The sequence below is a fragment of the Pseudomonas imperatae genome (genome assembly GCF_057128625.1).
The window spans coordinates 112,400-168,671 of record NZ_JBSKHP010000003.1 but is presented as its reverse complement, the minus strand read 5'-3'; the positions used below and the strand labels follow the sequence as shown (position 1 = coordinate 168,671).

Genomic DNA, 56,272 nt, shown 5'->3' with positions numbered 1-56,272 from the left:
ACCGCCTGCAGATCCCTTGAGCGAGCCAGCCGGTCGCATGCCTTCTGAAGGCAAGCGCCGCCCTGTGCTAATATCGCGCCCTTGTCTATTTTGTATGTGGGTTGCCCATGAAGTTGTCCATGCCGCGATTCGATCAAGCCCCTGTCCTGGTGGTCGGCGATGTCATGCTCGACCGCTATTGGCATGGCGGTACCTCACGCATTTCGCCTGAGGCACCGGTGCCGGTGGTACGGGTCGAGCAGATCGAGGATCGCCCAGGTGGCGCGGCCAACGTTGCCCTGAACATCGCCGCCCTTGGCGCCCCCGCTTCGCTGGTGGGTGTCACCGGCCAGGACGAGGCGGCCGAGAGCCTCGCCAACAGCCTGCACGCTGCAGGCGTGCGTGCCCATTTCCAACGCATCGCCCACCAGCCGACCATCGTCAAGCTGCGGGTGATGAGCCGCCACCAGCAACTGCTGCGCATCGACTTCGAAGAACCCTTCGCCACCGATCCGCTGTCGCTGGGCGCGGAAGTCGACGCCTTGCTCGAAGGCATCAAGGTGCTGGTGCTGTCCGACTACGGCAAGGGCGCGTTGAAGAACCACCAGAGCCTGATCCAGGCTGCCCGCGCCAAGGGTATCCCGGTGCTGGCCGACCCCAAGGGCAAGGACTTCTCCATCTACCGTGGCGCCAGCCTGATCACCCCGAACCTCAGCGAGTTCGAGACCATCGTTGGCGGTTGCGCCGATGAGGCCGAGCTGGTGGCCAAGGGCGCCAAGCTGATGAGCGACCTGGAGCTGGGCGCCTTGCTGGTGACCCGTGGCGAGCACGGCATGACCCTGCTGCGCCCGGGCCACCCGGCGCTTCACCTGCCAGCCCGTGCCCGCGAAGTGTTCGACGTGACCGGTGCCGGCGACACGGTGATTTCCACCCTGGCCGCTGCCATTGCCGCGGGCGAGGAACTGCCCCACGCCGTGGCCCTGGCCAACCTGGCTGCGGGCATCGTGGTTGGCAAGCTGGGTACCGCGGCCATCAGCGCCCCGGAACTGCGCCGCGCCATCCAGCGCGAAGAAGGTTCGGAGCGCGGTGTGCTGGGCCTCGACCAGCTGCTGCTGGCGATCGAGGATGCCCGCGCGCACAACGAGAAGATCGTCTTCACCAACGGCTGCTTCGACATTCTGCACGCCGGCCACGTAACCTACCTGGAGCAGGCCCGCGCCCAAGGCGACCGGCTGATCGTGGCGGTCAACGACGACGCCTCGGTGAGCCGCCTGAAAGGCCCGGGCCGGCCGATCAACAGCGTCGACCGGCGCATGGCCGTGCTGGCTGGGCTGGGCGCAGTGGACTGGGTGATCAGCTTCAGCGAAGGCACCCCGGAAAACCTGCTGACCCACGTGCGTCCCGACGTGCTGGTGAAAGGCGGTGATTACTCGGTGGACCAGGTAGTGGGCGCCGACATCGTCAGCGCCTACGGCGGCACCGTGAAGGTGCTGGGGCTGGTGGAGAACAGCTCGACCACCGCCATCGTCGAGAAAATCCGCAGCAACTGACGCCCTGCGTAGCCGCTGCCGCAGGCTGCGCTGGCCCTGTGCCTCGCCGGAGATCTCCGGTGTGCAATCGGGCCAGCGCAGCCTGCGGCAGCGGCTACGGGGTTGTGTGTCTACTCAGGTTTTATGCAAATTGCCACGCGCCAGGCGCAGCAGCGCCCGCGCCTTGTGCGTCAGTTTGCGCAGCCCGGTGCGCGGTTGATGCACCGGCGCCAGCCCCTGCTGGTGCAGCCAGTCCTTCCAGCGAATCCGCTCGTCGTGCACCACCCAGCCCTGCTGCTGGGCGAAGCTTTCGGCCAGGTGCACGCCGCGCGTGCTGGCCGGGTGCAGCTGGCCTTTCTTTAGCGTGTACAGCTCGGCGGCCGGCTTGCCGTCGTCCACCGGCATCAGATACAGGTCCGGCTTGCTGCGGTCCAGCCGCGCGACCAACTGGTCATTCTCCAGCCGCTCGTCGACGTGGAACAGGCTCAGCGACTTCACTTCCTTCGGCACTTCCAGGCGCAAGTCGTACACCAGCTGCAGCGACGCCGTGGGCAGGTGCACGTAGGCGCGTGGCCGCTCGATCAGGTTCAAGCTTCCGGTGCGCACCGGCAGCGCCGCGCCGGACAGCGGCCGCAGCTTGAACGGCATTTTCTCGCGGTAGTGCAGGGCGCCGGTGTAGGGCGTGGGCAGCCAGGTGTCGTTGAATTTGCCGACCAGCCAGCCTTCGCTGGTTTCCAGCAGGCATTCCTCGGCCACCTCCTGGATGGCGGTAAGCAATGGCAGGTTCAGCTCGTGGGCCGGCACGTAGCCGGAGATCAGCTTGAGCACCACGTCGCCGCGGTCCTGGCGGCGCTGGCGGACCAGAATCCAGTAGTCGCGGTTCTGCCAGGTCAGGGTCAGGCGCACCGACACGCCCAGGTTGGCCAGCTCCAGGGAGAAGCGCTGGGGGTCTTCGACGGCCACCTGGCGGCGGCGCTGCAGGGTCTGCGCGAAGTTCAGCGGCATGCCGATGCTCTGGTAGCTCAGGCCTTCGGGCGTGGCTTCGACGAACAGCGGCAGGGTCTTGAAGTTGCTGGGGTTTTTTCTTATCAGGGTACGCGGCATGTCGGCTCCTCCTTGCGTCGGGGTCGGCCGCGTGGGCGGCTCCGTATGTGTCAGCTCCCGCGTATCACAGCGGCTGCGGTGGCCACGTTGTGGGCCAGGTGCAACGGGTTGATGGTGCCGACAATAGCACTGGCGACACCAGGGTGGGCGAACAGCAGCTCGAAACTGGCGCGCACCGGGTCGGTGCCCGGGCTCAGGCAGGCGTGGCCGCTGGCCAGGGCCTTCTTCACCAGGATGGCCTTGCCGTGCGTGGCAGCGTAGTCCAGCACCGGGCGTTCGCCCTGTTCGTTGAGATTGTAGGTGACCATGGCGCAATCGCCGGCCTCAAGCGCTTTCAGGCCGCCGGCCACGGTCTTGCCGGAGAAGCCGAAGCCGCGGATCTTGCCTTCCTGCTTCAGGCGCGCCAGGGCTTCGTACACCCCGGTCTGCTCGAGAATGGCCAGGTCGTTGCCATCGGAGTGCACCAGCACCAAGTCGATGAAGTCGGTTTCCAGGCGCTTGAGGCTGCGTTCCACGGAGAAGCGCGTGTGTTCGGCGCTGAAGTCGAAGCGGGACTGGCCGGCCTCGAACTCTTCGCCCACTTTGCTGACAATCACCCAGTCCTGGCGCTGGCCGCGCAGCAGCGGGCCCAGGCGGGTTTCGCTGGTGCCGTAGGCAGGCGCGGTGTCGATCAGGTTGATGCCCAACTGGCGCGCCTGGTCCAGCAACTGGCGCGCCTGCGCGTCGTCGGGAATGGTGAAGCCGTTGGGGTATTTCACCCCTTGGTCACGGCCCAGCTTGACGGTGCCCAGGCCCAGCGGCGAGACGCTGAGGCCGGTGCTGCCCAGCGGGCGGTGCAGGTTGTGCAAGGTGGCGACGGTCATGGCAGCAGCTGCTCCCAAGGGGTCTGGCCCATGGGCGGGCGGGGCAGGGCCGGCAGCGGTGCGTGGCTGCCCGGCTTGATGCCGGCGCCTTCCAGGCTGGCGATGACCCGGTCGGCGAAGTCCGGCGCCAGGGCCAGCTTGGTCGGCCAGCCCACCAGCAGCGCGCCCTGTTCGGCCAGGAAGGCGTTGTCGGGACGCACCAGGCCGGACTGTGCCGGCTCGGCGCGGTCCACGCGCAGGGTGGCCCACTGCACTTGGCTGAGGTCGACCCAGGGCAGCAGTTGCCCCAGTTCCTTCTGCGCGGTGGCGATCTGCTCGGCCGGCGAGCGGGCCACGCCATCGGCCTCGGCGATGTCGCCGCCCAGGTACCACACCCACTGGCCATCGGCCGCCGGGTGGGTGGTCACGGTGATGCGGGGCTTGGTGCCACCGCCCAGGCAGTGGGCGTACAGCGGCTTGAGGCTGGCGCCCTTGGCCAGAATCATGTGCAGCGGCCGGCGTTGCATGGCCGGCTGGTCCACGCCCAGGCTGGCCAGCAGCTCGGCAGTGCCGGCACCGGCGCTGAGCACCACGCGCTGGGCGCGGATCTCGCGGCCGTCGACGCGCAGGCCGGCCAGCTGGCCGTTGTCCAACAGCGGTTCCAGGCGTTCGCCGGCCAGCAGGCCGTCACCGCCCAGTTGCGCCAGGCGCTCGATTACGCCGGGGGTGTCGATGACCAGCTCGGCCAGGCGGTAGACCTTGCCCTTGAAGGCCTTGTCCTGCAGCGCCGGCGGCAGCTCGTCGCCCTTGACCTGGTCGACGCGGCCACGCACGGCCTTGCTGGCGAAGAAACTGGTGAGGTTGCCCGCGATAGTGCCCGGCGACCACAGGTAATGGGCCTGGGACAGCACGCGCACGCCGCTCAGGTCCACCTCGCCGGTGCCGGCCAGGGCCTCGCGCCAGCGCCGCGGCATGTCGGCGATGGCCTCGCTGGCGCCCGTCAGGGCACCGTGCAGCGCGTACTTGGCGCCGCCATGGATGATGGCCTGGGACTTGAGGCTCTGCCCGCCGCCCAGGCTGGCGTTTTCCACCAGCACGGTCGAATAGCCCAGGCGCCGCAAGCGGGCGTTGAGCCACAGGCCAGCGATGCCGGCGCCGACAATCAGCACGTCAGTGGAAATAGCGGAAGACATCAAGCAACCTCACAGGCGAAAACAGACCCGCAGTATACAGACTCAGTGCCCGGCGGTTTTCGAGAACAGCTGGATCACCACCACGCCCAGCAGGATCAGGCCCATGCCGGCGATGGCGGGCATGTCCAGTTTCTGCCCGTAGACCACCAGCGCGGCGATGCTCACCAGCACGATGCCCATGCCCGACCAGATGGCGTAGGTCACGCCGACGGGAATCACCCGCACCACCAGGATCAGCATCCAGAACGCGATGGCGTAGCCGCAGATCACCAGGATCAACGGCAGCGGGGTGCTCAGGCCCTTTACAGCTTTCATGCTGGTGGTGGCGATGACTTCGCAGCAGATGGCGATAGCGAGGAAGTAGTAGGCAGTCATGTGTGAACCCTCTTGAGATGGCTCGCATTCTAGAGGCTGGGCAGATGAGGTAAAGTGAATACCTATCGCTATTGGAGATAGGTTGCCATGGGCATCCAATGGAATCTGGAGCAGATCCAGCTGTTCGTGCAGGTGGCCGAGCAGTGTTCGTTTTCCGCCGTGGCGCGGCAGCAGGGCCGTGCCCAGTCGGCAGTCAGCAGCGCGATTGCCCTGCTCGAGGACGACCTGGGCGTGAGCCTGTTCAACCGCAGCAGCGGCCGCCAGCCGCAGCTCACCGAGGCGGGCAGGGCGCTGCTGGAAGAAGCCCGGGAGCTGCTGCGCCAGTGCGAGCGCCTGGACGGCCGCGCGCTGGCCCTGCACCGCGGCCAGGAAGCGCAGCTGCGCCTGGCCCAGGACGAGGCCATGCCCTACCAGCCGGTGCTCGACAGCCTGGAGAAGCTGGCGGGCCGCTACCCCGCGGTGGAAGTGCAACTGGCCAACAGCGCGCCGGGCGACGTGGCGCGCAAGCTGGTGGAGCGCCGTGCCGACCTGGGCTTGCTGTTTCACCATGAGCACATGCCCGCCGCGCTTGAACGCCGCGCCCTGGGCAGCGTCGAGATGGTCACCGTGTGTTCGGTCGACCATCCGCTGGCCAGCCACGCCCACGTCAGCCGCCAGCAGTTGGCCCGGCACCGCCAGCTGTTGGTGGCCCTGGAAAGCAGCCGCTACCCCGGCGGCGACCCCATCAGCCCGCAGATTTGGCGCGCCGACAGCTTCTACGTGATGGCCGAGCTGCTGATGCGCGGCCTGGGCTGGGCCTGGCTGCCACGGCATGTGGTGCAGTACCCGGCGTACCAGCAGCAGATGGTGGAGCTGAACAGCGAATGGGTGCCGCCGGCGCTGGTGGTTGAACTGGTGTGGCGCCGCGACGAGCCACTGGGCCCGGCCGCGCGCTACCTGGCCGAGTGCTTTACCTGGCACCTGCGGGCCATTGGTTAAGCGGCCGCGCTGCTAGTAAACTCCGCCGCCATGAACAGAACTCTCTATACCCTGCTGTTTCACCTGGGGCTGCCACTGGTAGCGTTGCGGCTGTGGCTGCGTGCACGCAAGGCGCCGGCCTATGCCAAGCGGATCGGCGAGCGCTTCGCGCGCAACCTGCCAGCCATGCGCACCGGCGGTATCTGGGTGCACGCGGTGTCGGTGGGCGAGAGCATCGCCGCCGCGCCGATGATTCGCGAACTGCTGCTGCGCCACCCCGAGCTGCCGATCACCATCACCTGCATGACCCCTACCGGGTCCGAGCGCATCCAGGCGCTGTTCGGCAACGAGCCACGGGTACAGCATTGCTACCTGCCGTATGACCTGCCGTGGGCGGCGGGGCGTTTTCTGGATCATGTGCAGCCACGCCTGGCGGTGATCATGGAAACCGAACTGTGGCCCAACCACATTCACCAGTGCGCCCTGCGCGGCATCCCGGTGGCGCTGGCCAACGCGCGGTTGTCGGAGCGTTCGGCGCGCGGCTATGCGAAGTTCGCCAAGCTGACGGCGCCGATGCTGGCGCAGATGAGCCTGATTGCGGTGCAGACCGAGACCGAGGCCGAACGCTTCCGCCAGCTGGGCGCACGGCCTGAGTGCGTGCAGGTGACCGGCTCGATCAAGTTTGACCTGAAGGTCGATAGCCATCTGTTGGAACGTGCTGCTGCGCTGCGCCAGGCATGGCAGGCCGGCAGCCGGCCGATCTGGATCGCCGCCAGCACCCACGAGGGCGAGGACGCCATTGTCCTGGCGGCCCACCGTCAGTTGCTGGCCCTGCATGGCGACGCCTTGCTGATCCTGGTGCCACGGCACCCGGAACGCTTCAACAGCGTGTTCGAGCTCAGCGTGGGCCAAGGGTTTGCCAGTGTGCGCCGCTCCAGTGGCGAGGTGGTGGGCGCGCAGCACCAGGTGCTGGTCGGCGACACCATGGGCGAACTGCTGTTTCTCTATGCCCTGGCCGACAGCGCTTTTGTCGGCGGTAGCCTGGTGCCCAATGGCGGCCACAACCTGCTGGAACCGGCGGCACTGGCCAAGCCAGTGCTAAGTGGGCCACATGTGTTCAACTTTCTGGAGATTGCGGCGATGCTGCGCCAGGCCGATGCGTTGATCGAGGTCGATGATGCGGCGGGGTTGGCAGAGGCGGTACGCAAGTTGATCGAGCTGCCGCAGGATGCCCGGCGCATTGGCCAGGCGGGGTTGGCGGTGATGCAGGCCAACCAGGGCGCGTTGGAGCGGTTGTTGGTTGGCCTGAGCAAATTGTTGCGCCCATGACGCGGCCTGGCGGCCGCTGCTACAGGGCTATTTCTTCACAGGCTTGAGTAACTCCTGCGCAGCCTTGGCCAGGTCCGGCGGCAGGAAGTCCTTGTCCGGGTTGTAGTCGGGCTTCAGCCAGCGCGCCAGGTCCTGCAGATCCTGTGGGCTGAGTGTCCCGGCGGCCTGCTTCAAACGCAGGTTGTCGAGGATGTAGTCGTAGCGGCTGTTGTTGTAGTCACGCACCGACGAGTACAGCTGCCGCTGCGCATCCAGCACGTCGACGATGTTGCGCGTGCCCACCTGGTAGCCGATCTCGGTCGCCTCCACCGCGCTCTGGTTGGAGATGATCGACTGCTTGCGCGCCTGCACCTGTTCCACGTCGGTGTTCACCGCGCGGTGCAGGTTGCGGGTGTTCTCCACCACCTGGCGGCGCAGGCCTTCGCGCTGCTGCTCGCTCTGGCTCAGGCGCTGGTAGGCCTCGCGCACCTGGGAGCTGGTGAGGCCGCCGCTGTACAGCGGGATGTTCACCTGCAGGCCCACCGTGCGCTGTTCCACGTCACCGTGGTAGGTCACGCCGGGGAACGGGCTGGGGTTGCTGAAGCCCAGCAGGTCGTTGTCACCTTTCTCGTATTTGGCCACCGCGTCCACCGTGGGGGCATGGCCGGCCTTGCGCTGGCGCAGGGTTTCCTCGGCGCTGGTGACGGCGAAGGCGCTGGCCTGCAGGTTGAGGTTCTGCTGCGAGGCGGTCTCGACCCAGGTCTTGGCGTCGTTGGGGCTGGGCGGCAGCACCGGCAGGGTATGCACCACGCCCTGCACCGAGTTGTAGTCGCGGTTGGTCAGCGTCACCAGGGCCTCGAAGGCGTCGTCCACCTGGCGCTGGGCGAGGATGCGGTTGGCGCGGGCGGTGTCGTAGCTGGCCTGGGATTGCAGCACGTCGGTCTTGTCCGACAGGCCCACGTTGAAGCGCTCGTTGGACTGGTCGAGCTGGCGCTTGAACGCCGCTTCCTCGGCCTTGGTGGCGGCCAGGGTGTCCTGGGCGCGCAGCACGCTGAAATAGTCCTCGGCGGTCTGCAGGATCAGGTTCTGCTCGGTGGCTGACAACTGCAGGGCCGCCTGTTCATTCACGGCCTTGGCCGCCTTGAACTGGAACCAGCGGTCGGCGCGGAAGATCGGCTGGCTGAGCGTGGCCTGGTAGCTGGTGCCGCTGCGCGTGGTGGTCTGCGCCGGCTCGTCGAGCTGGGTGCGCACGTTGGTGATGTCGCTGCCGGCCGACAGGTTGGGCAGCAGCCCGGCGCGGGCCTGGGGCACCACTTCGCTCTGGGCGGCGTAGTCGGCGCGGGCGGCGGCCAGGTCGGCGTTGTTGTTCACGGCTTCCTGATACACGCTGACCAGGTCGGTACGGCTGGCCAGTGGCGCAATCTCTGCTGCCTGTAACATTGCGTTGAACGCACCTGACACCGCAATCGCCAGTGCAATTTTGCGCAGCATGATTCAATCCTTGTAATTAAACGCTGTGCGAGTGTAGTTGCACGGGCGTGCTGCAACAATCCGGCATATCCGCCATTTATCCAGCACCATCACACAACCCTTGGCGTTTTGCCTGCCGCGCGTCTAGACTGACTGGGTTCTTGTCGGGGTGCCTTGAGTGAAAGGCTGAGATCGGTTAATCCGGATCCCGTTGAACCTGATCAGGTTAGCGCCTGCGTAGGGAACAAGATTTCTCGTCCTCCCGGCGAGTCCTCTTGTGCTTCGTCCGGGAAATTGTTCATTTTGTGAGCAGTTTGCGACGGCCAAAGCACAGCACCGCCCCAGGTGCAGTCCGTGCCTTTTCAGGTTCCACTCCCGACATTCCACTGCTGGATGCTGTCTGGAGAGCCTGTGATGAGTAAACAAGAAAAAAACCTTGCCCACCTGAGCGAATCGGCCCAGGTCGACGCGCAATCGGTAAAGCCGTTCACCCGTTCGCAAAAAGTCTACGTGCAGGGCTCGCGCCCCGACATCCGCGTGCCCATGCGTGAAATCAGCCTGGACGTGACGCCCACTGACTTCGGTGGCGAGATCAACGCCCCGGTCACCGTGTATGACACCTCCGGCCCCTACACCGACCCCAACGTTGTGATCGACGTGCGCAAGGGCCTGGCCGACGTGCGTTCGGCGTGGATCGATGACCGTGGCGACACCGAGCGCCTGGACGGCCTGAGCTCCCACTTCGGCCAGCAGCGCCTCAACGACGAAGAGCTGACCAAGCTGCGCTTCGCCCACGTGCGCAACCCGCGCCGGGCCAAGGCCGGCGCCAACGTCAGCCAGATGCACTACGCGCGCCAGGGCATCATCACCGCCGAGATGGAATACGTGGCCATCCGCGAGAACATGAAGCTGGCCGAGGCTCGCGCCGCCGGCCTGCTGAAAGAACAGCACAAGGGCCACAGCTTCGGCGCCAGCATCCCCAAGGAGATCACCGCCGAGTTCGTGCGCGAAGAGATCGCCCGCGGCCGCGCCATCATCCCTGCCAACATCAACCACACCGAGCTGGAGCCGATGATCATCGGCCGCAACTTCCTGGTGAAGATCAACGGCAACATCGGCAACAGCGCCCTGGGCTCCTCCATCGAGGAAGAAGTGGCCAAGCTGACCTGGGGCATCCGCTGGGGTTCGGACACGGTGATGGACCTGTCCACCGGCAAGCACATCCATGAAACCCGCGAGTGGATCATCCGCAACTCGCCGGTGCCCATCGGCACCGTGCCGATCTACCAGGCGCTGGAGAAGGTCAACGGCGTGGCCGAGGACCTCACCTGGGAGCTGTTCCGCGACACCCTGATCGAACAGGCCGAGCAGGGCGTGGACTACTTCACCATTCACGCCGGCGTGCTGCTGCGCTACGTGCCGCTGACCGCCAAGCGCGTCACCGGCATCGTCAGCCGCGGCGGCTCGATCATGGCCAAGTGGTGCCTGGCGCACCACAAGGAGAACTTCCTCTACACCCACTTCGACGAAATCTGCCAGATCATGAAGGCCTACGACGTCAGCTTCTCGCTGGGCGACGGCCTGCGCCCCGGCTCCATTGCCGACGCCAACGACGAAGCGCAGTTCGGCGAGCTGGAAACCCTCGGCGAGCTGACCAAGATCGCCTGGAAGCATGACGTGCAGTGCATGATCGAAGGCCCGGGCCACGTGCCCATGCAGTTGATCAAGGAGAACATGGACAAGCAGCTGGAGTGCTGCGACGAGGCGCCGTTCTACACCCTGGGCCCGCTGACCACCGACATCGCCCCCGGTTACGACCACATCACCTCGGGCATCGGCGCGGCGATGATCGGCTGGTTCGGCTGCGCCATGCTCTGCTACGTCACGCCCAAGGAGCACCTGGGCCTGCCGAACAAGGATGACGTGAAGACCGGCATCATCACCTACAAGATCGCCGCCCATGCCGCCGATCTGGCCAAGGGGCACCCCGGCGCGCAGATCCGCGACAATGCCCTGAGCAAGGCGCGCTTCGAGTTTCGCTGGGAAGACCAGTTCAACCTGGGCCTGGACCCGGATACCGCGCGCGCCTACCACGATGAAACCCTGCCCAAGGACTCGGCCAAGGTGGCGCACTTCTGCTCCATGTGCGGGCCGAAGTTCTGCTCGATGAAGATCACCCAGGAAGTGCGCGAATACGCGGCGAACCAGAAGATCGAGGCTGTGGATATCTTCATGGAGGAGGGCATGCGCGAGCAGGCCGCGCGCTTCAAGCAGGAAGGCAGCCAGCTGTACCAGAAGGTCTGACACTGCGTTGAATCTTCACGAATAACTGTGGGAGCTGGCTTGCCAGCGAGCTTTTCGGCGGCTTTGAAAAGCTCGCTGGCAAGCCAGCTCCCACAGTCCCAATGTGCATAACAACCCATCTCCTCCGAGATCCAAATTGAACACACCCAGCCATTACTCTCCGGACGTTGCCGTCCCTTCGTCCCAGCGCGTGTTCGGCGCGCGGGACCTGTTTTCCCTGTGGTTCTCCCTGGGCATCGGCCTGATGGTGCTGCAGACCGGTGCGCTGCTGGCGCCGGGCCTGGGCCTGTCGGGTTCGTTGCTGGCGATTCTGCTCGGCACCGCGGTAGGCGTGGTGCTGCTGGCCGCCGTCGGCGTGATTGGCAGCGACACCGGCCTGTCGTCCATGGCCGCCTTGCGCCTGAGCCTGGGCCAACATGGCGCCGCGCTGCCGGCGCTGCTCAACCTGCTGCAGCTGATCGGCTGGGGCGCGTTTGAAATCATCGTGATGCGCGACGCCGCCAGCCTGCTCGGCGCGCGGGCGTTTGGCGAGGGCAGCGCGCTCACCCACCCGATGCTCTGGACCCTGGTGTTCGGTGCCCTGGCCACCTTGCTCGCGGTCAGCGGCCCGCTGACCTTCGTGCGCAAGTTTTTGCGCAAATGGGGCATCTGGCTGCTGCTGGCCGCCTGCCTGTGGCTGACCTGGAACCTGTTCGCCAAGGCCGACCTGGGCGCCCTGTGGGCCAAGGCCGGCGACGGCAGCATGAGTTTCGCGGTGGGCTTCGACATTGCCATCGCCATGCCGCTGTCCTGGCTGCCGCTGATCGCCGACTACTCGCGCTTCGGCCGTGCGGCCAAGGGCGTGTTCGGTGGCACCGTGCTGGGCTTCTTCATCGGCAACTTCTGGCTGATGAGCCTGGGCGTTGCCTACACCCTGGCCTTCGCGCCGAGCGGCGAGACCAACGCGCTGCTACTGGCGCTGGCTGGCGCCGGGCTGGGCATCCCGCTGCTGCTGATTCTGCTGGACGAGTCGGAAAACGCCTTCGCCGACATTCACTCGGCAGCGGTGTCCACCGGCCTGCTGGTGCGCCTGAAGGTCGAGCACCTGGCGCTGGCCATCGGCATCGTCTGCACCTTGATTGCCTGCTTTGCGCCGCTGGCGCAGTACCAGAACTTCCTGCTGCTGATTGGCTCGGTGTTCGCGCCGCTGTTCGGCGTGGTGCTGGTGGACCACTTCATCCTGCGCAAGCGCAGCAGCCAGGCCCCAGCCGTGCCGCTGCGCTGGACCGCGCTGGTGGCCTGGGTGGGCGGCATCGCCACCTACCACGTGCTGGCCAACCTCTACCCCGAGGTCGGCGCTACCCTGCCGTCATTGCTGCTGGCCGGGGTGCTGCACGCGGTGCTGGCGGCCTTCAGCCGCGGCCGGGAAACAGTGCCGGCTTGATCACGCCATTGAGCCGCTGGTAGTCGACCTTGATCTCGGCCTGCCCCAGCGCATAGGGGGCGATGGTGTTGACGTCATACTTGAGGATGATGCCTGCCGAGGTCAGGGCGATGTGCGTGGTGTGCTTGAACGGCCAGTCCTTGACGAACTTGGGGTCGCTGGCCAGGCCGTTGTCCACCAGCCAGCCGCGGTGGGCCTCTTCCGCGGCCTTCCAGAACGCCGGTTCTTCGCCGGGCACCAGCATGTCCGCCAGCGTCAGCACCTTGTGCTGCTGGCGCGACCAGTTGATGAAGTCGCGGCCGGGGACGCCCTCGGGCGCGCCGGTGTCCAGGTAGCTCGACACCTCCACGATCACCAGCCCGTCATGCTGGTCGCGTACCTTGGATTGCAGGTAGCTGCCGTAGCGGTTGGGCGCGTGGGCCAGGAAGCTGTCCTCGTAGGCTTTCAAGGACGTGGGCAGCGGCGCGTCGGCGTCGGTGCGGGTCAACTGCAGCATGCCGCGTTCCATGATCGGGTCGAGGGCCGGCTCGCCAGGGAAATGGATCACGTCCAGGTTGAACAGCGGGCAGTCCGGCGCCGTGCAGCCAGGCTTGGTGTGCTCGAAGGCGTCGCGGCGGGTGTCCAGCGGTTTGTTCATGCTCGGCTGAAACAGGCTTTGGCAGGCGCCCAATGTCAGGGCCACGGCGGCCATGGACGTGAATTTCAGAAGCGACATGGTGTTCCTTGACGGTCAGGAAGGGGGTTGCGGGCAAATGTTGTCGTGCTTCGACTCTCGGCATCGCCTTCAGTTCGCCACTAAGCTCAATAGTAACGGGCTGGGGCCCTGCCGCCTATCTTGCCGGGCGCGAATGGCGGTTCAAAGGGGCTGCAAAGCGCTGGCATCGCAGTTAGGATGGCGCGAAGCTGCACGGACGATGACGAGGTTTTACATGACAGACAGGGCACAGCCGACCAAGGTCGAGATCCTCAAGCGCGAGAACTGCTACAAGGGGTTCTACCAACTGGACCGCCTGCACCTGCGCCATGAGCTGTTCGATGGCGGCACCAGCAAGGACATGACCCGCGAAGTGTTCGTGCGCCACGACGCCGTGTGCGTGCTGCCCTACGACCCCAGGCGCGACGAAGTGGTGCTGCTGGAGCAGTTCCGCGTCGGCGCCATGTTGAAAACTGCCAACCCCTGGCTGGTGGAGATGGTTGCCGGTCTGATCGACAAGGCCGAGCAACCGGAAGAAGTTGCGCACCGCGAGGCCGAGGAGGAAGCTGGGCTTGTGCTGCAGTCGCTCTGGCCGATCACCAAGTACTTCCCTTCGCCAGGCGGCAGCACCGAATTCGTGCATCTGTACCTGGGGCATTGCAGCAGCGAAGGCGTGGGCGGCCTGTTCGGCCTGAAGGACGAGAACGAGGACATCCGCGTCACGGTATGGGCGTTCGAAGACGCCCTGCAGGCCGTGCGCGATGGCAAGATCATCAACGCGGCAACGATCATCGCCCTGCAGTGGCTGGCGTTGAACCGCGAGGAAGTCAGGGGGCTGTGGAAGTGAACCTGTTGCGCGACCGCTACCGTGTCGACCTGGTCGGCCTGCAGGCAGCCTGCGAGGCAAACTACGCGCGCCTGATGCGCCTGTTGCCGAACATGCGCCATGAACAGCATTCGCGCAAAGTGGCCATGACCCAGGGCGAGCAGATGCTGGGCGTGCTCACCCTGGAAGTGCTGCTCGCCTGCCCCTATACCACCACCCTGCGCGTGCGCCAGGAGCACAGCCTGCCCTGGCTGCCGGTGCCGCAGCTGGAAGTGCAGGTCTACCACGACGCGCGCATGGCCGAAGTGGTCAGCGCCGAACACGCCCGCCGCTTCCGCAGCGTGTACCCGTACCCCAACGCCAGCATGCACCAGCCCGACGAGAAGGCGCAGTTGAACCTGTTCCTGGGAGAGTGGCTGAGCCATTGCCTGGCGTGTGGGCATGAGTATGAGTATGTGCGCTAGCAAACCCCTCGATCTCAAGGACGAGACAACACCTGCGCCGTGCAGCTCCAGGCCTGGCCACGTTCAGGCTTTTTATCCGCAGATGTGAGCCACATCCCGCCCCCGCGTTTGCCCCCCGCCCGCATCCCCACCATAATCCTTGCTGGTACCCCCTGAAGGAGACGGCCTTGCCGAGCGCACCCACCCCCACCACCGACGAAGCCGTGCTGCTGGTGCAGATTTCGGACAGCCACCTGTTCGCCGACGTCGACGGCGCCCTGCTGGGCCTGAAGACCGCCGGCAGCCTTGCGCGGGTGGTCGAGAAGGTGCTGGCCGAGCAGCCGCGCATCGACCTGGTGGTGGCCAGCGGCGACCTGTCCCAGGACGGCAGCCTGGAGTCGTACCAGCGCTTCGAGGCCCTGACCGCACCCATCCAGGCGCCCAAGCGCTGGTTCGCCGGCAACCACGACGAGCCGTTGCCGATGGAGCAGGCCGCACAGGGCCGTGACTACCTGCAACCGGTGGTCGACCTGGGCAACTGGCGCATCACCCTGCTTGATTCGTCGGTGACCGGCTCGGTACCGGGTTACCTGGCCGACGACCAGCTGCAATTGCTGGCCCAGGCCCTCAGCGAGGCCCCGGAGCGCCACCACCTGATCTGCTTCCACCACCACCCGGTGTCCATCGACTGTCCATGGATGGAGCCCATCGGCCTGCGCAACCCCCACGCGCTGTTCGAGGTGCTCGACCGCTTCCCACAGGCCCGCGCGCTGCTGTGGGGCCACATCCACCAGGACTTCGAACGCGAACGCAACGGCGTGCGGCTGATCGCCTCGCCGTCCACCTGCATCCAGTTCAAGCCAGGCAGCGAGGATTTCGCCCTGGACGAGCTGGCGCCGGGCTACCGGTGGTTGCGGTTGTTGCCGGACGGGAAGATTGAAACAGGGGTTTCGCGGCTCGAAGGTTTCGAGTTCACCCCGGACATGGCCGCCGAAGGGTATTAATAGCCATGGATGACGAATCGCGAGGCACCAAATTAGGGCAACGCCAGGATGTCAGGGTACTGATCGTCGAAGGCAGCACCGTCGGCGCCCATGCCCAAGAGAGTTTGCAGAAGTGTTTCTGCATTGAGGCTCTGGAGTCTTGGAGGGATTACCAGCAGTCCGGTAATCATTCGAGCGGAGATCAAGTCAGCAGATGGTTGAAAACCTGGGGTAGCGATGAACAGAGTGAACTGCCAGGATGCAACGACTCGCAGCCGGCACCGTAGCCGCTGCCGGAGGCTGCGCTGGCCCTTGGGTACACTGAAAAACTCCAGCGAAAACCCGGGCCAGCGCAGCCTGGCGGCAGCGGCTACGGTGGTCAGCGAGCCATAAAATCGTTACAGAACCTCTTCCCCTGCCTAAACGTCACCAAGGCGCTGTAAACTGGGCGCCTTTTGCAAGGGAGGTGTCGGCGTGACGGGTTCCATTCTCTATATCCACGGTTTGAACAGCGCGCCGGCGTCGAAGAAGGCCAGCATGCTCACCGAGGTCATGCAGCGCATGGGCCTGGAAGGGCAGCTGCGGGTGCCGGCTTTGCACCATCATCCACGTGAGGCCATTGGCCAGCTGGACGCCGCCATCGCCGAGCTGGGCGCGCCCTTGCTGGTGGGAAGCTCGCTGGGCGGCTACTATGCCACTCACCTGGCCGAGCGCCACGGCCTCAAGGCCCTGCTGATCAACCCGGTGGTCAACCCGCACCGCCTGTTCGACGGTTTCCTCGGCACCCAGCAAAACCTGTATACCGGTGAGAGCTGGGAACTGACCCTGGACCACGTGGACGCCCTGGCCGCCCTGGAAGTGGCGGCCCCGCAAGACCCCCTGCGTTATCAAGTGTGGCTGCAGACGGCCGATGAAACCCTTGATTACCGCCAGGCCGAGCGTTTCTACCGGGCCTGCGCGCTGCGCATCCAGGCCGGCGGCGACCATGGCTACCAGGGCTTCGGCGCGCAGCTGCCGAGCCTGCTGAATTTCGCCGGGATCGAGCCCGGGCTGTACCGCGGCATCGATTTTGCCCAGCTTTGAGCTGTTTATTTTTCATGAACGACTGACGACGAGAACCCATGGCCAATCCCAGCGCTAGCTCTTATAACGCAGACGCCATCGAAGTCCTCTCGGGCCTCGACCCGGTGCGCAAACGCCCGGGCATGTACACCGACACCACGCGGCCGAACCACCTCGCCCAGGAAGTCATCGACAACAGTGTCGACGAAGCGCTGGCCGGCCACGCCAAGTCGATCCAGGTGATTCTGCACGCCGACCACTCGCTGGAAGTAAGCGACGACGGCCGCGGCATGCCTGTGGATATCCACCCCGAAGAGGGCGTGAGCGGCGTCGAGCTGATCCTCACCAAGCTGCACGCCGGCGGCAAGTTCTCCAACAAGAACTACCAGTTCTCCGGCGGCCTGCACGGCGTGGGCATCTCCGTGGTCAACGCCCTGTCCAACCAGGTGCGGGTCAAGGTCAAGCGCGACGGCAACGAGTACCAGATGACCTTCGCCGATGGCTTCAAGGCCACCGACCTGGAAGTGATCGGCACCGTGGGCAAGCGCAACACCGGCACCAGCGTCTACTTCGCCCCCGACCCAAAATACTTCGATTCGCCGAAATTCTCGGTCAGCCGCCTCAAACACGTGCTCAAGGCCAAGGCCGTGCTGTGCCCGGGCCTGTCGGTGACCTTTGAAGACAAAGGCACCGGCGAGAAGGTCGAATGGCACTACGAAGACGGCCTGCGCTCCTACCTGGTGGACGCGGTCACCGAATTCAGCCGCCTGCCCGACGAGCCGTTCTGCGGCAGCCTGGCCGGCAACAAGGAGGCGGTGGACTGGGCGCTGCTGTGGCTGCCCGAGGGCGGCGACAGCGTGCAGGAAAGCTACGTCAACCTGATTCCCACGGCCCAGGGCGGCACCCACGTCAACGGCCTGCGCCAGGGCCTGCTGGACGCCATGCGCGAGTTCTGCGAGTTCCGCAACCTGCTGCCGCGCGGCCTGAAGCTGGCGCCGGAAGACATCTGGGAACGCATCGCCTTCGTGCTGTCGATGAAGATGCAGGACGCGCAGTTCTCCGGTCAGACCAAGGAACGCCTGTCCTCCCGCGAGGCTGCGGCCTTCGTGTCCGGCGTGGTCAAGGACGCCTTCAGCCTGTGGCTCAACGCCCACCCCGAGCTGGGTATGCAGCTGGCCGAACTGGCCATCAGCAACGCCGGCCGCCGCCTGAAGGCCAGCAAGAAGGTCGAGCGCAAGCGCATCACCCAGGGCCCGGCGCTGCCGGGCAAGCTGGCGGACTGCGCGGGCCAGGACCCGATGCGCTCCGAACTGTTCCTGGTGGAGGGTGACTCCGCCGGCGGCTCGGCCAAGCAGGCGCGGGACAAGGAATTCCAGGCCATCCTGCCGCTGCGTGGCAAGATCCTCAACACCTGGGAAGTGGACGGCAGCGAAGTGCTGGCCAGCCAGGAAGTGCACAACATCGCCGTGGCCATCGGCGTCGACCCGGGCGCCGCGGACATGAGCCAGCTGCGCTACGGCAAGATCTGCATCCTCGCCGACGCCGACTCCGACGGCCTGCACATCGCCACCTTGCTATGCGCGCTGTTCGTGCAGCACTTCCGCCCGCTGGTGGACGCCGGCCACGTCTACGTGGCCATGCCGCCGCTGTACCGCATCGACCTGGGCAAGGAGATCTACTACGCCCTGGACGAGGCCGAGCGCGACGGCATCCTCGACCGCCTGGTGGCCGAGAAGAAGCGTGGCAAACCCCAGGTCACCCGATTCAAGGGCCTGGGCGAGATGAACCCGCCGCAGTTGCGCGAAACCACCATGGACCCCAACACTCGCCGCCTGGTGCAGTTGACCCTGGGTGACTTCGAGGACACGGCGAAGATCATGGACATGCTGCTCTCGAAGAAACGCGCCGGCGACCGCAAGACGTGGCTGGAATCCAAGGGCAACCTGGCCGAGGTGCTGGCCTGATGCGGCACGCGTTGGCAGCGCTGCTGCTGACCGTGTTGCCGCTGTTGGCGCACGCCGCGCCAGTGGAGCAGCTCAAGTTGCTGGCCGAGCACCCGGTGGACGGGATGGTCGGCGGCAACCTGTCGGGCATCGCCGCCTGCGGCGACCGGCTGTGGACGGAATCGGACCGCGACGACGGCATCATCTACCGGCTCGACACCCGTGACACCGTGTGGAAGGCCGAGAACGTGCTCATCGACGTGCCGCCGCCACCGGCCGACACCGGCCTGCCGATGATGCTGCGCGCCACGGCCCATGCGGCCGCGGTGATCCGCGGTGGCATTCTCGACTTCGAAGGCATCAGCTGCGACGCCCAGGGCAACCGCTACCTGGTCAGCGAAGGCTTTGCCGCCGTGCTGCAGGTGCCCGTGGACGGCAAGCCGAACTGGCTGAAGATCGACCCCGCGATAATCCGCGAAGCCAACGCCAAGGGCATGCTGCGCCACTTCAACGCCATTTTCGAAGGCCTGGCCATCAATGCCACCGGCGACCACCTGTGGTTGGCCGCCGAGCGCCAGCACCGCGGCCTGCTGTCGATGTACAAGCAGGCTGACGGCACCTGGGGCTGCAAGGGCAGCTGCATCCTGCTGAACGAGGGTGGCACCGAAATGCAGCCCGACAAGCTGCCCAAGCCGCACCTGGTGGCTCGCGACTTCGCCGACCTGTCGCTGTACAAGGGCAAGCTGTACACCCTGGAGCGCAACATCTACCAGATCTGCCGTCGCGACCTGCAGACCGCCAAGGTCGAGCACTGCTGGTCGTTCGCCGACGAGGCGCTGCTGCCCAACCGCCAGTATTCCCAGGAATACGGGCTGGCCGAAGCGCTGATCGTCGACGACACCGGCGCCTGGGTGGGCATCGACAACAACGATGGCGCCCGGGCCGACGGTGAGGTGCGCCCCATCGTCTGGCGCTTTGCCGCGCCCGCAGGCGGCTGGAACGCTGCCCCGTGAGCACGCAACCTGCCGGCAAGCGCGCCGGGCGGATCTTCCTGATCCTGGCCTGGGCTGCGCTGCTGTTCCTGGCCACGCGGTTCTTCGGGCATTTCCAGCAGGCCCGCGAGAACCCCAACCCGGTGGTGGCCAGCGAGCACGGCCAGGGTTACATCGAGGTGCGCCTGGCCAGCAACGGCCAGGGGCACTTCGTGGCCAGCGGCATGATCAACGGCACGCCGGTACAGTTTATGCTCGACACCGGCGCCACCGACGTGGCGGTGAGCAAGGCCCTGGCCGAACAGCTGAAGCTGCCCTACGGCTATCCGATCACGGTGAACACCGCCAACGGCCAGGCCCAGGGCTATCGCACGCGGCTGGCCAGCCTGCAATTGGGCGACATCGTCCTCAAGGACGTACGCGCCGTTGCCATCCCCGACATGGATGGCGACCAGGTGCTGCTCGGCATGAGCGCCCTGAAACAACTCGAATTTTCCCAGCGCGGCGGCACCATGCTGCTGCGCCAGACTACACAATGATGAGGCCCGCATGAGCGACTCCCTTGATCTCAGCCTGGACGGCGTAGAACGCCGCTCGCTGGCTGACTTCACCGAACAGGCCTACCTCAACTACTCCATGTACGTGATCATGGACCGGGCCCTGCCGCACATCGGCGACGGCCTCAAGCCGGTCCAGCGTCGTATCGTCTACGCCATGAGTGAGCTGGGGCTGGATGCCGATTCCAAGCACAAGAAGTCGGCCCGTACCGTGGGTGACGTGCTCGGTAAATTCCACCCGCACGGCGACTCGGCCTGCTACGAAGCCATGGTGCTGATGGCGCAGCCGTTCAGCTACCGCTACACCCTGGTGGACGGCCAGGGCAACTGGGGGGCGCCGGACGATCCCAAGTCGTTCGCGGCCATGCGTTACACCGAGGCGCGCCTGTCGCGCTATTCCGAAGTGCTGCTCAGCGAGCTGGGCCAGGGCACCGCGGACTGGGTGCCGAACTTCGACGGTACCCTCGATGAACCGGCCGTATTGCCGGCGCGTTTGCCGAACATCCTGCTGAACGGCACCACTGGCATCGCCGTGGGCATGGCCACCGACGTGCCGCCGCACAACCTGCGCGAAGTGGCCAGCGCCTGCGTGCGCCTGCTCGACGAGCCAAAAGCCACGATCGAACAGCTGTGCGAGCACATCAAGGGGCCTGACTACCCCACAGAAGCGGAAATCATCACCCCGCAAAGCGAGCTGCTGAAAATCTACGAGACCGGCCGTGGCTCGGTGCGCATGCGTGCGGTGTACCGCATCGAGGACGGCGACATCGTCGTCACCGCGCTGCCGCACCAGGTGTCCGGCGCCAAGGTGCTGGAGCAGATCGCTGCGCAGATGCAGGCCAAGAAGCTGCCGATGGTCGCCGACCTGCGTGACGAGTCGGACCACGAGAACCCGTGCCGCATCGTCATCATCGCCCGTTCCAACCGGGTGGACCTCGACGAGCTGATGCAGCACCTGTTCGCCACCACTGACCTGGAGTCCACCTACCGGGTCAACGTCAACATCATTGGCCTGGACGGCCGCCCGCAGCTGAAGAACCTGCGCGCGCTGCTGCTGGAGTGGCTGGAATTCCGCATCAACACCGTGCGCCGCCGCCTCAAGTTCCGCCTGGACAAGGTGGAGCGCCGCCTGCACCTGTTGGAAGGCTTGCTGGTGGCGTTCCTCAACCTGGATGAAGTTATCCACATCATCCGCACCGAGGAACACCCCAAGGCCGCGCTGATCGCCCGCTTCGACCTGACCGAGACCCAGGCCGAATACATCCTCGAGACCCGCCTGCGTCAGCTGGCGCGCCTGGAAGAGATGAAGATCCGCAACGAGCAGGACGAGCTGGCCAAGGAGCAAGCCAAGCTGCAGGCCCTGCTGGGCAGCGAGAGCAAACTGCGCAAGTTGGTGCGCAGCGAACTGATCAAGGACGCCGAGACCTACGGCGACGACCGTCGCTCGCCGATCGTGGCTCGCGCCGAGGCCAAGGCCCTGTCGGAAAACGAGCTGATGCCGACCGAGCCGGTCACCGTGGTGCTGTCGGAGAAGGGCTGGGTGCGTTGCGCCAAGGGCCACGACATCGACGCGACTGGCCTGTCCTACAAGGCCGGCGACGGCTTCAAGACCGCCGCCATGGGGCGCTCCAACCAGTTCTCGGTGTTCATCGACTCCACTGGCCGCAGCTATTCGGTGGCGTCGCACACGCTGCCGTCGGCCCGTGGCCAGGGGGAGCCGCTGACCGGGCGCCTGACACCGCCGCCAGGCGCCGCCTTCGAGTGCGTGCTGCTGCCCGACGACGATGCCCTGTACGTGATTGCCTCGGACGCCGGCTACGGCTTCGTGGTCAAGGGCGAAGACCTGCAGGCCAAGAACAAGGCCGGCAAGGCCCTGCTCAGCCTGCCCAACGGCGCCAAGGTGCTGGCCCCACGGCCGGTGCCGGACCGCGAGAACAACTGGCTGGCAGCGGTCACCACCGAAGGCCGCCTGCTGGTTTTCAAAGTGGCCGACCTGCCGCAGCTGGGCAAAGGAAAGGGCAACAAAATCATCGGCATTCCCGGTGAACGCGTGGCCAGCCGTGAGGAATACGTCACTGATTTGGCGGTGATTTCCGATGGCGCAACGCTTGTATTGCAAGCCGGCAAGCGTACATTGTCGCTCAAGGGCGAGGACCTCGAGCATTACAAGGGCGAGCGCGGGCGGCGCGGCAACAAGCTGCCGCGTGGTTTCCAGCGAGTAGATGCCCTGTTGGTGGAAAACGCCGGCTGACGCGATGGTGCTGTCTGGGAATCACTTCCAGACAGCACGCTAGAGCGGTTGAATGCGCTTTTTAAGCGCAGTTCGACGCTTAAGCGCTGGAGTCGTAGCGCATATTCGCGGATGATATGCCTTCTTGAGGTACCGGCGTGGCTGAGTACCCGGACGAATTCGTTGAGTATCACTGCGGTGAGCCTTGTGGCTGCCGCCTGGATGGAATGATGACTTTTTTGCGCCTTCCTGTTTTATTGCTGACCGGTGTCCTGGCCCTGGCGGGCTGCGCCGCTCACCAGCCGGTCGCGCTTTACCAGCTCGACAGCGGCAACCCCGGCCAACCCAAGCAGAGCACCGGCATGTCGGTACTGTTGGGCCCGGTTTCCGTGGCCGACTACCTGCAACGCGAAACCCTGTTGCAGCGCCAGCCTGATGGCAGCCTCAGCGCGGCGACCGATGGTCGTTGGGCCGGCAGCCTGTCTTCCGACATCGATCAACTGCTGCTGCGCCAACTGGCGTGGCGCCTGGACAGCCAGCGCGTGACCCTGGCGCCTGCCACCAACACCGGTACGCCGGACGTGCAGGTGCTGCTGTCGATTACCCGCCTGGATTCCGGTGATTCGCAGCCGGCCATTCTCGATGCCCAGTGGCGTCTGCTCGACCGCCGTGGCCAGGTGCGTGACAACCGCATCGTCCACCTGGAAGAGAAGCACGCCGGCGGCACCGCGGCCCAGGTGAAAGCCCAGGGCGTGCTGCTGCAGCGCCTGGCCGAACAGCTGAGCGTGGCGCTGAAGCCGCTGGCTAACCAGCCGGCGCTGGTGGAAGAGAAGAAGGCTGCGGCCAAGCCAGTGGCCAAGGATGAGCCGGACAAGCCGAAGATGCCGATCGCCTCGCCGATCCGCACCGACATGGAAGTGTTCCGCTTCTAACGAAAAAGCCCGCAGCGATGCGGGCTTTTTTGTTGTGGGAGCTGGCTTGCCAGCGAGCTGTTGAGGCCTGAAAAGCTCGCTGGCAAGCCAGCTCCCACAAAGACGCGTGTTTAAACGCGGGTCTCGTGCATGCGCGCCAATTGGCGCTCCAGCAACGACGGGTAAGGCTCCAGCAGCCGCTCCACGCAGCACGCACCCTCGGGGCTGGCGATGGGGCGGATGCGGGCGCGCTGGCGCACCAGGCTGTCGTCGCTGATACGGCGTTCCACCAGCAGCAGGTTGCGGCTGTGCTGCGACAGGGCCAGGGCGTCCTGGGCCGGTTCGGTCAGCAGCAGGTCGATCTGGCTCATGCCGGCCAGGTCATCGCCCAGCACCAGGCCCAGCTGCAGTTGCAGGGTGATGCCGCTGTCGGCCACCTCGATCTGCAGCTGGTGGCCCAGGGCGCGCAGCAGTTCACCGCAGCAGATGGCGTTGGTCAGGTAGTCCTCGCCGCTGCTGTCGCTGTTGAACAGCATCAGCGTGCTGCCGTCGTTCAGGGTGTGCAGCTCGCTTTCGTACAGCGAGGCGGCCTGGTCCAGGCAGGCGCGGTAGCGCTCCAGCAGCTCCAGCAGGCGGGCGCGGGGCAGGCGGCGCAGTTGTTCCTGGCCACCCAGTTGCACGGCCAATACCGCGCTGTGCTGGGGTTCCTTTGGCGCCACCGGGGCAGGGGCGGCCTGCTTGGCGGCGACCGGCGCGGTGTCGCGCAGGTCGGCGAAGGGGTCTTCGTCGTCCTCGTCCTCGTCTTCTTCGGCATGCACCACGCGCTTGGGCGCAGGCTTCACCGGCACCGGGGTGCTTTCATCGAAGCGGGCGTCGCGCAGGTTGCGCACCTCGAAGGCCGGGCCTTCGTCTTCCTCTTCGTCGAACTCGGGCTCTTCCACCTCGGGCACCGGCGCAGGCTCGGGGGCGTAGCGCTGGTGCAGGTCGCGGGCCAGGTCGCCGATCTCGTCCTGGCGCTGGGTGGCCGGGGTGTGTTCGTCGATTTCGCGCAGCCACACCCGCAGTTGCAGCAGCGGGGTGGACAGGTTGCGGCCCAGGCGCAGGCTGAGGATCAGGGTCACCAGCAGCAGGATGGCGCCCAGGATGCCCATGCTTTCCAGGCTGATGGTCATCGGCTGCTGGAACTGGGTCATGTCCAGGCTGATGCGCAGGTGGCCGGCGGTCACGTCCTGGAAGGTGATCTTGGTCTCGTACAGGCCGCCCGCTTCGCCCAGCAGGCCGCTTTTCGGGCGGCTGCCGGCTTCGGCGAGGATGCGGTTGTCGACGCTGTAGATGGCCGCGTGGGCCACCAGCGGGTTCTTCACCAGGTTATTCAGCAGCACGTTGAGGCTGAGGATGTCGTTGGACACCAACAGCTCGGTGGCTGAGGTCGCGGTCTGGGTGGTCAGGCTCTGACCCAGGGCGTCGGCCTGCTGGTGCATGGCCTGCTTGAACTGCAAACCCATCACGCAGGCGTACACCACCAGCGCCAGGGCGACCAGCAGTACGTTGAGGCTGGCGATACGCAGAGCTATCGGTGCGCGGCGGTGACGCAGGGCACGGAAGATCAGCAGGAAGAAATTGTCGGTTTTTACTGGCGTGGGCCGGTTCACTGAGCGCGGCTCTTTATGTCCGTGAAGTTGCTGCGCAGTATAGCGACAGGCCCCAGAGCGGCAAAGCGCTGCCTGTGCCCGATGGTCACTGAAAGTAGGTAGAATGCGATTTTTTTCCACGAACGGGGTGCCCTTTGCGCGAAATCGTCCTGATTAACATCACCGGTTCCGACCGTCCTGGCCTGTTGGCGGCCATCACCGGTGCCTTGGCCGAGGATGGCGTGCGCATTCTGGACATCGCCCAGGCGTTGCAGCATGGCGCCCTGGCGCTGGCTGTGGTCGCCAGTGCCGACGATGCGCCCCGCCTGGCGGCGGTGCGCGAGCGCATTGCCAGCGTTGCCGGCGCGCACGTGCAGTTCACTTCGCTGTCGGAACAGGACTACCTGAGCTGGGCCGAAGCGGGCACCGGCGACCGCCACGTGCTGACCCTGATGAGCCGCGAAATCACCGCCGCCCAGGTGCAAACCGTCACTGAAATCGCCGGCCGCCATGGCCTGGCCATCGAAGCCATCGACCGTCTGTCGGCTCGCGTCGGCCTTGCTGCCCCGGCCGCCGAAGGCAAGGCATGCCTGGAGTTCCTGGCGCGCGGCGTGCCGGCCGACCTGGGCGCGCTGCGTCGCGACTTCCTGGCTGCTGCCATGCTGCTGGACGCCGACATCGCCATCCAACAGGACGACGTCTACCGCCGCAACCGCCGCCTGGCGGTGTTCGACATGGACTCCACGCTGATCCAGGCCGAGGTCATCGATGAGCTGGCCAAGGCTCACGGCGTCGGTCACCTGGTGTCGGAAATCACCGAGCGGGCCATGCGCGGCGAGCTGGACTTCCGCGCCAGCTTCAAGGAGCGCATGGCGCTGCTGCAGGGCCTGGACGTGAGCGTGCTGGACGCCATCGGCGCCTCGCTGCGCCTGACCGAGGGCGCCGAGGTGCTGTTCGCCGAGCTCAAGCGCCTGGGCTACAAGACCGCCATCCTCTCGGGCGGCTTCACCTACTTCGCCAAGCAGGTGCAGGCCAAGCTGGGCATCGACTACGTGTTCGCCAACGAGCTGCAGGTGGTGGACGGCAAGTGCACGGGCGTGGCCGTGGAACCGATCGTGGATGCGCAACGCAAGGCTGACCTGCTGGTGCAACTGGCCGAGCAGGAAGGCCTGGCGCTGGAGCAGACCATCGCCGTGGGCGATGGCGCCAACGACCTGCCGATGCTGGCCAAGGCCGGCCTGGGCGTGGCGTTCCGCGCCAAGCCGCTGGTGAAGCAGTCGGCCCGCCACAACATCACCACCCTGGGGCTGGACGGCGTGCTCTACCTGCTGGGCGTGCGCGACAGCCAGGCGTGACGGTGACGCGGCCTTGCGGCCGCTGCTACAGGATGCCCTCCGTAGCAGCGGCCGCTACAACTCCTTCCACAGCGACTCGAACTCGCTGCCTGCCTGCGCTGCTGCTGGTGCTGTTTCCAGCAACCTGAACTCGAACTGATTGAAGCTGCCCGTGGAGCTGAGCTTGCGGCCCAGGTGCGCGCGGTTTTCCTCGCCGTGGTTGTTGATCATCACCTTCTGGCCTTCCTGGAACGGCAGGCGCGGGGCGATCAGCGAAGCCTTGATGTCGATGGCGCGGATTTCCGGCAACTGCAGACCGCGCACGTACTGGCTGTGCTGCTGGTCGCTGCGCAGCAGTTGCAGGCCGCACGGGTCGGCGTGGGGCGCAATCAGCTCGATGCCCATCTGCGTGCCGCCGCCGCGCACCTGGCGAATCCAGCGCACCACCGCCACGCTCCAGCCTTGGGCCGGTGCGTCCTGGATGCCTACCAGCTCGCCAGCCTGTAATTGCGCCGGGACGTCCTTGGGCCAGGCCAGGCAGTAGCCGCCGGGGCTGTGGTTGATGATCTGCAGTTCGTGCACCGGGTAGTCGCGGTCGGCCTGGCCGCTGCCGCCCTCCAGGTCCATGGCCGGGTAGTCGATCTCTTCATAGGGCAGCATCGAATCGCTGGTGCCACTGCCGGCGGCGTCGAACGCCAGCGTCCAGCTGTCGCTCGGGCCGCTGGGCTTGCCGCTGGCGAAGCTGGCGTTCATTCCGGCCTCGGGGCGCTTGAGCAGGTCGGCGAAACTGCGTTGGCCGCCCAGGTAGTAGTGCAGGGTGCTCATGCCAACGCACAGGCTCATGCTGCCCTGGCCCGGGGTGCGCTGGAAGGTGCGCTCGGCCACGTCGCCCCAGGCCGCCGCCAGGTGCTGGAGCATGTCCACGGTCAGGCCGGGTGGCACCAGCAGGTTGGACTGGCCGCGCTTGTCCACCGGCAGGTGCAGCCAGGCGGTGATGGCCTTGACCAGGGGTTGCGGGTCCAGGCCGACCATTTGCGGCAGCTGGCTGGCGGGGAACAGGCTCTTGTAGCGTGGCGGCGCATCGGCCTCGGGGGCCACGGCGAACTGCGCCTCGGCAGCGCTGGCGGGCACCACGCGGGTCAGCGCGCTCCATGGCTCGAGCACGTTGGCCAGTTGCACGATGGCCTGCTGGCGCATCTGGTTGCAGCGTGAGCTGCCCATCAGCAGGGCGGTGGCGTAGGTCTGCTCGATGCTTTGATGATGGGCCTGGCTGACCAGGTCATCGGTGACGAAGGTGCGGTGCAGCTGGAAGCGGCTGGCCACCTGATATAGCTGGTGCAGCTCCAGCCACAGGCCCTCGGGCACCGGGCAGTAGAGCAGGCTGGCGCGCACCAGCGGCCCTTTCAGCGCATGCATGGCGCGCTGGATGGCGGTGGCCAGCAACAGGTTGCGGTCCTTGAGGCGCGCCGAGACGCGTAGCACGATCTGCTTGTAACCCACGGCCAGCAGGTTCTGCAGGGCCTGGCACAGGTTGGCGATCTTGCGCGCGCGTTCGTCCAGCACCACCGACTGGTTGAGGAAGTGGCGTTCCAGGTGGTTGCAGACGAAATAGACTTCCGGGCGCAGCAGCTCCAGCAACTGCAGGCGGTTGTCGCTGGGGGTGATCAGCTGGTTGAGTTCGATCAGGCCCTGGTACAGCTGGCGGGCGGTCTCGCCGAGGTTGGCCTTGGGCAGCGCGGCAATCCAGCGCTTGAGGTCGCGGGGCGTGGCTTCGCAGAACGTCAGGCTGGCCTGCGAGGGCGTGGGGGCGCGCAAAAGAGGTGGCGGGGTAGCGGACATCGAGCGGTTCCCGTTGAGTCAGTCGAGCTTGGGCGGCCTATTGTCACCCTTTGCGTCAAAGACTGCACGCCCTTGGCGCTGCTTGTAGCCGCTGCCGTGAGGCAGCGGCTGCATGAACATCAGGCGGCGCTGTCGACGCCTTGGCCGATGCGCTGGCCCATGTTCACCACGGAGCCGGCGCCCAGTTCGTGGGCCCATTTGACCTGGTCCGGGCCAAACAGCACCACGGCGGTGGAGCCCAGCTTGAAGCGGCCCATCTCGGCGCCTTTCTCCAGGTGGATAGGTGCGCGGGCAGCTTCGTCGTAGCGCACGGTCTTGAGTTCGCGCTTGGGCGGTGTCACCAGCCCGGCCCACACGGTTTCCACCGAGGCGACGATCATCGCGCCCACCAGCACCACGGCCATCGGCCCACGCTCGGTGTCGAACAGGCACACCACGCGTTCGTTGCGGGCGAACAGCTCCGGCACGTTTTCAGCCGTGGTCTGGTTCACCGAGAACAGGCGGCCAGGCACGTAGACCATCTCGCGCAGGGTACCGGCCAGAGGCATGTGCACCCGGTGGTAGTCCTTCGGCGACAGGTAGATGGTGGCGAACTCGCCGCCCATGAACGGCGCGGCCAGGGCTGGGTCGCCGCCCAGCAGTTCCAGGGCGCTGAAGCTGTGGCCCTTGGCCTGGAAGATACGGCCGTGCTCGATGGCACCCCACTGGCTGATGGCACCGTCGGCCGGGCTCAGGATAGCGCCTGGGGTTGGGTCCAGCGGGCGGGCGTCAGGCTTCAGCGCGCGGGTGAAGAAGTCGTTGAAGTGCTCGTAGGCGGTCAGGTCTTCGACCAGGGCCTGGGACATGTCCACCTGGTAGCGCTTGGCGAACCAGGCGGTGAAGGCGTTCTTGAACCAGCGCACGCGGCATTCGGCCACGCAGCCGGCCAGGCGGGACAGCAGGTGGTGCGGCAGCAGGTACTGGCTGAGGATAAACAAGCGGGATTTCATCGAATGTCCTTAAACTTCTACGGGCGTGTCGGGGTGGTTGCCCCATTCGCCCCATGAACCGGCGTAGCCCTTGACGCGCGGGTAACCGAGCGCCTTGGCCACCAGGTAAGTAAAACCGGAACGGTGGTGGGTCTGGCAGTGGGTAATGATTTCCTTGTCCGGGGTGATGCCCAGGGCCTCAAGGATTTCAGGCATGTCAGTGCGGATGCGCAGCTCGCGGGTCTTGTCCATGCCGGCGGTCCACTCGAAGTTGACCGCGCCGGGGATGTGCCCGCCCTTGGCCGCCAACACCTTCTCGCCGCTGTATTCCAGCGGGCCGCGGGCGTCCCAGATGGCCAGGTCGGCGGCGCCGAGGCGGCTCTGCAGGTATTCGCGGGTGGCGGTGGGCTCGTCGTGCAGGGTCAGGGCGACGCTGCCGGCGTGGGCCGCGGGTACGTCCTGGGTCAGTGGCAGTTGCGCCGCTTCCCAGGCCAGCACGCCGCCGTCCAGGTAGTGGTATTTCCGGTGGCCGATCACGTCCAGCAACCAGATGAAACGGCCGGCCCAGCCGCCGCCTTCGTCGTCGTACACCACGTAGACCGCGTCAGCGTTGTGGCCCAGTTCGCCGAACAGCGCCTGCAGCGCGGGCAGCGTGGGCATGAGCCCCGGCGCGGGCGGCTGGCCCAGTTGGGTGCGCTTGGGGTCGACGAAGCGGGCGCCCTGGATGTGGCCGGCGCCATAGCGCGCGGCGCTGGTGAGGTCGACCAGGATCAGCTCTGGAGCATCGAGGCGCTGTTGCAGCTGAGCGGCTTCGATCACCAGCGGCAGGCCCGAGAAATCAGCCATGTGAGGTCTCCAGATGGAAAAGAGGGGAGCGATTGTAGCGCATGCGTCAGGCGCCGCGCTTGCTGAACAGGGTCAGCGCGCGTTCGATGCACTGGGCCGTCCTGGCGACGGCTTGCACCGAGATTTCCGCGAAGGGCAGGCCGCCCTGGTCGGCCACCAGCAGCATCACCACCCGTTCGTTGCTGGCCAGCGAGCGCAGCAGCAGGTGCTCGCCCTTGAACAGGCCGCGCAGGCTGGAAGGAAGCAGCGCCGAGAACTGCGCGTTGTTCTGCGGGGTCAGGCGGATCTGCGCCGGCTTGCTCAGCAGCCGTTGCAGCACGGTGCTCTGGCTGACCAGCAGGTTCAGGCTGGCGGCTTCTTCGGGCAGGCCGGCCACCTGGTGCACGCGCAGGTTGGTCTGGTTCTTGTCGAGCATCAGCAGCATCACCCGGCGCATGCCGCAGGCCAGCAACGCATCGCGGGCGAAGGTGGTCAGGTGCATGGCGTTGGTGAAGCGGCTGGGCTCCACCAGCAGCTCGGTGCAGTGCTTGCGCCAGGTGGCCAGGTCTTCGGCGGTGGGCGGCGGCGCGGGTTGCAGGCCGCGGTGCACGCGGCGGGTGCCCCAGGGCCAGATCAACGCCTCGGCCGGGTGCCACAGGGCCGGCGCGGCGTAATGACGGGCGTTCTGCACCGCCTGCTGGTGCACCTGCTGTTGCAGTTCATCCAGCGGCATCTGCAGGTACATGCACGTCAGGTACTGCCAGCGCAGGATGTGTGGGGTGTCCCAGGCTTCCTGTGCGGCCAGGGCCAGGCCGTTGGCCAGCACCACGGTGTTGGCCGGCTGGTTGAGCCAGCGGCGCAGGCCGGGGTCGTCGTCCAGGCGTTGCTGCTGGCGCAGGCGGTGCTCTTCGTCGCGGGCAATGTGCAGCACTTTGACGAACTCGCGCTGCTCGTCCAGCAGCAGGTTGTAGCCGTGGTGAATCCAGGCGGGCAGGCGCCACAACTGGGCCAGGCTCTGGCACAGGTTCAGCAGGCGCACGCCGAACAGCTCCAGCTCGACCTTGGCCACGGCTTCGCCCTTGTGCACCACGCGCAGCTCCCATTCTTCCAGCAGGCTGGGGTGGGTGATGGCCAGTGGCCAAAGGGGCGACAGGAACAGCAGGCTGCCCCAGTGGATCTCCTGCCACAGGCGCGCAAGCCGTGCGGCGAACAGGCCGTTGGCCTGCTGCGCGGCGTGCTGGCTGATCAGCAGCAACTGCCGCAGGCCGCGCGGGATGTCTTCGGGCTGCGCGGTGGGCAGGCGTTCCAGCAGCTCCTCGGTACGCTTGAGCCCCAGGCGGTTGAGGGCGATTTCCAGGCTCTCCACCGGCTCGGCCAGGCTCTGGTGCACCGGGTGGTTGGCCTCGCGAATCACGCTCAGCACCAGGGCTGGGCTATCCTGCATCAGCTCGGCAATGTCGCGCAGCGAACTGCGGCTATCGCCCAGGGCTGCCTGCACCCGCTCATGGCTTGCCATGGGGATGGGCAAACGCACGCTGTCGAGCAGCTTGAGCCAGTCTGGAAGGGTACGGGGAGTCTTGGTAGGCACGTTGGGCTCAATTGGCATGCTGTTGGGACCGAACTGGCTTTTCACCTTTTCAGGCTATAGTCTGGCGCAGAACTGCCGATAAGTAGAACAAGAGATTTAGAATCTTGCGCCCTCACCCTGACCACGACATGTAAGTGCTTCCAATCTATGGCTAAAATTATCGGCATCATCGTCGTATTCGCGAGTGTGCTCGGCGGATACGTTCTATCCCACGGTAAGATCGCAGCGTTGATTCAGCCTTTCGAAGTGCTGATCATCGGTGGTGCCGCCTTTGGTGCCTTCCTGCAGGCCAACCCGGGCTACATGACCATGAAGGTCATCAAGAAGTCCCTGGGCATGTTCAAGTCGCGGTTCTCGCACAGCTTCTATATGGAAGTGCTGGGCCTGGTCTACGAGATCCTCAACAAGAGCCGTCGCGAAGGCATGATGGCGATCGAGAGCGATATCGAGGACGCCGCTGCCAGCCCCATTTTCGCCAAGTACCCCACCGTGCTCAAAGACGAGCGCATGACCGCCTACATCTGCGATTACCTGCGCATCATGTCCTCCGGCAACATGGCGCCCCACGAGCTGGAAGGCCTGTTCGACATGGAACTGCAGAGCATGAAGGAAGAGCTCGAGCACACCTCCCACGCCGTGACCGGCATCGCCGACGGCATGCCCGGCTTCGGTATCGTGGCCGCGGTACTGGGTATCGTGGTGACCATGGCCTCGCTGGGTGATGGCGACAAGGCCGTGATCGGCGCCCACGTGGGCGGCGCGCTGGTCGGTACCTTCTTCGGTATTCTGGCGGCGTACGGCTTCATGGGCCCGCTGGCCACCTCCCTGGGCCATGACGCCAAGGAAGAGGTCAACCTGTACGAAGCCATCAAGGCTTCCCTGGTGGCCTCGGCCTCGGGCATGCCGCCGTCGCTGGCCGTGGAGTTCGGCCGCAAGGTGCTGTTCCCCGCCCATCGCCCAAGCTTCGCCGAGCTGGAACAAGCAGTTCGCGGTCGCTGAGTCATGGAAAATAACCAGCCGATAATCATCAAGCGCGTCAAGCGCTTCGCCGGTGGCCACCACGGCGGTGCCTGGAAAATCGCCTTCGCCGACTTTGCCACGGCGATGATGGCGTTCTTCCTGGTGCTGTGGTTGCTGTCCACCGCCACCCCGGAGCAGAAGCTGGCCATCGCCGGCTACTTCCAGGACCCGGTGGGCTTCTCCGAGAGTGGGTCGCCCTACATCATCGACATGGGCGGCACGCCTAAGCTGGCGCCGGACAAGACCTTGAACCCGGACATCGAGACCTCGCCGCCGACGCCGCAGACGCCGGACAAGATCAACGAGAACGACGCCGAGGCCGCTGCCGAGAAGATCGACCAGGAACGCCTGAACCTGCTGTTGCAGGAGCTGCAGAACAAGGTCGACCAGAACCCGCAGCTGCAGAAGTTCAAGGACCAGATCCTCTTCGAGATCACCCAGGAAGGCCTGCGCATCCAGATCATGGACGCCGAGAACCGGCCCATGTTCGACACGGGCAGCGCGCGCCTGAAGCCGTATTTCGAAGACATCCTGCTGGCCATGGCCGACACCATCAAGGCGGTGCCGAACAAGATCAGCGTCAGCGGCCACACCGACGCCCAGCCGTACGCAGGCCAGGGCGACTTCGGCAACTGGGAGCTGTCGGCCAACCGCGCCAACGCCGCGCGTCGCGCGCTGGAAGGTGGCGGTTACCCGGATGACCAGGTGGCGCGCGTAGTGGGTTATGCCTCTTCGTCGCTGTTTGACCGCAAGAACCCGCTGAACCCGGTCAACCGCCGCATCGACATCGTGGTGTTGACCAAGAAGGCCCAGCGCGAGATCGAGGGCGAGACCAAGCCGGATGCGCCACCCGCAGCGCCTGGCGCTGATGGCAAGCCTGCCGCGCCGGCTGCCCCTGGTGCCGCCGGCAAGCCGGGCGCCGCCATCGATCCGAACGCGCCGGTGCAGCCCCACGAGCTACGCCAGAAGCTGAACCTGTTCGAAGACGGCACGCTGAAAATGGACGAGCCGGCCAAGTAAGCCGCCGGCACTTCCGCCAACGCCCGCCCCGACCCTGTCGCGGCGGGCGTTGTGCGTTTCAGGCATGCAGGGTGATGGCGCCGACGATGGTGCGGGTGCTCCAGCCGCATTCGGCGTTGGCGGCGTTGCGCACCGTGGGCGAAATACGTTCCGGGCCGAACGGCTTGACGGCGATGATGGGCTTGCCTAACCGTCGGGCTACCTCGATTTCCTTGTCGATCCACTTGCCGAAGGTGGGGTACACCCCGGCCATGATCACCAGTGCCGAACAGGGCCGCAGGTGCTCGACGATGGCCTGTTCGAAGGCCTGCGCGTCCAGCTCGATCACCGGGTGCGGCGCCGGCACGCTGTGGCCCTGGAAGGTGAACGCAGGCTCCATCCGCAGTAGGTCCTGCAGGCGTTCATAGGCGTCCGAGTAGCGCCAGGATTGGCTGATGAACAGGTGATAGGTCGACATGGCAGTCCCTTTCCGTCGTGGTGAATGGCGGGGCTGACAATCGTTCAGATGTGTTTCATGGGGCAATAGATGGCAGGAAAAAGAGACCGTTCCTACATCACACGGTAAAAATTCCTACAGAAATTTCCCACAGGCACAGCCTGCCCGTAGCAGCTGCCGCAGGCTGCGTCGCTTCTGCGAGCGACGCGGCCTGCGGCCGCTGCTACGGGATTGCAGGTTAGTAGGTGTCTTCGGGCAGGCTCGCAATGATCGAGCGGTAGCTGTTCATCCGCTGCTGCTGCACGCGGCCTTCTTCCAGCGCCTTGAGCAGCGCGCAGCCCGGCTCGCGGTCGTGCTTGCAGTCGCGGAAGCGGCAGCGGCCCAGCAGGTCGTCGAACTCGATGAAGCCCGCCTCCACGTCCGCGCGGCTCACGTGGCCCAGGCCGAATTCACGAATACCGGGGGAGTCGATCAGCTCGCCGCCGCCGGGGAAGTGGAACAGCCGCGCGGTGGTGGTGGTGTGGGTGCCCTGGCCGGACAGCTCCGACAGCGGGCCCACGCGGGTCTGCACTTCCGGCAGCAGGCTGTTGACCAGCGACGACTTGCCCACGCCCGACTGGCCGACGAACACGCTGATGTGCCCGTCCAGCTGCGCCTGCAACTGCTGCATGCCGTCGCCATGGTGGGCCGACACTTCCAGCAGCGGGTAGCCCAGCTGGCGGTACACGGCCAGCAGCGCGTTCAGCGCCGGGGCGTTCTGCTCGTCGATCAGGTCGGCCTTGTTCAGCAGCAGCAGCGGGCGGATGCCGGCGTGCTCGGCGGCCACCAGGTAGCGGTCGATGAGGTTGGCGTGCGGCTCGGGCATGGGCGCGAAGACGATCACGATCAGGTCGACGTTGGCCGCCACCGGCTTCAGCTGGCCACGGCTGTCGGGCCGGCATAGCTCGGTGGTGCGCGGCAACTGCGCGACGATCACGCCGATGCCCTGGTTGCCGGCGCGCCACACTACGGTGTCACCGGTCACCAGTGCCGGCAGGTTGGCCCGCAGGTGGCAGCGGAATACCTGGCCCGCCAGCTCGCCTTCCTGGGCTTCCACCTCGACCTGCACGCCGAAGTGGGCGATGACCAGGCCGGTCTGCTCAGGGCCCAGGTCGCCGCCTTCCAGCACCTCGAGGGTGTGGGACTCGCGTTTGGCGGCGCGCGCGGCGCGCTCGCCCTGGATTTTTTCGATGCGCCAGTTCTGGCGACGGTTGAGCTGGCGTTTGGCCATGAGTGTTCCGTGCAGGGGGTAATTAAAACGGCGACGAGTTTAGCATGCCCGGCTGAGCTAAACTGCGCAGTCAAGCCGAGGAGCCCCCACATGCAAAACGCGAACAACCTGATCTGGATCGACCTGGAAATGACCGGCCTGGACCCGGACAGCGACGTCATCATCGAAATGGCGACCATCGTCACCGACAGTGACCTCAACACCCTGGCCGAAGGCCCGGTCATCGCCATTCACCACAGCGACGAAGTGCTGGCGCGCATGGACGAGTGGAACACCCGCACCCACGGCAACTCGGGCCTGACCCAGCGCGTGCGCGAAAGCAAGATCAGCATGGCCGAGGCCGAGGCCCAGACCATCGCCTTCCTGGAACAGTGGGTACCCAAGGGCAAGTCGCCGATCTGCGGCAACAGCATCTGTCAGGACCGCCGCTTCCTGTACCGCCACATGCGCGGCCTGGAAACCTACTTCCACTACCGCAACCTGGACGTCTCCACCCTCAAGGAACTGGCCGCGCGCTGGGCGCCGGAGGTGAAGGACAGCTTCAAGAAAGGCAGCACCCACCTGGCCCTGGACGACATCCGCGAGTCCATCGCCGAGCTGCAGCACTACCGCCAGCATTTCATCAAGTTCTGATCAGGCTGACGCTCGCAACGTCCTGATTTTCCTTGTTGCGTCGACGGTTACGGATGCCTCGCAGGTGTTCGCTTTACCTGCGATGAGGCCGGCGCCGGCTTTGCCAGCAGGAAACAATTGGCAATCCCTCTTCCATTGAATTGTTGCTTGCGGGGCGCCAACATTGCCGTCGTCGTCACTTGGCGATACGGGCTTGGCGGCCTGCCGAACAGATGCAACACTCGCAGTCGTAATCGCTAGCGGTTCATCCGGTAGCGAGTTGCGTTATGGTGAGTTGCGCACGGACTTCCTCGGAAGTGCCGGTTTCCTGTTCCGGTCCGCCAACCCTGCGTAACCCGCCACCCATTTCTGCTTGGCGGCAGAGCAAGTGGTCCAGCTAACAGGAGATGTAACGATGAACGATGCCGTTCCGCACACCACGCAAGGCCAGGTTTCCTTCGCTGCGTGTGGTTCTACTGCAACCCCAATCTTCTCAGTAAACCCTGGTATCCACGTTTTAGACGCCTTGGCCCATAGCTCCAACCTGCAGCACATCGCTAATCAGCTGATGACGGACGCTGCCTTGGGTGACGCCGGGGCTCATATGGCGTGGGCAGCAGTGTATCTAGGGGAGATGGCGCAGGCGATTGTCGAAGATTTGACGATCACGGCGGTGACACATCAAGAGGTTTGAGGTGGTCTAGCGCTTGGGCTGGATTAGCAGCTGGCTCGGCGTTCCTGGTCTGCAAAACCGTGCTATACCGACATCAAGGATCGAGTTACGGCACCGACATACGATTGCTACGTGTGCGGTTCGAGCCGCCTGTCTGGATTAAGCGGACACCAAGCTGATGCTATTGACTAACGCTTGTACGCGCCCATAATTTTCGCCCGCAAAACCAAATGCCCATGGATGGTGCAAGAGAGGTGACTCTTGATTTTTTCCGAACAAAAAGTGGCCCAAATGGCGGCTTTCTTTTTGGCTCGCCGTGAGGCCCCTATGGCCCACATCAAGTTGATGAAGCTGCTGTATCTGGCTGACCGCTTGAGCATGGAACGGTATGACGTTCCAATGACTGACGATTTCCAATGCAATATGAAAAACGGACCAGTGTTGTCTTCCACGCTGGACCTGATGAACGGCGCCCGGCCAAGTCTGGCGTGGAGTGCTTTGATCTCACCCATCCAGAATCATCAGGTCCAACTCCAGCGTCAGTTCGCCTGGGACGAGCTGGATGAGCTATCCAGAGCTGATCGGGCCATACTCGACGAGATTTTTTCCAAGTATGGCCACATGAATCGCTGGAAGCTTGTCGATCTCGTTCATGAGCTGCCGGAGTGGGAAAATCCAGGTGCCTCCAGCAAGGCTATCAACACGGAAGTGACGTTTGAGTCCTTTGGATGCACCAAAGCGCAAGCGCACGAGAAGGTTGAGCTGCTTCGCATCCGCAACCAGCTAGGGCAGAAACTATCTGAGATGTCGTGATGCCAGGGAATGTTTTTCAGCAGGGAACGTTGTTGATGCACACAGGGCCGTCTCATCATTTGCATATTGTGATGAACGATCCTGTTTTTTGTCAGGTTTTGGGCGAACTCAGCGTGTTGGTGGTCAACCTATCCTCGGTCAGGGAAACGGGCAGGCATGATACGAGCTGTATCCTCGCTCCGGGGTGTCATCCGTTTGTGCGAAGAGATAGCTGGGTTGTGTACGGTGAGGCAGCTGTACTTCGGCTTCCTCGATTGGAAGCGGACATCGTCGCAGGCGGAACAATCCCGCATCTTCCGGTGAGTCTTGATGTCTTCCGCGCGGTGCGTGCGGGCTTCGATCGTTCACCTCATGTAAAGCTCAAAATCGAGCGTTACATTCGACATCATTCTCTTTAGGTCCGTGTTGCCTGGCATTCGCCTAGACCTGGTGCCTGTTGCTGGACGCAATCGTGGTGGCAGCTGCTACGCAACCCCCTGTAGCAGCGGCCGCCAGGCCGCGTCCCAGGCGCCGCGGTCATGGCGTTGCAGGCTCAGGCACGCGCAGCGTGCTGCTTCAACGCCCACTCCACATGCTCGCGCACCAGCTCCGACGGGTAATCGCGCCGCGCTTCCAGCGCTTCCAGCACCGGAATGGTCGACGGCGCGTTGCCCAGCCCCACTGCCAGGTTGCGCAGCCAGCGCTCGTAGCCGGCGCGGCGCAGGGGCGAGCCCTCGGTGCTGCTGAGGAATTTCTCTTCATCCCACAGGAACAGCTCCGCCAGCCCGGCGTTGTCGAGGTTGTGCCGCGGCTTGAAGTCGCTTTCCCCGGTGGGCCGCGCGAAGCGGTTCCATGGGCAGACGATCTGGCAGTCGTCGCAGCCGAACACGCGGTTGCCGATCAGCGGCCGCAAATCCTCGGGAATCGCGGTCTTCAGCTCGATGGTCAGGTACGAGATGCACCGGCGCGCGTCCAGTACGTACGGCCCGACGAAGGCGTTGGTGGGGCAGATGTCCAGGCAGGCGCTGCAACGGCCGCAGTGCTCGGTGGCATGCGGTTCGTCCACCGGCAGCGGCAGGTCGACGAACAGTTCGCTGAGGAAGAAGTAGCTGCCGGCCTTGCGGTTGAGGATCAGGGTGTTCTTGCCCAACCAGCCCAGGCCGGCCTGTTCGGCGATGGCTTTTTCCAGCACCGGGGCGCTGTCGACGAAGGCGCGGAAGCCGAACGGGCCGATGGCCTGCTGGATGCGGTCGGCCAGCTGTTGCACGCGCTTGCGGATCAGCTTGTGGTAGTCGCGGCCCAGGGCGTAGCGCGAGATGTAGGCCTTCTCGGGCTGGGCCAGCAACTGCGCCATGGCCGTGTCGCCGGGCAGGTAGTCCATGCGCAGCGACACCACGCGCAAGGTGCCCGGCACCAGTTCGTCGGGGTGCGAGCGCTTGCTGCCGTGGGCGCCCATGTACTCCATGTCGCCGTGGTAGCCGGCGTCCAGCCAGCGTTGCAGGTGGTGTTCGTGCTCACCCAGGTCCAGGCCGGCGATGCCGACTTGCTGGAAGCCCAGTTCGCGGCCCCATTCCTTGATGGAGAGGGCCAGGGCGGGGAGATCGGCGGTAAGGGCGGACATGCGAAGAGGGAAACCGGTGCTGAGGTAGGTATAATTCTGCCAGACATCGCCAGCGAACGTTCAAACATGCCACTGCCAGACGACGATATGCCCGACTTGCTGTACAGCGCGGCCCAGGTGCGCGCGCTGGATGCCGCCCTGATCGCGGCCGGTACCGATGGTTTTGAATTGATGCAGCGCGCCGCCCACGGCGCCTGGCGCGCCTTGCGCCGGCGCTGGCCAGAGGCTGGCGAGATCACCGTGTTGACCGGCCACGGCAACAATGCCGGCGACGGTTTCCTCATGGCCGCCCTGGCGCGGCGCGCCGGCTGGGTGGTGACAGTGTTCGCGGTGGGCGACACTTCGGCGCTGAATGGCGACGCCGCCAGCGCGCTGGCCGAGGCCAGGGCGGCCCAGGTGGACATCCTCCCGTGGCTGCCAGGCGTGGCCTTGCGGGGCGTGCTGGTGGACGCGCTGCTGGGCACCGGGCTCAAGGGCGCCGTGCGCGCGCCGTACGCCGAAGCCATCGAGGCGATCAACGGTAGCGGCCAGCCAGTGCTGGCGGTGGATATCCCCTCGGGGCTGTGCGCCGACACCGGCCAGGCGTTGGGCCAGGCGGTACATGCCGACCTGACCGTAACCTTTATAGGCCTCAAGTTCGGCCTGTTCAGCGGCCAGGCCGCGGATCACGTCGGCCAATTGCTGTTCGATAGCCTGCAGGCCGACGCCGCCATCGTCGCCGCCAGCCCGGCCGTGGCCCGGCGCCTGAGCCCGGCGTCGCTGCCGCGGCCGGCGCCGCGGCCCATGACCGCGCACAAGGGCCAGTACGGCCAGGTGCTGGTCATCGGCGGCGACCACGGCACTGGCGGCGCCACCCTGATGAGCGCCGAGGCCGCGTTGCGTAGCGGCGCCGGTATGGTCAGCCTGGTCACCCGCGCCGAACACGTGGCCGCGGCGCTGACCCGCCTGCCCGAGGTGATGACCCTGGGCGTGCATTCGTCCAACCAGCTGCTGGACCCGCTGGACAAGGCTGACGTACTGGTAGTCGGCCCCGGGCTGGGCCAGGCCAGCTGGGGCCGCAGCCTGTTGTCCATTGCCGCCACTGGCTCTCAAGCCCAGGTCTGGGATGCCGACGCATTGAATCAGCTGGCGCAGGGGCTGGTGCGTCTGCCGGCTGGCTCGATCATCACCCCGCATCCCGGCGAGGCGGCGCGTCTGTTGGGCGTGACCACGGCCCAGGTGCAGGCCGACCGTGCCCACGCGGCGCTGGCCTTGGCCAAGAAGTTTTCAGCAATTTGTGTATTGAAGGGCGCCGGCAGCCTGGTCGCCGCCCCCGACGGCCGCCTGGCCCTGTGCGCCCACGGCCACCCGGCCATGGCTACGGCCGGCTTGGGCGACGTGCTGGCCGGTGTGCTGGGGGCGCTTCTGGCCCAGCACCTGGCCCCGTATGATGCCGCCTGCCTGGGCGTGTGGCTGCATGCCCGCGCCGGCGAGCAGCAAGGTGTGAATGGCCGCGGGCTGGCGGCCACCGATCTGATTCCAGCCATTCGTCAGTTGTTTGAGGAGTTGTCCCCGTGTCTGAAGTAGAGCTGTTTCTGGGCGATGAAAACGCCATGGTCGAGTTTGGCGGGCGCCTGGCGAAGATTACCCAGGCGGTGGGGGTCATTTTCCTCGAAGGCGACCTGGGCGCAGGCAAAACCACGCTCTCCAGGGGCCTGATCCGCGGCCTGGGGCACGAGGGCGCAGTGAAAAGCCCGACCTTCACGCTGGTGGAACCTTACGAGTTCCCGAGCTTTCGGGCCTATCATTTTGATCTGTATCGCCTTGTCGATCCCGAAGAACTGGAATTTCTTGGCATTCGGGATTACTTTGAAGGTGACGCTCTCTGTCTGATCGAGTGGCCTCAGCGTGGCGCGGGCTTTTTGCCAAAGCCTGACCTGACCATTACCATACGCCCCCACGCGGGCGGCCGTTCACTGACTCTGACGCCACAGGGCGCGCGTGGCGAGTCGTGGTGTGCCGTCCTGGCACAGGAAATCAAATAATTTTGGGTGGGTGTCTGTATGCGCATTCGCGCGCTGGTCGCGTTCGTGGGGTTGCTGTTGGCGACAGTTGTCGTCGACGCGTTTGCGGCTTCTCAGGTCAAGAGCGTTCGCCTGTGGCGAGCGCCGGATAACACGCGCCTGGTGTTCGACCTGTCGGGGCCGGTGGAACACAGCCTGTTCACCCTGCAGTCCCCGGACCGCCTGGTCATCGACATCAACGGCGCCACCCTGGCCGGCCCCTTGAACCTGCCCATCGCCAACACGCCGATCACTTCGGTGCGTTCGGCCCAGCGCACGCCCACCGATCTGCGCGTGGTCATCGACCTGAAGAAGGCGGTGACGCCGAAAAGCTTCTCCCTGGCGCCCAACCAGCAGTACGGCAACCGCCTGGTGGTCGACCTGTTCGACAACGCCGCCGACGCCGCGCCGCAGCCGCCGGAACCCACCGTGGCCACCACCCCGGCAGTACCGGTGACGCCTGCGCAGCCGGCCATCAAGCTGGCGCCGGTGCCCAACGGCAAGCGTGACATCATCGTCGCCATCGACGCCGGCCACGGCGGCGAAGACCCGGGTGCCTCGGGCTCGCGGGGCCAGCACGAAAAAGACATCACCCTGCAGATCGCCCGCGAGCTGCAGCGCCAGATCAACGGCGAGAAAGGCTTCCGCGCCGAACTGACCCGCACCGGCGACTACTTCATCCCGCTGCGCCAGCGCACCGAAATCGCCCGCAAGAAGGGCGCCGACCTGTTCGTGTCCATTCACGCCGACGCCGCGCCATCCTCGGCGGCCGTGGGCGCCTCGGTGTTTGCCCTGTCCGAACGTGGCGCTACTTCCGAGACCGCGCGCTGGCTGGCCGACAGCGAAAACCGTTCCGACCTGATCGGTGGCGCCGGGGCCGTGAGCCTCGACGACAAGGACAAGATGCTCGCCGGCGTGCTGCTGGACCTGTCCATGACCGCCTCGCTCAGCTCCAGCCTCAACGTCGGCCAGAAGGTGCTGAGCAACATCGGCCGCGTGACGCCACTGCACAAGGCGCGGGTCGAGCAGGCCGGCTTCATGGTGCTGAAGTCGCCGGATATTCCGTCGATCCTGGTGGAAACCGGGTTCATCTCCAACGCCGGCGAGGCGGCCAAGCTGCAAAGCTCCAGCCACCAGCAGGCCCTGGCCCGTTCCATCACCAGCGGTGTGCGCCAGTTCTTCCAGCAGAACCCGCCACCGGGTACCTACATCGCCTGGCTGCGTGACAGCGGCAAGCTGGCCCAGGGCCCCACCGAGCACGTGGTGCGCCCCGGCGAAACCCTGCCGATGCTGGCCGTGCGCTACAACCAGTCGGTGGCTACCTTGCGCAGCGCCAACAACCTCACCACTGACGAGCTGAAGATAGGCCAGACCTTGAATATCCCGGCCACTGTACTGGCGGCCCAGCAATGACTTCGTCCGCACGCATCGAGCTGCTCAGCCCGCGGCTCGCGAACCAGATTGCCGCCGGTGAAGTGGTTGAACGCCCGGCTTCGGTGATCAAGGAGCTGCTGGAAAACAGCCTGGACTCCGGTGCCCGGCGCATCGACGTGGAAGTCGAGCAGGGCGGCGTCAAGCTGCTGCGCGTGCGCGACGACGGCGGCGGCATCGCCTCTGACGACCTGCCGCTGGCGCTGGCGCGTCACGCCACCAGCAAGATCCGCGACCTGGAAGACCTGGAACGGGTGATGAGCCTGGGCTTCCGTGGCGAGGCCCTGGCCTCGATCAGCTCGGTGGCGCGCCTGACCCTGACCTCGCGCACCCGCGACGCCGACCAGGCCTGGCAGGTGGAGACCGAAGGCCGCGACATGGCCCCGCGCGTGCAGCCGGCGGCGCACCCGGTGGGCACCTCGGTGGAGGTGCGCGACCTGTTCTTCAACACCCCGGCGCGGCGCAAGTTCCTCAAGACCGAAAAGACCGAATTCGACCACCTCCAGGAAGTGATCAAGCGCCTGGCGCTGGCGCGTTTCGACGTGGCCTTCCACCTGCGCCACAACGGCAAGACCATCCTCAGCCTGCACGAGGCCAACGACGAGATCGCCCGCGCGCGCCGCGTGGCGTCCATCTGCGGCCCGGGCTTCCTGGAGCAGGCGCTGCCCATCGAGATCGAGCGCAACGGCCTGCACCTGTGGGGCTGGGTGGGCCTGCCGACCTTCTCGCGCAGCCAGGCTGACCTGCAGTACTTCTTCGTCAATGGCCGTGCGGTGCGCGACAAACTGGTGGCCCACGCGGTGCGCCAGGCCTACCGCGACGTGCTGTTCAACGGTCGCCACCCGACCTTCGTGCTGTTCTTCGAGGTCGACCCGACGGTGGTCGACGTCAACGTGCACCCTACCAAGCACGAAGTGCGCTTCCGTGACGGGCGCATGGTGCACGACTTCCTCTATGGCACCCTGCACCGTGCCCTGGCTGACGTGCGTCCCGAAGACCAGCTGCCCACGGCCGCTGCCGTCGAGCCCGTGGCCCGGCCCAGCGGCCTGGCCGCCGGTGAGTTCGGCCCCCAGGGCGAGATGCGCCTGGCGGCCAACCTGCTCGAACAACAGCAGCAGGAGCCCGCCAGCCGCGGCTACAGCAGCAGCTCGGGCGCCGGCTACCAGTATGTGCCGCGCCCGGCGCAGCCCATGCCCACGGCCGAGACCCAGGCCGCCTACCGCGAATTCTACGCGCCGCTGCCCCAGCAAGCCGGGGTTGCCGCGCCAAGCCTGCCCGAGGGGCAGGGCGATATCCCGCCGCTGGGCTACGCGCTGGCGCAGCTCAAGGGCATCTATATTCTTGCCGAGAACGCCCAGGGCCTGGTGCTGGTGGACATGCACGCCGCCCACGAGCGCATCATGTACGAGCGCCTGAAGGTGGCCATGGCCAGCGAAGGCCTCAGCGGCCAGCCGCTGCTGGTGCCCGAGTCCATCGCCGTCAGCCAGCGCGAGGCCGACTGCGCCGAGGAACACGCGGGCTGGTTCCAGCGCCTGGGCTTCGAGCTGCAGCGCCTGGGCCCGGAAAGCCTGGCTATCCGCCAGATCCCGGCGCTGCTCAAGCAGGCCGAGGCCAACCGCCTGGTGCACGATGTGCTGGCCGACCTGATGGAATACGGCACCAGTGACCGTATCCAGGCGCACCTGAACGAACTGCTGGGCACCATGGCCTGCCACGGCGCCATCCGCGCCAACCGGCGCCTGGCCATCCCGGAAATGAACGGCCTGCTGCGCGACATGGAAAACACTGAGCGCAGCGGCCAATGCAACCATGGCCGACCGACCTGGACCCAGATGGGCCTGGATGATCTGGACAAACTATTCCTGCGTGGCCGTTGATTGCGATGAGTGCGTTACCCCCTGCGATATTCCTGATGGGCCCCACGGCCGCCGGCAAGACTGACCTGGCCATTGAACTGAGCAAGGTGCTGCCCTGCGAGCTGATCAGCGTCGACTCGGCGCTGGTCTACCGCGGCATGGATATCGGCACCGCCAAGCCTTCCAAGGCGCTGCTGGCCGCCCACCCGCACCGTCTGATCGACATTCTCGACCCGGCCCAGGCCTATTCCGCCGCCGAATTCCGCGCCGACGCCCTGCAGGCGATGGCCGAGATCAGCGCGCGCGGAAACATCCCGTTGCTGGTTGGTGGCACGATGTTGTATTTCAAGGCGTTACTGGATGGCCTGGCCGACATGCCGGCCGCCGACGCCGCCGTGCGCGAGGAGCTCGAAGCCATGGCCCAGGCCGGCGGGTTGCAGGCCTTGCACGATGAACTGGCCCGCGTGGACCCGGTATCGGCGGCGCGCATCCACCCCAACGACCCCCAGCGCCTGATCCGTGCACTGGAGGTTTACCGGGTAAGCGGTTCCAGCATGACCGAGCACCGCGCGCGTCAATCTGCGCAAAGTACCGACGCAGGCGCTCCGGGCGGCGGTCAATTGCCCTATACTGTTGCCAGCCTGGCGATCGCGCCAACCGATCGCAAGGTGCTGCACGACCGTATTGCCCTGCGTTTTCGGCAAATGCTGGAACAGGGCTTCGTCGACGAGGTCAGAGCCCTGCGTGCCAGAAGTGACTTGCACGCGGGCCTGCCGTCTATACGTGCGGTGGGGTATCGCCAGGTCTGGGATCATCTGGATGGCAAGCTGAGCTCGGTGGAAATGCAGGAGCGGGGCATCATCGCTACACGCCAACTGGCCAAGCGACAGTTCACCTGGCTTAGAAGCTTCGGTGATCTTCACTGGCTGGACAGTCTGGCTTGTGACAATCTGCCACGCACCTTGAAATACCTTGGAACGGTCTCCATATTGAGCTGAGTCCTTGTAATTGCCGTCTATCCTTGGGGTGAGACGGCCTAAGCCATCATTTTTTCTGATTTTTCTTACTATTGATCCTTAAAGGAGTGCGGCACATGTCAAAAGGGCATTCGCTACAAGACCCTTACTTGAATACATTGCGTAAAGAGAAGGTCGGTGTTTCGATCTATCTCGTTAACGGTATCAAGTTGCAAGGTACGATCGAATCGTTCGACCAGTTCGTGATTCTGCTGAAGAACACCGTCAGCCAGATGGTCTACAAGCACGCTGTCTCCACCGTCGTTCCCGTACGCCCGATCCGTCTGCCTAGCGCAACCGAATCCGAGCATGGCGACGTCGAACCAGGTAACGCCTGATAGGAGTCTGCTTTGTTCTTTGAGCGCCACGGTGGTGGTGAGCGGGCAATTCTCGTTCACTTGGATGGTCAGGACCCTGAGGCGCGCGAAGATCCGCAGGAGTTTCAGGAGCTGGCCACGTCGGCCGGCGCCGAAACTGTCGCGTTCGTCAACGTGGCGCGGCATCAGCCCACGGCCAAATACCTGATTGGCAGCGGCAAGGTCGAGGAATTGCGCGACCGGGTCAAAGCCGAACAGGTAGATCTGGTGATTTTCAATCACACCCTCACACCTTCCCAGGAACGTAACCTCGAGCGTGCTTTCGAGTGTCGCGTGCTGGACCGTACCGGTCTGATCCTGGATATCTTCGCCCAGCGGGCGCGCACCCATGAAGGCAAGCTGCAGGTGGAACTCGCCCAGCTCGAGCACATGAGTACGCGACTGGTTCGCGGCTGGACCCACCTTGAGCGCCAGAAAGGCGGTATCGGCCTGCGTGGCCCGGGTGAAACCCAGCTGGAAACCGACCGCCGCCTGCTGCGGGTACGCCTGCGCCAGATCAAGGGCCGGCTGGAGAAGGTGCGCAGCCAGCGCGAGCAGGCCCGTCGTGGCCGGCGCCGTGCCGACATCCCTTCGATTTCACTGGTGGGCTACACCAACGCCGGCAAATCGACCCTGTTCAACGCCGTGACCTCGTCCGAGGTGTACGCCGCCGACCAACTGTTCGCCACCCTCGACCCGACCCTGCGTCGCCTCGAGCTGGACGACCTGGGGCCGGTGATCCTCGCCGACACCGTGGGTTTCATTCGCCACCTGCCGCACAAGCTTGTCGAGGCTTTCCGGGCTACGCTCGAAGAGTCGAGCAACTCCGACCTGCTGCTGCACGTGATCGACGCCCATGAGCCGGAGCGCATGGCGCAGATCGAACAGGTGATGGCGGTGCTCACCGAGATCGGTGCCCAAGGGTTGCCGATCCTGGAGGTGTATAACAAACTCGACCTGCTTGAGGGGGTAGAGCCGCAGATCCAGCGCGATGCCGACGGCAAGCCGCAGCGGGTCTGGGTTTCGGCGCGTGACGGGCGTGGCCTGGACCTGGTGAAACAGGCCGTGGCGGAGCTGCTGGGTGACGACCTGTTCGTCGGCACCCTGCGCCTGCCGCAACGCATGGGGCGCCTGCGAGCGCAGTTCTTCGAGATGGGTGTGGTGCAGAGCGAGACGCATGACGAGGAGGGCGCCAGCCTGCTGGCGGTGCGCGTGCCTCGTGTCGAACTCAACCGTCTGGTCAGCCGGGCAGGGATGGAACCGCTGGAATTCATCGAGCAACACACTTTGCAATAAAAGCCCTGCAATGCGGCGATGCCGCGAGCTCGGGCATTCTGTAGCATTGGTTGGCGCGCCGTGGGTGCGTCTTTGCTTTATCAGATGGAGAGCGCTATGGCTTGGAATGAGCCGGGTGGCAACTCGAACAATCAGGATCCTTGGGGTGGCAAGCGCCGTGGGGGCGACCGCAAGGGGCCACCGGATCTCGACGAAGCCTTCCGAAAGCTGCAGGAAAGCCTGAACGGTTTGTTCGGTGGTGGAAAAAAACGCACGGGTGATGGCGGCGGTTCGTCCAGGGGCGGTGGCTTCGGCCTGCTCGGGATCGGGCTGGTCGTGCTGGCGGCTATCTGGCTGTACAGCGCCATCTACGTGGTGGACGAGCAGGAGCAGGCCGTGGTGCTGCGCTTCGGCAAGTACTACGAGACCGTCGGTTCGGGCCTGAATATCTACTTCCCGCCCATCGACAAGAAGTACCTGGAAAACGTGACGCGCGAGCGTACGTACACCAAGCAGGGGCAGATGCTCACCGAGGACGAGAACATCGTCGAGGTGCCGCTGACCGTGCAATACCGCATCAGCAACCTGCAGGACTTCGTGCTTAACGTCGACCAGCCGGAAGTCAGCCTGCAGCACGCCACCGACAGCGCCCTGCGCCACGTGGTGGGGTCCACCACCATGGACCAGGTGCTGACCGAGGGCCGCGAGCTGATGGCCAGCGAGATCAAGAAGCGCCTGCAGGGCTTCATGGACACGTACAAGACCGGTATCACCATTACCCAGGTCAACGTGCAGAGCGCGGCCGCCCCGCGTGAAGTCCAGGAAGCCTTCGACGATGTGATCCGTGCCCGTGAAGACGAGCAGCGTTCGCGCAACCAGGCCGAGACCTACGCCAACGGCGTGGTGCCCGAGGCCCGTGGCCAGGCGCAGCGCATCATCGAGGACGCCAACGGCTACCGCGATGAAGTGGTGTCGCGCGCCAAGGGTGAGGCCGACCGCTTCACCAAGCTGGTGACCGAGTACCGCAAGGCACCGGAAGTCACCCGCCAGCGCCTGTACCTGGAAACCATGCAGGACGTCTACAGCAACACCAGCAAGGTGCTGGTGAGCAGCGAGAAAGGGGGTAACAACCTGATCTACCTGCCGCTGGACAAGATGGTCAATGCCAGCCATGGCCCAGCGCCAGTGGCGTCGGGCAGCGTGACGCCGTCGGTGACCGACGCGGCGGGCGCCCGTGCAGCGGCCGATCTGCAACAGCAACAACGTGAACTGCGTTCCAGGGAGAGTCGCTGATGGGCAATAAATCACTGATCGCCCTGATCGTTGGCGTGGTACTGGCCATCGTGGCGTGGAACAGCTTCTACATCGTGTCCCAGACCGAGCGCGCCGTGCTGCTGCGCTTCGGCCGCGTGGTACAGGCCGATGTAGCCCCCGGCCTGCACGTGAAAGTGCCGTACGTGAACCAGGTGCGCAAGTTCGACGCACGCCTGATGACCCTCGACGCCCCGACCCAGCGGTTCCTGACCCTGGAGAAGAAAGCGGTGATGGTCGACGCGTACGCCAAGTGGCGCGTGAAGGACGCCGAGCGTTTCTACACCGCTACCTCGGGTATCAAGCAGATCGCCGACGACCGCCTGTCCCGCCGCCTGGAATCGGGCCTGCGTGACCAGTTCGGCAAGCGCACCCTGCACGAAGTGGTGTCGGGCCAGCGTGACGAGTTGATGGCGGGCATCACCGAGTCGCTGAACAAGATGGCCAATGACGAGTTGGGCATCGAAGTCATCGACGTGCGGGTGAAGGCCATCGACCTGCCGAAGGAAGTCAACAAGAGTGTCTTCGACCGCATGAGCACCGAGCGCGAGCGTGAAGCCCGCGAGCACCGCGCCAAGGGTAACGAGCTGGCCGAAGGCATCCGTGCCGACGCCGATCGTCAACGCCGCGTGTTGCTGGCCGAGGCCTATCGCGAGTCCGAGGAAGCCCGCGGTGACGGCGACGCCCAGGCGGCCGCCATCTACGCCAAGGCCTACGGCCAGGACCAGGAGTTCTACTCCTTCTACCGTAGCCTGCAGGCGTACCGTCAAAGCTTCTCCAACAAGAGCGACGTGCTGGTGCTGGACCCAAGCAGCGATTTCTTCCGCTACATGGAAAAGTACAAGCCGTGATGAAGGTACCCGCCGGGCGGTCAAATCGCCCGGCGGGGTGACCAAATCTGAAAACGTGTTATGATGCGGCAGCCGGGAAATTCCCGGCTTTTTTGCGTCTGCAAGATCGATTGGCCCTTCGTGCCAGTCTTTTGCATAGTGTTTCAGACTGTTTCCAAAGTAATCGAGGGCAATGGCTCAAGCAGGCAGGGCGGCATGAAAACCGCCGCACGTTGCCTCGCCGTTGCCTGCTTCACTCAAGGCTCGCAAGAATGCGTGCCGCCCGGATCATAGGGGAAAGGCGTAATGGCAACGGTAGACCGCTGGCTGCTGCCAGATGGCATCGAAGAAGTACTGCCGCCGGAAGCGGCGCGCATCGAAGTAGCGCGTCGCCAGGTGTTGGATCTGTTCCAGAGCTGGGGCTACGAGTTCGTCGTCACCCCGCATATCGAGTACCTGGAGTCGCTGCTTACCGGCGCCGGCCAGGACCTGGATCTGCGCACCTTCAAGGTCGTCGACCCGCAATCCGGGCGCCAGATGGGCTTCCGTGCCGACATCACCCCGCAGGTGGCGCGCATCGACGCCCACACCCTGCGCCGTGAAGGCCCGAGCCGCCTGTGCTACGCCGGCAGCGTGCTGCACGCCCAGCCGCGTGCCCTGTCGTCCTCGCGCAGCCCCATCCAGCTGGGTGCCGAGCTGTACGGCGACGCCAGCCCGAGCAGCGATGTCGAAGTCATCAGCCTGATGCTGGCTATGCTTCAACTGGCAGACGTGCCGGATGTGCACATGGACCTGGGCCACGTGGGCATCTACCGTGGCCTGGCCCGCGCCGCCGGCCTGTCGGGCAGCGTCGAGCAACAGCTGTTCGATGCCCTGCAGCGCAAGGCCATCGACGAAGTCATCGCCCTGACCGAAGGGCTGCCGGCGGACCTGGCGGCCATGCTGCGCGCCCTGGTCGAGCTGTGCGGCGGTTCGGAAGTGTTCGCCGAGGCGCGCGTGCGCCTGGCCAACGCCCCGGCCCCGGTGATCGCGGCCCTGGATGACCTGCAAGCCATCGCCGAGCGCCTGGCTGCGCGTTTCCCCGAGCTGCCCCTGTATTTCGACCTGGGCGAGCTGCGCGGCTACCACTACCACACCGGTGTGGTATTCGCGGTGTTCGTCCCGGGTGTCGGCCAGTCGATCGCCCAGGGCGGTCGGTATGACGATATCGGCGCCGACTTCGGTCGTGCGCGCCCGGCAACGGGCTTCTCCACCGACCTCAAGACCCTGGTTACCCTGGGTCGCGCCGAAGTGGAACTGCCTAGCGGTGGCATCTGGATGCCAGACAGCACCGATGCGGCACTCTGGCAGCAGGTCTGCCAGCTGCGTCGTGAAGGCCAGCGTGTGGTCCAGGCGTTGCCTGGGCAGGCGTTGAGCGCGGCCGTCGAGGCCGATTGCGACCGCCAATTGATTCAGCAGAACGGGCTGTGGCAGGTACTGCCGCTGGCTTCTTGAGTTTTCCTGCCGGCCAACGCCGGCACCAAGTTTGCGCGAATGAGGACAAGTGTCATGGGTAAGAATGTCGTAGTCCTGGGCACCCAGTGGGGTGATGAGGGCAAAGGCAAGATCGTTGATCTGCTGACCGAACATGCAGCCGCCGTAGTGCGCTACCAAGGTGGCCACAACGCTGGCCACACCCTGGTGATCGACGGTGAGAAAACCGTCCTGCACCTGATTCCGTCGGGCGTGCTGCGCGAAGGCGTGCAGTGCCTGATCGGCAACGGCGTGGTGGTAGCACCCGACGCCCTGCTGCGTGAGATCGTCAAGCTGGAAGAGAAGGGCGTACCGGTGCGCGAGCGCCTGCGCATCAGCCCATCCTGCCCGCTGATCCTGTCCTACCACGTGGCCCTGGACCAGGCCCGCGAGAAAGCCCGTGGCGAGCTGAAGATCGGCACCACCGGCCGCGGCATCGGCCCAGCGTATGAAGACAAGGTGGCACGCCGTGGCCTGCGCATCGGTGACCTGTTCCACCGCGAGCGTTTCGCCGCCAAGCTGGGCGAGCTGCTGGACTACCACAACTTCGTCCTGGTGAATTACTACAAAGAGCCGGCCATCGACTTCCAGAAGACCCTGGACGAGTGCATGGAATACGCCGAGCTGCTGAAGCCGATGATGCTCGACGTCACCGCCGAACTGCACGAGCTGCGTCGCGCTGGCAAGGACATCATGTTCGAAGGCGCCCAGGGCTCGCTGCTGGACATCGACCACGGTACCTACCCGTACGTCACCAGCTCCAACACCACGGCTGGCGGCATCGCCACCGGTTCGGGCGTGGGTCCGATGTACCTGGACTACATCCTGGGCATCACCAAGGCCTACACCACTCGCGTCGGTTCGGGCCCGTTCCCTACCGAGCTGTTCGATGACGTCGGTGCCTTCCTGGCCAAGCGCGGCCATGAGTTCGGTGCCACCACCGGCCGTGCCCGTCGTTGCGGCTGGTTCGACGCCGTCATCCTGCGTCGCGCCATCGACGTCAACAGCATCTCGGGCATCTGCCTGACCAAGCTGGACGTGCTGGACGGCCTGGAAACCATCAACATCTGCGTGGGCTACAAGAACGCCGACGGCGCCGTCATCGACGCACCGACCGACGCTGACAGCTACATCGGCCTGGAGCCGGTGTACGAGCAGATGCCAGGCTGGAGCGAGTCGACCCTGGGCGCCAAGTCCCTGGACGAACTGCCAGCCGCTGCCCGTGCGTACATCAAGCGCATCGAAGAGCTGGTCGGCGCGCCGATCGACATCGTTTCCACCGGCCCGGACCGCAACGAGACCATCGTGCTGCGTCACCCGTTCGCCTAAGAAACGCTGAGTTGCACCACAAAGGGCCCCTATGGGGCCCTTTGTCGTTTCTGCCTGCTGTGCGGCATGGCGATTGCTGGGAGGATTCCTTGTCAGTGCCATCATTTTGATGGCCTCCCCGGAACAAGAGGAATCACCCGTGTCGGCCGTACTTTCTCTTCTGCGCAGTCGTTTGCTGCGGCCCGTGTTCATCACCCTGGGCGTTGCCCTTTTGGTGCAGGTGCTGGTAGCCGTTGCGCTCACCCGGAGCACCGTCGGCGCGCTGGAGGCCGACCTGGGCCTGCGCCTGCAGGCGGACACCCATCAGCTCACCGATCAGCTCGACCAGGCAGGCAAGGAAGTCAGCGCAGGCCTGGACGGCCTCTCGGCCAGCACCCGTCAGCGCCTGAGCGCCGGCTTGTCCTCGCGTCTTGAAGAAGAGCAAGGGCAGATACGCACTACCCTGGAGCAGGACCTCAAGGACTCGGCCAACGCCATGGCCCAGCTGCTGGCCTCGGTGGCGCCGCGGGCCATCTGGGACAACGACGTGCCCACCTTGTCCGAATTCGCCCGCCAGGCCCAGCGCAACCCCAGCGTGCTGTTCGTGATTTACGACGACGCCCAGGGCGAGCACCTGACCCGCTACCTGAACCGCGAAAACCCCATCAACCAGGTCCTTTTGGCCAAGGGCGCCGGCGAGCGGCCGCTGGACAAGGTGCTGGACGCGGCGAAGAACGATCCGTCGGTGTACTACGTAGAGGCCTCCATCAATCCTAATGGCGCAGAGATCGGCAAGGTGCGCATGGGCGTCTCCACGGCCAGCGTCGAGGCCCAGCTGGGCGCGCTGGACAAGCGCTTCGCCGCCCTGATCGCCAGCGGCGACCAGTTGGTGGGCGACAGCCTGCTGGGCGCCTCCGCAGACAGCTCCAAGGCCTTGAGGGCGCGCCTGGAAGCGGCGCAGGGCAGCGCTGCGGCCATGCAAGGCAACGCCACCCGCAGCGTGCAAGAGGCGGCGGCTACCCTGCGCTGGCGCATCGGCATGGCCTTGGCGCTGGTCGGCCTGGGCGTGTTGCTGCTGGTGACGGTAGTGCTTGGCCGGCGGGTGGTGAGCAAGCTGCGCCTGCTGATCGCCGCGCTCAACGATCTGGCCGCGGGGGAGGGCGACCTGACCCGCCGTGTGCGCCTCGACAGCCATGACGAAATCGGCGACATGGCGGCGGCGGTCAACCGCTTCGTCGACAAGCTGCAACCCATCGTGCGCGAGGCGGGTGACGTGGCCCAGCGCACCGGCCAGGAGATCGACCTGATGGCCCGGCGCAACGCCGGCGCCGACGCAGCCGCCCAGCTGCAGAGCAATGAAGTGGCCGCCAGCCTCCGGGCGTTGTCGACCATGGCCGACGAGGCCCAGGCCGAAAGCCGCGCCATGCAGTCGGCGTTGCAGCAGGTGGCAGAAATACGCACCGCCACTGACGCCAACACCCAGGCCTCGGCGCAGGTAGGCGGCCTGATCGAAGCGCTGGCCGGGCAGGTGCAGAACGGCTCCCAGGTCATCGAGCGGCTGGCCGAGCAAAGCCAACAGATTGAAGTGGTGCTCAGCGTGATCCAGAGCATCGCCGAGCAGACCAACCTGCTGGCCCTGAACGCTGCCATCGAGGCGGCCCGGGCGGGCGAGACCGGGCGTGGCTTCGCGGTAGTCGCCGATGAGGTGCGGGCGCTGGCCAGCAAGACGCAAAGCTCCACCGGTGATATCCAGGCGCACATTGCTGCGCTGCAATCGGGCGCCCGTGAAGCGGTGACCGCCATCAGCCAGGCCGGGCGCCAGGCCAGCGAAGGTTTGCTGGTGCTGCGCGACAGCGCGCGGTTGCAGCAAAGCGTGCAGGCGTCGGTGGAGCAGGTGCATGCGGCGATAGGCCTGGCCACCCGTGCAGCGGAGCAGCAGGCCGATGGCGCGCAGGCGGTGAAGGGCAGGGTGGAGAATATCCACGCCCAGGCCCAACGCGCGGCGAAGGTGGTGGCCGACACCACGGCCAGCAGCAAGGTGCTGGATGACCTGGCTGCGCAGCTTCGCGCCAGCATCGGCCAATTCAAAGCCTGACACCAATCCCCCGTAGCAGCGGCCGCAGGCCGCGTCCGGGGGATTGGTTTTCTGGAGGGCAGAAACGCAAAAACCCGCTTTCGCGGGTTTTTGAGATGATTCAGAGATCGTTGATCTGTGAATCTGAATTGGTGCCCAGAAGAAGACTCGAACTTCCACGACCGTAAGGTCACCAGCACCTGAAGCTGGCGTGTCTACCAATTTCACCATCTGGGCAGCTACTTCGACGTTGTCCGTCGTTGTGGTGCGCACTATACGGAGGGTTCGAACACCTGTAAACCCCCGAAAACACTTTTTTTCAAAAATTTCTCAAAGAATCTTTTCAGACCCCTGAAACGCAAAAACCCGCTTTCGCGGGTTCTTGTGAGTGGCTCAAGATGTTGTAATCTCAAGCCAGAAATTGGTGCCCAGAAGAAGACTCGAACTTCCACGACCGTAAGGTCACCAGCACCTGAAGCTGGCGTGTCTACCAATTTCACCATCTGGGCATCATCTTCAGCGCGTTTGCGTTGTCGATGGCGCGCACTATACGGGCAGTCTTTTGACCTGTAAACCCCTGTTGTTAAAAAAGTTTAGGTTTTTTCCAGGTTTCTTCCACGCGGTGCCTTTTTTACTGGAAGATGCGGCAATGCGGGGCTGTCAAACCGTGAAATTTCCCGTTTCAATACGCGTATGCCAAACTAACCCTTATATAGACAAGGTGAAATTTCTCTAATGGCCGATTGGCAGTCCCTCGATCCCGAGGCCGCTCGTGAAGCGGAAAAATACGAAAACCCTATTCCCAGCCGCGAGCTGATCCTCCAGCACCTCGACGAGCGCGGCTCACCCGCCAGCCGCGAGCAGCTGGTAGACGAGTTCGGGCTGACCACCGAGGACCAGGTCGAGGCCTTGCGTCGTCGCCTGCGCGCCATGGAGCGCGATGCGCAACTGATCTATACCCGCCGCGGCACCTACGCCCCTGTGGATAAGCTGGACCTGATCGCCGGTCGCATTGCCGGCCACCGCGACGGCTTCGGCTTCCTGATCCCCGACGACGGCTCCGACGACCTGTTCATGAGCCCGGCGCAAATGCGCCTGGTGTTCGACGGCGACCGTGCCCTGGCCCGTGTTTCCGGCCTGGACCGTCGTGGTCGTCGTGAAGGCGTGATCGTCGAAGTGGTGTCCCGTGGTCACGAGACCATCGTCGGCCGCTACTTTGAAGAGGGCGGCATCGGCTTCGTGACGCCGGACAACCCCAAGGTCAATCAGGAAGTGCTGATTACCCCGGGCCGCAACGCCGGTGCCAAGATCGGCCAGTTCGTGGAGGTGAAAATCACCCACTGGCCGACCCCGCGCTTCCAGCCCCAGGGCGATGTGATTGAAGTGGTCGGCAACTACATGGCGCCGGGCATGGAAATCGACGTGGCGCTGCGCACCTACGACATCCCGCACGTATGGCCACAGGCCGTGCTGAAGGAAGCCGCGAAGCTGAAGCCGGAAGTCGAGGAAAAGGACAAGCAGAACCGCGTTGACCTGCGCCACCTGCCGTTCGTCACCATCGACGGCGAAGACGCCCGCGACTTCGACGACGCCGTTTATTGCGAAGCCAAGAGCAAGCTGCGCCTGTTCAATGGCGGCTGGAAGCTGTACGTGGCCATCGCCGACGTGTCCAGCTACGTCAAGCTGGGCTCGGCCCTGGACGAAGAGGCCCAAGTGCGCGGCAACTCCGTGTACTTCCCCGAGCGCGTGATCCCGATGCTGCCGGAGGAGCTGTCCAACGGCCTGTGCTCGCTGAACCCGCACGTCGACCGCCTGGCCATGGTCTGCGAGATGACCATCTCCAAGACCGGCGAGATGACCGACTACCAGTTCTACGAGGCGGTGATCCACTCCCATGCGCGCCTGACCTATAACAAGGTCAGCACCATGCTCGAGCACTCGCGCACCAGCGAGGCCAAGGCCTTGCGCGGCGAGTACGGCGATGTGCTGCCGCACCTCAAGCAACTGTACGCCATGTACAAGGTGCTGCTGGGTGCCCGCCATGCCCGTGGCGCCATCGACTTCGAGACCCAGGAAACCCGCATCGTCTTCGGTTCCGAGCGCAAGATCGCCGAAATCAAGCCGACCGTGCGCAACGACGCCCACAAGCTGATCGAAGAGTGCATGCTGGCCGCCAACGTGGCCACCGCCGAGTTCCTGCAGAAGCATGAAATCCCGGCCCTGTACCGCGTGCACGACGGTCCGCCGCCAGAGCGCCTGGAAAAACTGCGCGCCTTCCTCGGCGAGCTGGGCCTGTCGATCAACAAGGGCAAGGATGGTCCGTCGCCCAAGGACTACCGCGCGCTGCTGGAAAACATCCAGGACCGCCCGGACTTCCACGTGATCCAGACCGTGATGCTGCGCTCCCTGAGCCAGGCGGTGTACAGCGCCGAGAACAACGGCCACTTCGGCCTGAACTACGAGGCGTACACCCACTTCACCTCGCCGATCCGTCGCTACCCGGACCT

47 protein-coding genes, 2 tRNA genes, 3 pseudogenes and 1 riboswitch (2 of these 53 cut by a window edge) are annotated in these 56,272 nt (G+C 65.3%); of the genes and pseudogenes, 36 read left to right on the top strand and 16 right to left on the bottom strand.

Annotated elements, in window-relative coordinates; all coding sequences use genetic code 11:
- Both cysC and hldE read left to right on the top strand, forming a co-directional pair.
- Positions 1–20, top strand: the 3' end of a protein-coding gene (cysC, locus tag ACWKWX_RS05465) for an adenylyl-sulfate kinase (protein WP_483827170.1). The gene continues 592 nt to the left of window position 1, outside the view; only the last 20 of its 612 coding nucleotides appear in the window; its start codon lies beyond the left edge, outside the window; the stop codon is at positions 18–20.
- 87 nt (positions 21–107) lie between these two features.
- Positions 108–1,529, top strand: a complete 1,422-nt coding sequence (gene hldE / locus ACWKWX_RS05460; RefSeq protein WP_416422117.1) for a bifunctional D-glycero-beta-D-manno-heptose-7-phosphate kinase/D-glycero-beta-D-manno-heptose 1-phosphate adenylyltransferase HldE — start codon at positions 108–110, stop codon at positions 1,527–1,529.
- A gap of 114 nt (positions 1,530–1,643) precedes the next feature.
- Here the strand turns inward: hldE and ACWKWX_RS05455 are convergent, their stop codons facing one another.
- The 4 genes from ACWKWX_RS05455 to ACWKWX_RS05440 are packed head-to-tail and all read right to left on the bottom strand — an operon-like array spanning position 1,644 to position 5,022.
- Entirely contained in the window at positions 1,644–2,612 is a 969-nt protein-coding gene (locus ACWKWX_RS05455; protein WP_416422118.1) for a metal ABC transporter ATPase, read from the bottom strand.
- Between the two features lie 50 nt (positions 2,613–2,662).
- Positions 2,663–3,475, bottom strand: a complete 813-nt coding sequence (locus ACWKWX_RS05450; protein WP_416422119.1) for an aldo/keto reductase — start codon at positions 3,473–3,475, stop codon at positions 2,663–2,665.
- A complete protein-coding gene (locus ACWKWX_RS05445; protein ID WP_483827169.1) occupies positions 3,472–4,647 on the bottom strand; it encodes an NAD(P)/FAD-dependent oxidoreductase in 1,176 nt (391 codons plus the stop codon). The genes ACWKWX_RS05450 and ACWKWX_RS05445 overlap by 4 nt, the downstream gene beginning before the upstream one ends.
- A 42-nt stretch (positions 4,648–4,689) precedes the next feature.
- Positions 4,690–5,022, bottom strand: coding sequence for a DMT family transporter (locus ACWKWX_RS05440; RefSeq protein WP_416422121.1), 333 nt, complete (start codon positions 5,020–5,022; stop codon positions 4,690–4,692).
- 87 nt (positions 5,023–5,109) lie between these two features.
- On the opposite strand from ACWKWX_RS05440, the gene ACWKWX_RS05435 reads away from it, so the two are divergent.
- A complete protein-coding gene (locus tag ACWKWX_RS05435; RefSeq protein ID WP_416422122.1) occupies positions 5,110–6,000 on the top strand; it encodes a LysR family transcriptional regulator in 891 nt (296 codons plus the stop codon).
- 30 nt (positions 6,001–6,030) lie between these two features.
- Positions 6,031–7,308, top strand: coding sequence for a lipid IV(A) 3-deoxy-D-manno-octulosonic acid transferase (waaA, locus tag ACWKWX_RS05430; RefSeq protein WP_473005185.1), 1,278 nt, complete (start codon positions 6,031–6,033; stop codon positions 7,306–7,308).
- Between the two features lie 27 nt (positions 7,309–7,335).
- On the opposite strand, the gene ACWKWX_RS05425 is transcribed toward waaA, so the two are convergent.
- A complete protein-coding gene (locus tag ACWKWX_RS05425; protein ID WP_416422124.1) occupies positions 7,336–8,778 on the bottom strand; it encodes a TolC family outer membrane protein in 1,443 nt (480 codons plus the stop codon).
- A gap of 134 nt (positions 8,779–8,912) precedes the next feature.
- Positions 8,913–9,018: riboswitch (TPP riboswitch) on the top strand.
- A gap of 153 nt (positions 9,019–9,171) precedes the next feature.
- Between ACWKWX_RS05425 and thiC the strand changes: the two genes are divergently transcribed.
- Together thiC and cytX are read left to right on the top strand one after the other, a co-directional pair.
- A complete protein-coding gene (thiC, locus tag ACWKWX_RS05420) occupies positions 9,172–11,061 on the top strand; it encodes a phosphomethylpyrimidine synthase ThiC (RefSeq protein ID WP_483827168.1) in 1,890 nt (629 codons plus the stop codon).
- Positions 11,062–11,197: 136 nt separating this feature from the next.
- A complete protein-coding gene (cytX, locus tag ACWKWX_RS05415) occupies positions 11,198–12,484 on the top strand; it encodes a putative hydroxymethylpyrimidine transporter CytX (protein ID WP_483827167.1) in 1,287 nt (428 codons plus the stop codon).
- Here the strand turns inward: cytX and ACWKWX_RS05410 are convergent.
- The gene (locus ACWKWX_RS05410) at positions 12,453–13,199 is read right to left on the bottom strand and encodes an RsiV family protein (protein ID WP_416422127.1); all 747 of its coding nucleotides are present in this window, start codon (positions 13,197–13,199) and stop codon (positions 12,453–12,455) included. The genes cytX and ACWKWX_RS05410 overlap by 32 nt on opposite strands.
- Positions 13,200–13,413: 214 nt before the next feature.
- On the opposite strand from ACWKWX_RS05410, the gene ACWKWX_RS05405 reads away from it, so the two are divergent.
- The 9 genes from ACWKWX_RS05405 (at position 13,414) to ACWKWX_RS05365 (ending at position 23,146) form a co-directional block, all read left to right on the top strand.
- A complete protein-coding gene (locus tag ACWKWX_RS05405; RefSeq protein WP_416422128.1) occupies positions 13,414–14,025 on the top strand; it encodes an NUDIX domain-containing protein in 612 nt (203 codons plus the stop codon).
- The gene (locus tag ACWKWX_RS05400; RefSeq protein WP_416422129.1) at positions 14,016–14,468 is read left to right on the top strand and encodes a DUF1249 domain-containing protein; all 453 of its coding nucleotides are present in this window, start codon (positions 14,016–14,018) and stop codon (positions 14,466–14,468) included. Before ACWKWX_RS05405 ends, ACWKWX_RS05400 begins: the two co-directional genes overlap by 10 nt.
- 167 nt (positions 14,469–14,635) lie before the next feature.
- Positions 14,636–15,451, top strand: a complete 816-nt coding sequence (gene cpdA, locus ACWKWX_RS05395) for a 3',5'-cyclic-AMP phosphodiesterase (protein ID WP_473005188.1) — start codon at positions 14,636–14,638, stop codon at positions 15,449–15,451.
- A gap of 453 nt (positions 15,452–15,904) precedes the next feature.
- Complete coding sequence (locus tag ACWKWX_RS05390) at positions 15,905–16,513, top strand: YqiA/YcfP family alpha/beta fold hydrolase (protein WP_473005189.1); 609 nt, start codon at positions 15,905–15,907, stop codon at positions 16,511–16,513.
- Between the two features lie 38 nt (positions 16,514–16,551).
- Complete coding sequence (gene parE / locus ACWKWX_RS05385; protein ID WP_416422134.1) at positions 16,552–18,456, top strand: DNA topoisomerase IV subunit B; 1,905 nt, start codon at positions 16,552–16,554, stop codon at positions 18,454–18,456.
- The gene (locus ACWKWX_RS05380; protein ID WP_483827166.1) at positions 18,456–19,448 is read left to right on the top strand and encodes an esterase-like activity of phytase family protein; all 993 of its coding nucleotides are present in this window, start codon (positions 18,456–18,458) and stop codon (positions 19,446–19,448) included. The genes parE and ACWKWX_RS05380 overlap by 1 nt, the downstream gene beginning before the upstream one ends.
- Entirely contained in the window at positions 19,445–19,966 is a 522-nt protein-coding gene (locus tag ACWKWX_RS05375) for a retropepsin-like aspartic protease family protein (protein WP_416422136.1), read from the top strand. The genes ACWKWX_RS05380 and ACWKWX_RS05375 overlap by 4 nt, the downstream gene beginning before the upstream one ends.
- Positions 19,967–19,976: 10 nt before the next feature.
- Positions 19,977–22,235, top strand: a complete 2,259-nt coding sequence (gene parC, locus ACWKWX_RS05370; RefSeq protein WP_416422137.1) for a DNA topoisomerase IV subunit A — start codon at positions 19,977–19,979, stop codon at positions 22,233–22,235.
- A 209-nt stretch (positions 22,236–22,444) separates the two neighbouring features.
- The gene (locus ACWKWX_RS05365; protein WP_487247657.1) at positions 22,445–23,146 is read left to right on the top strand and encodes a PqiC family protein; all 702 of its coding nucleotides are present in this window, start codon (positions 22,445–22,447) and stop codon (positions 23,144–23,146) included.
- A 110-nt stretch (positions 23,147–23,256) separates the two neighbouring features.
- On the opposite strand, the gene ACWKWX_RS05360 is transcribed toward ACWKWX_RS05365, so the two are convergent.
- The gene (locus ACWKWX_RS05360; RefSeq protein WP_416422139.1) at positions 23,257–24,777 is read right to left on the bottom strand and encodes a histidine kinase; all 1,521 of its coding nucleotides are present in this window, start codon (positions 24,775–24,777) and stop codon (positions 23,257–23,259) included.
- Positions 24,778–24,911: 134 nt separating this feature from the next.
- Between ACWKWX_RS05360 and ACWKWX_RS05355 the strand changes: the two are divergent.
- Positions 24,912–25,058: pseudogene (locus tag ACWKWX_RS05355) on the top strand (ACT domain-containing protein); the annotation flags it as partial.
- Positions 25,059–25,127: 69 nt separating this feature from the next.
- A pseudogene (gene serB / locus ACWKWX_RS05350) lies at positions 25,128–26,111 on the top strand (phosphoserine phosphatase SerB); the annotation flags it as partial.
- Positions 26,112–26,165: 54 nt separating this feature from the next.
- Here serB and ACWKWX_RS05345 read toward each other — a convergent pair.
- From ACWKWX_RS05345 to ACWKWX_RS05330, 4 genes are all read right to left on the bottom strand, one after another.
- On the bottom strand, positions 26,166–27,929 hold the full coding sequence (locus tag ACWKWX_RS05345; protein ID WP_483827165.1) for a molecular chaperone: 1,764 nt from the start codon (positions 27,927–27,929) through the stop codon (positions 26,166–26,168).
- Positions 27,930–28,048: 119 nt separating this feature from the next.
- Entirely contained in the window at positions 28,049–28,918 is an 870-nt protein-coding gene (gene asd, locus ACWKWX_RS05340) for an archaetidylserine decarboxylase (RefSeq protein WP_416422141.1), read from the bottom strand.
- A 9-nt stretch (positions 28,919–28,927) separates the two neighbouring features.
- Entirely contained in the window at positions 28,928–29,743 is an 816-nt protein-coding gene (locus tag ACWKWX_RS05335; protein ID WP_416422142.1) for a rhodanese-like domain-containing protein, read from the bottom strand.
- 46 nt (positions 29,744–29,789) lie between these two features.
- Positions 29,790–31,328, bottom strand: coding sequence for an HDOD domain-containing protein (locus ACWKWX_RS05330; protein WP_483827164.1), 1,539 nt, complete (start codon positions 31,326–31,328; stop codon positions 29,790–29,792).
- A 129-nt stretch (positions 31,329–31,457) separates the two neighbouring features.
- Here ACWKWX_RS05330 and motA point away from each other — a divergent pair, with 129 nt between their 5' ends.
- The gene (gene motA, locus ACWKWX_RS05325; protein WP_416422144.1) at positions 31,458–32,309 is read left to right on the top strand and encodes a flagellar motor stator protein MotA; all 852 of its coding nucleotides are present in this window, start codon (positions 31,458–31,460) and stop codon (positions 32,307–32,309) included.
- Positions 32,310–32,312: 3 nt separating this feature from the next.
- Entirely contained in the window at positions 32,313–33,350 is a 1,038-nt protein-coding gene (motB, locus tag ACWKWX_RS05320) for a flagellar motor protein MotB (protein ID WP_483827163.1), read from the top strand.
- A 58-nt stretch (positions 33,351–33,408) separates the two neighbouring features.
- Here motB and ACWKWX_RS05315 read toward each other — a convergent pair whose 3' ends face one another.
- Both ACWKWX_RS05315 and rsgA read right to left on the bottom strand, forming a co-directional pair.
- Positions 33,409–33,807, bottom strand: coding sequence for a TIR domain-containing protein (locus ACWKWX_RS05315; RefSeq protein ID WP_416422146.1), 399 nt, complete (start codon positions 33,805–33,807; stop codon positions 33,409–33,411).
- A 217-nt stretch (positions 33,808–34,024) separates the two neighbouring features.
- The gene (rsgA, locus tag ACWKWX_RS05310; protein WP_416422147.1) at positions 34,025–35,056 is read right to left on the bottom strand and encodes a small ribosomal subunit biogenesis GTPase RsgA; all 1,032 of its coding nucleotides are present in this window, start codon (positions 35,054–35,056) and stop codon (positions 34,025–34,027) included.
- A 90-nt stretch (positions 35,057–35,146) separates the two neighbouring features.
- On the opposite strand from rsgA, the gene orn reads away from it, so the two are divergent.
- The 3 genes from orn (at position 35,147) to ACWKWX_RS05295 (ending at position 37,154) form a co-directional block, all read left to right on the top strand.
- Positions 35,147–35,689 (top strand): oligoribonuclease, encoded by a 543-nt coding sequence (gene orn, locus ACWKWX_RS05305; RefSeq protein ID WP_416422148.1) that lies wholly within the window; start codon positions 35,147–35,149, stop codon positions 35,687–35,689.
- Positions 35,690–36,083: 394 nt separating this feature from the next.
- Positions 36,084–36,362, top strand: a complete 279-nt coding sequence (locus ACWKWX_RS05300; protein ID WP_416422149.1) for a DUF3077 domain-containing protein — start codon at positions 36,084–36,086, stop codon at positions 36,360–36,362.
- 240 nt (positions 36,363–36,602) lie between these two features.
- A complete protein-coding gene (locus tag ACWKWX_RS05295; protein WP_483827162.1) occupies positions 36,603–37,154 on the top strand; it encodes a Panacea domain-containing protein in 552 nt (183 codons plus the stop codon).
- Positions 37,155–37,686: 532 nt separating this feature from the next.
- Here the strand turns inward: ACWKWX_RS05295 and queG are convergent.
- Entirely contained in the window at positions 37,687–38,754 is a 1,068-nt protein-coding gene (queG, locus tag ACWKWX_RS05290) for a tRNA epoxyqueuosine(34) reductase QueG (protein WP_476294768.1), read from the bottom strand.
- 66 nt (positions 38,755–38,820) lie between these two features.
- Here queG and ACWKWX_RS05285 point away from each other — a divergent pair, with 66 nt between their 5' ends.
- The 13 genes and pseudogenes from ACWKWX_RS05285 to ACWKWX_RS05225 all read left to right on the top strand — a co-directional run bounded on the left by ACWKWX_RS05285 (position 38,821) and on the right by ACWKWX_RS05225 (position 53,786).
- Positions 38,821–40,320: an NAD(P)H-hydrate dehydratase gene (locus ACWKWX_RS05285; protein WP_483827161.1), complete on the top strand. Its 1,500-nt coding sequence runs from the start codon at positions 38,821–38,823 to the stop codon at positions 40,318–40,320.
- Positions 40,308–40,778: a tRNA (adenosine(37)-N6)-threonylcarbamoyltransferase complex ATPase subunit type 1 TsaE gene (gene tsaE / locus ACWKWX_RS05280; protein ID WP_416422153.1), complete on the top strand. Its 471-nt coding sequence runs from the start codon at positions 40,308–40,310 to the stop codon at positions 40,776–40,778. Before ACWKWX_RS05285 ends, tsaE begins: the two co-directional genes overlap by 13 nt.
- 6 nt (positions 40,779–40,784) lie before the next feature.
- A complete protein-coding gene (locus ACWKWX_RS05275; RefSeq protein ID WP_416422154.1) occupies positions 40,785–42,209 on the top strand; it encodes an N-acetylmuramoyl-L-alanine amidase in 1,425 nt (474 codons plus the stop codon).
- Positions 42,206–44,104: a DNA mismatch repair endonuclease MutL gene (mutL, locus tag ACWKWX_RS05270; RefSeq protein WP_473005200.1), complete on the top strand. Its 1,899-nt coding sequence runs from the start codon at positions 42,206–42,208 to the stop codon at positions 44,102–44,104. Before ACWKWX_RS05275 ends, mutL begins: the two co-directional genes overlap by 4 nt.
- A gap of 5 nt (positions 44,105–44,109) precedes the next feature.
- The gene (miaA, locus tag ACWKWX_RS05265; protein ID WP_416422156.1) at positions 44,110–45,081 is read left to right on the top strand and encodes a tRNA (adenosine(37)-N6)-dimethylallyltransferase MiaA; all 972 of its coding nucleotides are present in this window, start codon (positions 44,110–44,112) and stop codon (positions 45,079–45,081) included.
- A gap of 95 nt (positions 45,082–45,176) precedes the next feature.
- The gene (hfq, locus tag ACWKWX_RS05260; RefSeq protein WP_008368554.1) at positions 45,177–45,437 is read left to right on the top strand and encodes an RNA chaperone Hfq; all 261 of its coding nucleotides are present in this window, start codon (positions 45,177–45,179) and stop codon (positions 45,435–45,437) included.
- 12 nt (positions 45,438–45,449) lie between these two features.
- Positions 45,450–46,751 carry a ribosome rescue GTPase HflX gene (gene hflX, locus ACWKWX_RS05255; RefSeq protein ID WP_416422157.1) on the top strand — a complete coding sequence of 434 codons (1,302 nt, stop codon included), beginning with the start codon at positions 45,450–45,452 and terminating at the stop codon, positions 46,749–46,751.
- A 96-nt stretch (positions 46,752–46,847) separates the two neighbouring features.
- Positions 46,848–48,023: an FtsH protease activity modulator HflK gene (gene hflK, locus ACWKWX_RS05250; protein ID WP_416422158.1), complete on the top strand. Its 1,176-nt coding sequence runs from the start codon at positions 46,848–46,850 to the stop codon at positions 48,021–48,023.
- A complete protein-coding gene (gene hflC / locus ACWKWX_RS05245) occupies positions 48,023–48,892 on the top strand; it encodes a protease modulator HflC (protein ID WP_416422159.1) in 870 nt (289 codons plus the stop codon). The genes hflK and hflC overlap by 1 nt, the downstream gene beginning before the upstream one ends.
- Before the next feature lie 285 nt (positions 48,893–49,177).
- Positions 49,178–50,365, top strand: a complete 1,188-nt coding sequence (locus tag ACWKWX_RS05240) for an ATP phosphoribosyltransferase regulatory subunit (protein ID WP_416422160.1) — start codon at positions 49,178–49,180, stop codon at positions 50,363–50,365.
- A gap of 54 nt (positions 50,366–50,419) precedes the next feature.
- Entirely contained in the window at positions 50,420–51,712 is a 1,293-nt protein-coding gene (locus ACWKWX_RS05235) for an adenylosuccinate synthase (protein WP_027979707.1), read from the top strand.
- A 31-nt stretch (positions 51,713–51,743) separates the two neighbouring features.
- Positions 51,744–52,880 (top strand): annotated as a pseudogene (locus tag ACWKWX_RS05230) (methyl-accepting chemotaxis protein); the annotation flags it as partial.
- Positions 52,881–52,901: 21 nt separating this feature from the next.
- Complete coding sequence (locus ACWKWX_RS05225) at positions 52,902–53,786, top strand: methyl-accepting chemotaxis protein (protein ID WP_483827238.1); 885 nt, start codon at positions 52,902–52,904, stop codon at positions 53,784–53,786.
- A gap of 129 nt (positions 53,787–53,915) precedes the next feature.
- On the opposite strand, the gene ACWKWX_RS05220 is transcribed toward ACWKWX_RS05225, so the two are convergent.
- Together ACWKWX_RS05220 and ACWKWX_RS05215 are read right to left on the bottom strand one after the other, a co-directional pair.
- A tRNA-Leu gene (locus ACWKWX_RS05220) sits at positions 53,916–54,002 on the bottom strand.
- 185 nt (positions 54,003–54,187) lie between these two features.
- Positions 54,188–54,274: transfer RNA gene (locus tag ACWKWX_RS05215), tRNA-Leu, on the bottom strand.
- A gap of 226 nt (positions 54,275–54,500) precedes the next feature.
- Here ACWKWX_RS05215 and rnr point away from each other — a divergent pair.
- Positions 54,501–56,272 carry the 5' portion of a ribonuclease R gene (gene rnr, locus ACWKWX_RS05210; protein ID WP_416422161.1) on the top strand. Its footprint extends 871 nt past the window's final position, so the window shows 1,772 of its 2,643 coding nt (coding positions 1–1,772); the start codon lies at positions 54,501–54,503; the stop codon falls past the right edge of the window.

What these genes read in the sequence shown, in the direction of transcription:
- waaA (WP_473005185.1), top strand. Translation starts at nt 6,031, where the DNA reads ATGAACAGAACTCTCTATACCCTGCTGTTTCACCTGGGGCTGCCACTG.
- ACWKWX_RS05405 (WP_416422128.1), top strand. Translation starts at nt 13,414, where the DNA reads ATGACAGACAGGGCACAGCCGACCAAGGTCGAGATCCTCAAGCGCGAG.
- parC (WP_416422137.1), top strand. Translation starts at nt 19,977, where the DNA reads ATGAGCGACTCCCTTGATCTCAGCCTGGACGGCGTAGAACGCCGCTCG.
- ACWKWX_RS05300 (WP_416422149.1), top strand. Translation starts at nt 36,084, where the DNA reads ATGAACGATGCCGTTCCGCACACCACGCAAGGCCAGGTTTCCTTCGCT.
- queG (WP_476294768.1), bottom strand. Translation starts at nt 38,754, where the DNA reads ATGTCCGCCCTTACCGCCGATCTCCCCGCCCTGGCCCTCTCCATCAAG.
- ACWKWX_RS05315 (WP_416422146.1), bottom strand. Translation starts at nt 33,807, where the DNA reads ATGTCGACCTATCACCTGTTCATCAGCCAATCCTGGCGCTACTCGGAC.
- thiC (WP_483827168.1), top strand. Translation starts at nt 9,172, where the DNA reads ATGAGTAAACAAGAAAAAAACCTTGCCCACCTGAGCGAATCGGCCCAG.
- ACWKWX_RS05345 (WP_483827165.1), bottom strand. Translation starts at nt 27,929, where the DNA reads ATGTCCGCTACCCCGCCACCTCTTTTGCGCGCCCCCACGCCCTCGCAG.
- rsgA (WP_416422147.1), bottom strand. Translation starts at nt 35,056, where the DNA reads ATGGCCAAACGCCAGCTCAACCGTCGCCAGAACTGGCGCATCGAAAAA.
- ACWKWX_RS05445 (WP_483827169.1), bottom strand. Translation starts at nt 4,647, where the DNA reads ATGTCTTCCGCTATTTCCACTGACGTGCTGATTGTCGGCGCCGGCATC.
- ACWKWX_RS05285 (WP_483827161.1), top strand. Translation starts at nt 38,821, where the DNA reads ATGCCACTGCCAGACGACGATATGCCCGACTTGCTGTACAGCGCGGCC.
- asd (WP_416422141.1), bottom strand. Translation starts at nt 28,918, where the DNA reads ATGAAATCCCGCTTGTTTATCCTCAGCCAGTACCTGCTGCCGCACCAC.
- hldE (WP_416422117.1), top strand. Translation starts at nt 108, where the DNA reads ATGAAGTTGTCCATGCCGCGATTCGATCAAGCCCCTGTCCTGGTGGTC.
- ACWKWX_RS05240 (WP_416422160.1), top strand. Translation starts at nt 49,178, where the DNA reads ATGGCAACGGTAGACCGCTGGCTGCTGCCAGATGGCATCGAAGAAGTA.
- ACWKWX_RS05410 (WP_416422127.1), bottom strand. Translation starts at nt 13,199, where the DNA reads ATGTCGCTTCTGAAATTCACGTCCATGGCCGCCGTGGCCCTGACATTG.
- ACWKWX_RS05455 (WP_416422118.1), bottom strand. Translation starts at nt 2,612, where the DNA reads ATGCCGCGTACCCTGATAAGAAAAAACCCCAGCAACTTCAAGACCCTG.
- ACWKWX_RS05335 (WP_416422142.1), bottom strand. Translation starts at nt 29,743, where the DNA reads ATGGCTGATTTCTCGGGCCTGCCGCTGGTGATCGAAGCCGCTCAGCTG.
- miaA (WP_416422156.1), top strand. Translation starts at nt 44,110, where the DNA reads ATGAGTGCGTTACCCCCTGCGATATTCCTGATGGGCCCCACGGCCGCC.
- ACWKWX_RS05225 (WP_483827238.1), top strand. Translation starts at nt 52,902, where the DNA reads ATGGCGGCGGCGGTCAACCGCTTCGTCGACAAGCTGCAACCCATCGTG.
- ACWKWX_RS05425 (WP_416422124.1), bottom strand. Translation starts at nt 8,778, where the DNA reads ATGCTGCGCAAAATTGCACTGGCGATTGCGGTGTCAGGTGCGTTCAAC.
- hflC (WP_416422159.1), top strand. Translation starts at nt 48,023, where the DNA reads ATGGGCAATAAATCACTGATCGCCCTGATCGTTGGCGTGGTACTGGCC.
- ACWKWX_RS05435 (WP_416422122.1), top strand. Translation starts at nt 5,110, where the DNA reads ATGGGCATCCAATGGAATCTGGAGCAGATCCAGCTGTTCGTGCAGGTG.
- ACWKWX_RS05330 (WP_483827164.1), bottom strand. Translation starts at nt 31,328, where the DNA reads ATGCCAATTGAGCCCAACGTGCCTACCAAGACTCCCCGTACCCTTCCA.
- ACWKWX_RS05380 (WP_483827166.1), top strand. Translation starts at nt 18,456, where the DNA reads ATGCGGCACGCGTTGGCAGCGCTGCTGCTGACCGTGTTGCCGCTGTTG.
- hfq (WP_008368554.1), top strand. Translation starts at nt 45,177, where the DNA reads ATGTCAAAAGGGCATTCGCTACAAGACCCTTACTTGAATACATTGCGT.
- mutL (WP_473005200.1), top strand. Translation starts at nt 42,206, where the DNA reads ATGACTTCGTCCGCACGCATCGAGCTGCTCAGCCCGCGGCTCGCGAAC.
- hflK (WP_416422158.1), top strand. Translation starts at nt 46,848, where the DNA reads ATGGCTTGGAATGAGCCGGGTGGCAACTCGAACAATCAGGATCCTTGG.
- motA (WP_416422144.1), top strand. Translation starts at nt 31,458, where the DNA reads ATGGCTAAAATTATCGGCATCATCGTCGTATTCGCGAGTGTGCTCGGC.
- parE (WP_416422134.1), top strand. Translation starts at nt 16,552, where the DNA reads ATGGCCAATCCCAGCGCTAGCTCTTATAACGCAGACGCCATCGAAGTC.
- ACWKWX_RS05365 (WP_487247657.1), top strand. Translation starts at nt 22,445, where the DNA reads ATGACTTTTTTGCGCCTTCCTGTTTTATTGCTGACCGGTGTCCTGGCC.
- ACWKWX_RS05440 (WP_416422121.1), bottom strand. Translation starts at nt 5,022, where the DNA reads ATGACTGCCTACTACTTCCTCGCTATCGCCATCTGCTGCGAAGTCATC.
- orn (WP_416422148.1), top strand. Translation starts at nt 35,147, where the DNA reads ATGCAAAACGCGAACAACCTGATCTGGATCGACCTGGAAATGACCGGC.
- ACWKWX_RS05235 (WP_027979707.1), top strand. Translation starts at nt 50,420, where the DNA reads ATGGGTAAGAATGTCGTAGTCCTGGGCACCCAGTGGGGTGATGAGGGC.
- motB (WP_483827163.1), top strand. Translation starts at nt 32,313, where the DNA reads ATGGAAAATAACCAGCCGATAATCATCAAGCGCGTCAAGCGCTTCGCC.
- ACWKWX_RS05450 (WP_416422119.1), bottom strand. Translation starts at nt 3,475, where the DNA reads ATGACCGTCGCCACCTTGCACAACCTGCACCGCCCGCTGGGCAGCACC.